The sequence below is a fragment of the Streptomyces sp. NPDC006335 genome (genome assembly GCF_040612795.1).
Classification (GTDB): domain Bacteria; phylum Actinomycetota; class Actinomycetes; order Streptomycetales; family Streptomycetaceae; genus Streptomyces.
In genome coordinates this window covers 111,553-169,223 of the sequence record NZ_JBEXQX010000014.1, presented here as the reverse complement: position 1 = coordinate 169,223, position 57,671 = coordinate 111,553, and the positions used below count along the sequence as shown (strand labels likewise).

General features: G+C 71.0%; 51 protein-coding genes, 1 tRNA gene and 2 pseudogenes (2 of these 54 only partly in view). 40 read left to right on the top strand and 14 right to left on the bottom strand.

Annotation, left to right across the window (positions count from 1 at the left end):
* The 6 genes from ABZ098_RS32290 to ABZ098_RS32265 form a co-directional block, all read left to right on the top strand.
* Positions 1–5,151: the 3' portion of an HNH/endonuclease VII fold putative polymorphic toxin gene (locus tag ABZ098_RS32290; RefSeq protein ID WP_356597192.1), read on the top strand. Its footprint begins 2,037 nt before the window's first position; the window shows 5,151 of its 7,188 coding nt (coding positions 2,038–7,188); the start codon falls outside the window, past its left edge; it ends in the stop codon at positions 5,149–5,151.
* 11 nt (positions 5,152–5,162) lie between these two features.
* Positions 5,163–5,558: an Imm50 family immunity protein gene (locus tag ABZ098_RS32285; RefSeq protein WP_356597190.1), complete on the top strand. Its 396-nt coding sequence runs from the start codon at positions 5,163–5,165 to the stop codon at positions 5,556–5,558.
* A gap of 147 nt (positions 5,559–5,705) precedes the next feature.
* Positions 5,706–6,092: an ATP-binding protein gene (locus ABZ098_RS32280; protein ID WP_356597188.1), complete on the top strand. Its 387-nt coding sequence runs from the start codon at positions 5,706–5,708 to the stop codon at positions 6,090–6,092.
* Between the two features lie 216 nt (positions 6,093–6,308).
* On the top strand, positions 6,309–6,491 hold the full coding sequence (locus ABZ098_RS32275; protein ID WP_356597186.1) for a hypothetical protein: 183 nt from the start codon (positions 6,309–6,311) through the stop codon (positions 6,489–6,491).
* A gap of 211 nt (positions 6,492–6,702) precedes the next feature.
* Positions 6,703–8,085, top strand: a complete 1,383-nt coding sequence (locus ABZ098_RS32270; protein ID WP_356597184.1) for a nitrate/nitrite transporter — start codon at positions 6,703–6,705, stop codon at positions 8,083–8,085.
* Between the two features lie 123 nt (positions 8,086–8,208).
* On the top strand, positions 8,209–9,363 hold the full coding sequence (locus ABZ098_RS32265; RefSeq protein WP_356597182.1) for a uroporphyrinogen-III synthase: 1,155 nt from the start codon (positions 8,209–8,211) through the stop codon (positions 9,361–9,363).
* On the opposite strand, the gene ABZ098_RS32260 is transcribed toward ABZ098_RS32265, so the two are convergent.
* Entirely contained in the window at positions 9,364–9,846 is a 483-nt protein-coding gene (locus ABZ098_RS32260) for an anthrone oxygenase family protein (protein ID WP_356597180.1), read from the bottom strand.
* Between the two features lie 211 nt (positions 9,847–10,057).
* Here ABZ098_RS32260 and ABZ098_RS32255 point away from each other — a divergent pair, with 211 nt between their 5' ends.
* The 6 genes from ABZ098_RS32255 (at position 10,058) to ABZ098_RS32230 (ending at position 17,167) form a co-directional block, all read left to right on the top strand.
* Positions 10,058–10,642 (top strand): ABATE domain-containing protein, encoded by a 585-nt coding sequence (locus tag ABZ098_RS32255; protein WP_356597178.1) that lies wholly within the window; start codon positions 10,058–10,060, stop codon positions 10,640–10,642.
* Positions 10,643–10,961: 319 nt separating this feature from the next.
* Positions 10,962–11,483, top strand: a complete 522-nt coding sequence (locus tag ABZ098_RS32250) for a sigma-70 family RNA polymerase sigma factor (protein WP_010039908.1) — start codon at positions 10,962–10,964, stop codon at positions 11,481–11,483.
* 59 nt (positions 11,484–11,542) lie between these two features.
* Entirely contained in the window at positions 11,543–12,310 is a 768-nt protein-coding gene (locus ABZ098_RS32245) for a zf-HC2 domain-containing protein (RefSeq protein WP_356597176.1), read from the top strand.
* A 63-nt stretch (positions 12,311–12,373) separates the two neighbouring features.
* Positions 12,374–14,842 carry a UvrD-helicase domain-containing protein gene (locus ABZ098_RS32240; protein ID WP_356597174.1) on the top strand — a complete coding sequence of 823 codons (2,469 nt, stop codon included), beginning with the start codon at positions 12,374–12,376 and terminating at the stop codon, positions 14,840–14,842.
* Positions 14,843–15,142: 300 nt separating this feature from the next.
* A complete protein-coding gene (locus tag ABZ098_RS32235) occupies positions 15,143–16,558 on the top strand; it encodes an NAD-dependent malic enzyme (protein WP_356597173.1) in 1,416 nt (471 codons plus the stop codon).
* 327 nt (positions 16,559–16,885) lie between these two features.
* Positions 16,886–17,167 carry an HU family DNA-binding protein gene (locus tag ABZ098_RS32230; RefSeq protein WP_007382399.1) on the top strand — a complete coding sequence of 94 codons (282 nt, stop codon included), beginning with the start codon at positions 16,886–16,888 and terminating at the stop codon, positions 17,165–17,167.
* 101 nt (positions 17,168–17,268) lie between these two features.
* On the opposite strand, the gene murA is transcribed toward ABZ098_RS32230, so the two are convergent.
* On the bottom strand, positions 17,269–18,615 hold the full coding sequence (murA, locus tag ABZ098_RS32225; RefSeq protein ID WP_356597170.1) for a UDP-N-acetylglucosamine 1-carboxyvinyltransferase: 1,347 nt from the start codon (positions 18,613–18,615) through the stop codon (positions 17,269–17,271).
* Between the two features lie 254 nt (positions 18,616–18,869).
* Between murA and ABZ098_RS32220 the strand changes: the two genes are divergently transcribed.
* The 11 genes and pseudogenes from ABZ098_RS32220 to ABZ098_RS32170 all read left to right on the top strand — a co-directional run bounded on the left by ABZ098_RS32220 (position 18,870) and on the right by ABZ098_RS32170 (position 30,241).
* Positions 18,870–19,442 (top strand): YqgE/AlgH family protein, encoded by a 573-nt coding sequence (locus ABZ098_RS32220; RefSeq protein WP_020139023.1) that lies wholly within the window; start codon positions 18,870–18,872, stop codon positions 19,440–19,442.
* 29 nt (positions 19,443–19,471) lie between these two features.
* Positions 19,472–19,753 (top strand): DUF3039 domain-containing protein, encoded by a 282-nt coding sequence (locus tag ABZ098_RS32215; RefSeq protein WP_053846429.1) that lies wholly within the window; start codon positions 19,472–19,474, stop codon positions 19,751–19,753.
* 163 nt (positions 19,754–19,916) lie between these two features.
* Positions 19,917–20,311 (top strand): annotated as a pseudogene (locus ABZ098_RS32210) (ABC transporter substrate-binding protein); the annotation flags it as partial.
* A gap of 56 nt (positions 20,312–20,367) precedes the next feature.
* Positions 20,368–21,216, top strand: a pseudogene (locus ABZ098_RS32205) (carbohydrate ABC transporter permease).
* 10 nt (positions 21,217–21,226) lie between these two features.
* Positions 21,227–22,840, top strand: a complete 1,614-nt coding sequence (locus ABZ098_RS32200) for a beta-N-acetylhexosaminidase (RefSeq protein ID WP_356597297.1) — start codon at positions 21,227–21,229, stop codon at positions 22,838–22,840.
* A gap of 245 nt (positions 22,841–23,085) precedes the next feature.
* Positions 23,086–23,979, top strand: a complete 894-nt coding sequence (locus ABZ098_RS32195; RefSeq protein WP_356597168.1) for an FAD binding domain-containing protein — start codon at positions 23,086–23,088, stop codon at positions 23,977–23,979.
* The gene (locus ABZ098_RS32190) at positions 23,976–25,946 is read left to right on the top strand and encodes a 2Fe-2S iron-sulfur cluster-binding protein (RefSeq protein ID WP_356597166.1); all 1,971 of its coding nucleotides are present in this window, start codon (positions 23,976–23,978) and stop codon (positions 25,944–25,946) included. Before ABZ098_RS32195 ends, ABZ098_RS32190 begins: the two co-directional genes overlap by 4 nt.
* Positions 25,943–28,252: a molybdopterin cofactor-binding domain-containing protein gene (locus tag ABZ098_RS32185; RefSeq protein ID WP_356597164.1), complete on the top strand. Its 2,310-nt coding sequence runs from the start codon at positions 25,943–25,945 to the stop codon at positions 28,250–28,252. The genes ABZ098_RS32190 and ABZ098_RS32185 overlap by 4 nt, the downstream gene beginning before the upstream one ends.
* Positions 28,249–28,386, top strand: coding sequence for a hypothetical protein (locus ABZ098_RS32180; protein WP_356597162.1), 138 nt, complete (start codon positions 28,249–28,251; stop codon positions 28,384–28,386). Before ABZ098_RS32185 ends, ABZ098_RS32180 begins: the two co-directional genes overlap by 4 nt.
* Positions 28,387–28,420: 34 nt before the next feature.
* Complete coding sequence (locus tag ABZ098_RS32175; RefSeq protein ID WP_356597295.1) at positions 28,421–28,951, top strand: AAA family ATPase; 531 nt, start codon at positions 28,421–28,423, stop codon at positions 28,949–28,951.
* Positions 28,952–29,083: 132 nt separating this feature from the next.
* Positions 29,084–30,241 carry an SUKH-4 family immunity protein gene (locus ABZ098_RS32170; RefSeq protein ID WP_356597160.1) on the top strand — a complete coding sequence of 386 codons (1,158 nt, stop codon included), beginning with the start codon at positions 29,084–29,086 and terminating at the stop codon, positions 30,239–30,241.
* Between the two features lie 182 nt (positions 30,242–30,423).
* Here ABZ098_RS32170 and ABZ098_RS32165 read toward each other — a convergent pair.
* A tRNA-Cys gene (locus tag ABZ098_RS32165) sits at positions 30,424–30,495 on the bottom strand.
* Positions 30,496–30,731: 236 nt separating this feature from the next.
* Here ABZ098_RS32165 and ABZ098_RS32160 point away from each other — a divergent pair.
* From ABZ098_RS32160 to ABZ098_RS32140, 5 genes are all read left to right on the top strand, one after another.
* Complete coding sequence (locus ABZ098_RS32160; RefSeq protein ID WP_356597158.1) at positions 30,732–32,207, top strand: MFS transporter; 1,476 nt, start codon at positions 30,732–30,734, stop codon at positions 32,205–32,207.
* 12 nt (positions 32,208–32,219) lie between these two features.
* A complete protein-coding gene (locus tag ABZ098_RS32155) occupies positions 32,220–32,417 on the top strand; it encodes a hypothetical protein (RefSeq protein WP_123761049.1) in 198 nt (65 codons plus the stop codon).
* Positions 32,417–32,785, top strand: coding sequence for a Fic family protein (locus ABZ098_RS32150; RefSeq protein ID WP_356597156.1), 369 nt, complete (start codon positions 32,417–32,419; stop codon positions 32,783–32,785). The genes ABZ098_RS32155 and ABZ098_RS32150 overlap by 1 nt, the downstream gene beginning before the upstream one ends.
* A 144-nt stretch (positions 32,786–32,929) precedes the next feature.
* Entirely contained in the window at positions 32,930–34,723 is a 1,794-nt protein-coding gene (locus ABZ098_RS32145; RefSeq protein ID WP_356597154.1) for a DEAD/DEAH box helicase, read from the top strand.
* Positions 34,724–35,042: 319 nt separating this feature from the next.
* Positions 35,043–35,684, top strand: coding sequence for a helix-turn-helix domain-containing protein (locus ABZ098_RS32140; RefSeq protein WP_031041623.1), 642 nt, complete (start codon positions 35,043–35,045; stop codon positions 35,682–35,684).
* 289 nt (positions 35,685–35,973) lie between these two features.
* Here the strand turns inward: ABZ098_RS32140 and ABZ098_RS32135 are convergent, their stop codons facing one another.
* Positions 35,974–37,521 (bottom strand): helix-turn-helix domain-containing protein, encoded by a 1,548-nt coding sequence (locus tag ABZ098_RS32135; protein WP_356597152.1) that lies wholly within the window; start codon positions 37,519–37,521, stop codon positions 35,974–35,976.
* 101 nt (positions 37,522–37,622) lie between these two features.
* Between ABZ098_RS32135 and ABZ098_RS32130 the strand changes: the two genes are divergently transcribed.
* The 3 genes from ABZ098_RS32130 to ABZ098_RS32120 are packed head-to-tail and all read left to right on the top strand — an operon-like array spanning position 37,623 to position 40,351.
* A complete protein-coding gene (locus ABZ098_RS32130; RefSeq protein ID WP_356597150.1) occupies positions 37,623–38,411 on the top strand; it encodes a chorismate synthase in 789 nt (262 codons plus the stop codon).
* Positions 38,408–39,517 carry an o-succinylbenzoate synthase gene (gene menC, locus ABZ098_RS32125; RefSeq protein WP_356597148.1) on the top strand — a complete coding sequence of 370 codons (1,110 nt, stop codon included), beginning with the start codon at positions 38,408–38,410 and terminating at the stop codon, positions 39,515–39,517. Before ABZ098_RS32130 ends, menC begins: the two co-directional genes overlap by 4 nt.
* A gap of 42 nt (positions 39,518–39,559) precedes the next feature.
* Positions 39,560–40,351: a S16 family serine protease gene (locus ABZ098_RS32120; protein ID WP_356597146.1), complete on the top strand. Its 792-nt coding sequence runs from the start codon at positions 39,560–39,562 to the stop codon at positions 40,349–40,351.
* Here the strand turns inward: ABZ098_RS32120 and ABZ098_RS32115 are convergent.
* The 7 genes from ABZ098_RS32115 to ABZ098_RS32085 form a co-directional block, all read right to left on the bottom strand.
* Positions 40,348–40,530 carry a hypothetical protein gene (locus ABZ098_RS32115; RefSeq protein ID WP_356597144.1) on the bottom strand — a complete coding sequence of 61 codons (183 nt, stop codon included), beginning with the start codon at positions 40,528–40,530 and terminating at the stop codon, positions 40,348–40,350. The two genes, ABZ098_RS32120 and ABZ098_RS32115, sit on opposite strands and share 4 nt — an antisense overlap.
* A gap of 11 nt (positions 40,531–40,541) precedes the next feature.
* The gene (locus ABZ098_RS32110) at positions 40,542–41,117 is read right to left on the bottom strand and encodes a helix-turn-helix domain-containing protein (RefSeq protein WP_356597142.1); all 576 of its coding nucleotides are present in this window, start codon (positions 41,115–41,117) and stop codon (positions 40,542–40,544) included.
* A 72-nt stretch (positions 41,118–41,189) separates the two neighbouring features.
* On the bottom strand, positions 41,190–42,146 hold the full coding sequence (locus ABZ098_RS32105; protein ID WP_356597140.1) for a glycine betaine ABC transporter substrate-binding protein: 957 nt from the start codon (positions 42,144–42,146) through the stop codon (positions 41,190–41,192).
* Positions 42,147–42,662: 516 nt separating this feature from the next.
* Positions 42,663–43,457, bottom strand: a complete 795-nt coding sequence (locus tag ABZ098_RS32100) for an ABC transporter permease (RefSeq protein WP_356597293.1) — start codon at positions 43,455–43,457, stop codon at positions 42,663–42,665.
* A 38-nt stretch (positions 43,458–43,495) separates the two neighbouring features.
* The gene (locus ABZ098_RS32095; RefSeq protein ID WP_356597138.1) at positions 43,496–44,743 is read right to left on the bottom strand and encodes a betaine/proline/choline family ABC transporter ATP-binding protein; all 1,248 of its coding nucleotides are present in this window, start codon (positions 44,741–44,743) and stop codon (positions 43,496–43,498) included.
* Positions 44,736–45,383 (bottom strand): ABC transporter permease, encoded by a 648-nt coding sequence (locus tag ABZ098_RS32090; RefSeq protein WP_356597136.1) that lies wholly within the window; start codon positions 45,381–45,383, stop codon positions 44,736–44,738. Before ABZ098_RS32090 ends, ABZ098_RS32095 begins: the two co-directional genes overlap by 8 nt.
* A gap of 25 nt (positions 45,384–45,408) precedes the next feature.
* Positions 45,409–45,891 (bottom strand): Lrp/AsnC family transcriptional regulator, encoded by a 483-nt coding sequence (locus ABZ098_RS32085; RefSeq protein ID WP_356597134.1) that lies wholly within the window; start codon positions 45,889–45,891, stop codon positions 45,409–45,411.
* Positions 45,892–46,017: 126 nt separating this feature from the next.
* Between ABZ098_RS32085 and hppD the strand changes: the two genes are divergently transcribed.
* The 5 genes from hppD to nthA are packed head-to-tail and all read left to right on the top strand — an operon-like array spanning position 46,018 to position 49,208.
* Positions 46,018–47,163: a 4-hydroxyphenylpyruvate dioxygenase gene (hppD, locus tag ABZ098_RS32080; RefSeq protein WP_356597132.1), complete on the top strand. Its 1,146-nt coding sequence runs from the start codon at positions 46,018–46,020 to the stop codon at positions 47,161–47,163.
* 21 nt (positions 47,164–47,184) lie between these two features.
* Positions 47,185–48,051 (top strand): Teichoic acid biosynthesis protein C (Precursor), encoded by an 867-nt coding sequence (locus ABZ098_RS32075; RefSeq protein WP_356597130.1) that lies wholly within the window; start codon positions 47,185–47,187, stop codon positions 48,049–48,051.
* 9 nt (positions 48,052–48,060) lie between these two features.
* Positions 48,061–48,342 (top strand): hypothetical protein, encoded by a 282-nt coding sequence (locus tag ABZ098_RS32070; RefSeq protein ID WP_356597128.1) that lies wholly within the window; start codon positions 48,061–48,063, stop codon positions 48,340–48,342.
* A complete protein-coding gene (locus ABZ098_RS32065) occupies positions 48,335–48,634 on the top strand; it encodes an SH3-like domain-containing protein (RefSeq protein ID WP_356597126.1) in 300 nt (99 codons plus the stop codon). The genes ABZ098_RS32070 and ABZ098_RS32065 overlap by 8 nt, the downstream gene beginning before the upstream one ends.
* The gene (gene nthA, locus ABZ098_RS32060) at positions 48,624–49,208 is read left to right on the top strand and encodes a nitrile hydratase subunit alpha (protein ID WP_356597124.1); all 585 of its coding nucleotides are present in this window, start codon (positions 48,624–48,626) and stop codon (positions 49,206–49,208) included. Before ABZ098_RS32065 ends, nthA begins: the two co-directional genes overlap by 11 nt.
* Here nthA and ABZ098_RS32055 read toward each other — a convergent pair.
* On the bottom strand, positions 49,186–50,628 hold the full coding sequence (locus ABZ098_RS32055; RefSeq protein WP_356597122.1) for a tetratricopeptide repeat protein: 1,443 nt from the start codon (positions 50,626–50,628) through the stop codon (positions 49,186–49,188). The genes nthA and ABZ098_RS32055 overlap by 23 nt on opposite strands.
* Before the next feature lie 92 nt (positions 50,629–50,720).
* On the opposite strand from ABZ098_RS32055, the gene ABZ098_RS32050 reads away from it, so the two are divergent.
* On the top strand, positions 50,721–52,136 hold the full coding sequence (locus tag ABZ098_RS32050; RefSeq protein WP_356597120.1) for an FAD-linked oxidase C-terminal domain-containing protein: 1,416 nt from the start codon (positions 50,721–50,723) through the stop codon (positions 52,134–52,136).
* Positions 52,137–52,155: 19 nt separating this feature from the next.
* On the opposite strand, the gene ABZ098_RS32045 is transcribed toward ABZ098_RS32050, so the two are convergent.
* Positions 52,156–52,632 carry an SsgA family sporulation/cell division regulator gene (locus ABZ098_RS32045; protein ID WP_356597119.1) on the bottom strand — a complete coding sequence of 159 codons (477 nt, stop codon included), beginning with the start codon at positions 52,630–52,632 and terminating at the stop codon, positions 52,156–52,158.
* A 275-nt stretch (positions 52,633–52,907) separates the two neighbouring features.
* On the opposite strand from ABZ098_RS32045, the gene ABZ098_RS32040 reads away from it, so the two are divergent.
* Positions 52,908–54,557: an RDD family protein gene (locus ABZ098_RS32040; protein WP_356597117.1), complete on the top strand. Its 1,650-nt coding sequence runs from the start codon at positions 52,908–52,910 to the stop codon at positions 54,555–54,557.
* 89 nt (positions 54,558–54,646) lie between these two features.
* Positions 54,647–55,273 (top strand): RDD family protein, encoded by a 627-nt coding sequence (locus ABZ098_RS32035; RefSeq protein ID WP_356597115.1) that lies wholly within the window; start codon positions 54,647–54,649, stop codon positions 55,271–55,273.
* Positions 55,274–56,421: 1,148 nt separating this feature from the next.
* On the opposite strand, the gene ABZ098_RS32030 is transcribed toward ABZ098_RS32035, so the two are convergent.
* Positions 56,422–56,682 (bottom strand): hypothetical protein, encoded by a 261-nt coding sequence (locus ABZ098_RS32030; protein WP_356597113.1) that lies wholly within the window; start codon positions 56,680–56,682, stop codon positions 56,422–56,424.
* 337 nt (positions 56,683–57,019) lie between these two features.
* Here ABZ098_RS32030 and ABZ098_RS32025 point away from each other — a divergent pair, with 337 nt between their 5' ends.
* Positions 57,020–57,671, top strand: the beginning of a protein-coding gene (locus ABZ098_RS32025) for an immune inhibitor A domain-containing protein (RefSeq protein ID WP_356597111.1). It continues 1,706 nt past the right edge of the window; the window shows 652 of its 2,358 coding nt (coding positions 1–652); it begins with the start codon at positions 57,020–57,022; its stop codon lies off the right edge, out of view.

Genomic DNA, 57,671 nt, shown 5'->3' with positions numbered 1-57,671 from the left:
GGCGACACCACCGGCACGCTCCAGACCAGTCAGGGCGTCAGTTTCGCGCCGTACACCGTCGGCTCCACATCCCCTCTCGCCTCCCGCCTCAAGGACCGCCAGCTCCCCGGCCTGGTGCTGAACGGCAAGAACGACCAGCGCCCCGGATTCACCCGCCCCCGCATCGGCGTCGTCTCCACCGAGAGCGGCGGTGACGTCGAGGTCGAGTACACGGGCGGTTGCGCCAGTCCGCCCACGGAGGACAAAGGCAAGGCCAACGGCACCTGCTACCCGGTGCGTTGGTCTCCCGACGGCGATGAGAAGACCCCCGCGAAGGCGTGGTTCAACAAGTACGTCGTCGACTCCGTGACCGAGGTCGACAAGGTCACCTCGCACGGAGGCCCGGTCACGACGAGCTACTCGTACGAGGGGCCCGCCTGGGCCAGGAGCGACGACGAGTTCTCCCGCCCCTCGCTGCGCACCTACAGCGACTGGCGCGGCTACCGGCAGGTCAGGACCGCCAAGGGCAGAGCCCTGATGTCCACGGTGGGTGAAGCGCAGACGCAGTCCCTCTCCGCGACCCGCTACTTCCAGGGCACCGGAGGCGAGGTCAAGGACTCCACCGGTGCGTACACGCTCCTCGCGGACGACGCCCCGCAATACGCCGGCATGGCCGCGGAGACCATCACCTACCGCGACTCCGACGGCCAGGACCTCAAGCGCACCCTGAACTACCCGTGGTCGAAGCAGACCGCATCCCGGGCCCGCGAGAACGAGGACGGCACGACCGCGGACCCCCTGCTCGCCCATCGCGCGGGCGTCAAGCGCACCGACGAGTTCCAGCGACTGGACACCACCGGCTGGGCCAACTGGCGCGCCGTCCGGACCCTCGTCAGCGTCGACGACACCTACGGCCTGCCCACCCAGGTCGAGACGGCCGTCGTCAAACCCAATGGCAGCAGCGAGACCCTCTCCAACCAGACGTGCACCAAGACGTCGTACGTGCACAACACCACGGCGTGGCTGATCGGGCTGCCCACGGAACAGCGGACCACCGCCACAGCCTGCTCCGGCTATGCCACCGCCGACCCGGCCACCAAGCTCAAGGCCTCGACGCGATACACCTACGACGACCTGGCCTTCGGGGCGACGCCGACCGAGGGCATGGTCACCTCGACGGCCGAGATCGACGCGACCGGCACCTCGCACTCGGTCGTCACCGCCGTCACGTACGACGATCTCGGCCGTGTTCGCACCCTCACCCGGCCGGGTCTCGGCACCACCGAGACCCAGTACACGCCGGCGGGCGGCGGCCCGGTGACCGCCACCACAACCATCAACGCCAAGAGCCAGGCCACTACGACGACCTTCGACCCCGGACGCGGCCTCGCGCTGACGTCCGAGGATCCCAACCACCGGGTGATCCGCACCGAGTACGACGCGCTCGGCCGGCTGGTGAAGGGCTGGTCAGCGTCCCGCTCCGGCGGCCTGTCGCCGAACGTGATGATCGCCTACCAGCCCGCGACCGCCGGCCCCGACGGGAGCAGGCCGGCCGCGGTGACCGTCCGGACCCTCAAGGACGACGGTTCCTACAGCACCGGTATCACCCTCTACGACGGCCTGAACCGTGAGGTCCAGCAGCAGACCGAGGCGCACGGCCCTGGCCGGGTCGTCGTGGACACCACCTACGACGACCACGGCCTGGTCTACGAGAAGACGAGCGGCTACCTGGCGAAGGGCGAACCGGAGCCGGTCCTGTTCGCCCCCCGGTCGAAGACGCTGGTTCCGTCCTTCACCAAATACCGCTACGACGGCCTGGAGCGCCAGGTGCGTGCGTCGGTCTACTACGAAGGCGGCTTCGAGTACTCGACAGCGACCACGTACGGCCTGTACAGCGTGACCGTGGATCCGGCGGGGTCCACGACACCGAAGACGCAGACGTTCAATGACGCGCTGGGCCGGACCACGTCCGTCAAGCACTTCACCCAGAACGCCTCGGACGCGGGCCGCACGACCAGCTACGAGTACGACGCGCGCGGCAATCGCTTCAAGGTCACCGACCCGGCGGGCAACGCCTGGACGTACCTCTACGACGCCCGCGGCCGTGTGACCTCCGCGACCGACCCGGACACGGGCACGACGGACACCTGGTACGACGCCGCTGACCGCCCGAACCGGGTCCGGGACGCGCGCGGTCAGGAGACGTTCACCGAGTACGACGTCCTCGGCCGGGTGCGCTACGTGCGCCAGGGCTCGGCGACCGCCACGCCCGCCAAGGAGTATCTCTACGACGAGGCGCCGGGCGGCATCGGCCAACCGACCTCCACCAAGCGCCACACGGACACCGGTGACTACGTCAGCCGTGTCACCGGTTACGACGCCGAGTACCACCCCACCGGCGCCGAGACGGTCATCCCTGCCAACTCGATGACCACCGGCCTCTCCGGCACGTATTCCTACGCCTACGCCTACACCCCCACGGGCAAGCCCCTGTCCACGACCCTGCCCGCGGTGGGCGGCCTGGCGCGCGAGAAGGTCGTCACCCGTTACAACGGCGACGGCCTGCCGGAATCGACCTCCGGCCAGACTTGGTACACCAGCGACGCGACCTACTCGCCCTACGGCGAGGTCCTGCGCACGGTCTCCGCCGCCCAGCCCTACCGCGTCTGGACGACGAACTTCGTGGACCCGCACACGGGCCGGCTCCAGCGCACGGTCACGGACCGCGAGACGGCCGACCCCCACCGCATCACCGACAGCTACTACTCGTACGACGTCGCCGGGACGATCACTTCGCAGGCCCGTCAGCTGTCGGACGCGACCTGGGACACCCAGTGCTTCACGTACGACGTGCAGGGCGAGCTGGTCCACGCCTGGACCTCGGCGAACATCCCGAACGGCCAGGGCACCGGCTGTAAGTCGGCGAACGGCACCGCGTGGGGTCCGCGCACCGACTACGCGGTCTCCTCCGGCCCGGTGGCCGACGCCCCGGACGCGGCAGCGGACACGACCACCCCCGACACCGCGCTGTCCGCCTCCCTCTCCGCAGCGGCCCCCGACGCGGCCGGCATCTCCACCGGCGGCACCGCCTATCGCCAGTCCTACACCTTCGACTGGCTCGGCAACCGCGCCACGATGACCGACGGGGACACCACCTACACCTACGGCTACGGCACGACGGTCGCCGCGACGCCGACCACCCCGGCGTACAAGGCTCAACCGCACACGATGGCCTGGATCAGCTCGAACCCTTCAGGAAAGAGCAGCTCCTACATCTACGACGCGGCGGGCAACACCACGGACCGGGACCTGGCCGATTCCACCCAATCCCTCACCTGGACCGCCGAGAACAAGCTCGACACCATCACCGACGACGGCACGAAGACGACGTACGTCTACGACGCCGACGGCAGCCGCCTGCTGGAGAAGTCGCCCTCGGGCTCGACCTTGTACCTCGGCGAGACCGAGATCACGACGAACGCCACAGGCACGGTCACGAAGGCATCTCGCTCCTACGCCCAGGCGGGGGCTCCCACGGTTGTCCGTACGACGACGAACGGCTCGACGACCGGTCACAAGCTCAGCGTCCTGATCGCCGACCAACTGGGCACGGCGAACACCTCGGTGGACGCGGCGAGCGGTCAGACGGTGACCAGGCGGGACTTCAAGCCGTACGGCGAGGTACGCGGAGCGAAGCCGACGGCCTGGCCGAACAAGCGGAGCTATCTGGGCGTCGGTGTCGACGACTCGGCAACCGGGCTGACCCATGTCGGAGCGCGGGAGTACGACCAGAGCAGTGGCCGGTTCCTGTCCGCAGACCCGATCATCGACCTCGCGGACCCGCTCCAGATGAACGGGTACGCGTACTCGAGCAACAGCCCCGTCAGCTTCAGCGACCCCACGGGCCTGTGCAGGAGAGACATCTGCGGAGACGGCTATCCGGTCGCAGGTGACGGTGAGCGCGCCGGTTACACGGGGCAGCGCAAGGGTGAGAAGCCCTGCTCGTACTGCAACGGCCCAGCGGTCAGCTACAACTACAACCCGGCCGAGGTATTTCCCGGTGTCCAGGTTCCTGTGAAGTGGACTGGGCGCGATGAGTTCATCCGGCGCTTCTACAACTATGTGAGTACCGTCAAGTCCACCCATGGCACTCTGCCGGGTTATCTGACTGACGGAACGAATCCAGAGGCAGCCGCAAACCAACTGGGGTATTGGGGGTTGAACGTCTGCTGGGCGATGAAGTCGTGCCCCAAAGGCGTGGTGACCAACTTCCGTGACATGTCGATGGGATATGGCGGTGCGATCAGTGCCATAGCGGGCAGCCCATTGCACGCCGGCGCCGAGAAACCGATGTCGGGTGCTCGTTCCAAGAGAGCGGCAGGCGGTTGCACCCAGTGCTTCCTGGCCGGCACCGACGTTCTGATGGCCGACGGGACCACCAAGGACATCGAGGACGTCGAACCCGGTGACGAGGTGGAGGCCACGGATCCCAAGACCGGCGAGTCGGGCCCCAGAAGAGTGACCCGCCTGATCATCACGGAGGATGACAAGCACTTCAACGAGCTGTCCATCGCAACAGAGGACGGCATCGAAAAGCTGACGGCAACCTTCGAGCATCCGTTCTGGTCTCCGTCGGAGGGACGCTGGGTCGAAGCGGCCGACCTGAAGCCAGCCATGACCCTGCTCACCGATGAGGGCACTACCGTCATCGTCACGGCCAACCGCTCATTCACCAGGCATGCGCGTACGTACAACCTGACGGTTGATGATCTGCATACGTACTATGTGCTGGCGGGGCGCACGCCGGTTCTGGTTCACAACAGCGATTGCATACCGTCCACTCGAGTGCTTCCGAGCCGGAACGCGGCCTTCAGATCGGCTAAGAGGGACCTCGGAATTCCGAATGGGCAGCAACCTGACGAGCTGAGGATGACGCCGATGACCGACAGATCCGGACGGCAGATCATGAATCCAGACGGGACCCCTGTAATGACCAGAGAGTACGTGTTCTCGCGTCGGGGCGGTGATCGCGTGATCATCCAGGATCACTCGGCCGGCCACTACTACGGCGAGGGTGGCGTGGGTGACCAGGGGGCTCACTTCAATGTCCGCCCATTTGAAAATCCGAGGAATGGTAAGGTCCCCGGTACGGCCCAACACTATGAGTATTAATGGGAGTTCCGATGTTGGATTGGATTGCGGCTCTCAGTAATCCGCAACCGATACTGGCCGTCTATGGGGAAGCGGTGCCAACGCTGGATGACGTGCGCATCGAAGAGCTTTGCTTGAGTGTGAACGGTCCAGTCCTTCGTCTGCGTTTCGATCTGGCAGAATTCCCTGTCAACCCTCCTGTGAAATGGCGGCGAGACGGATTGGATGTCGTGCAGGTCGAGATTTCCTTCGGGGGTGTGCGTGCGATCTCGGTTGATCAGTTCTCCACGGATTCGATCTGTGACCTCAAGATTCGAAAAGATGGGCTGATCGCGTTTTCCAGCGAATCTGACTCGGTACATTTCGAGGGCCTAGCGGAGACAGCGACAATCTTGCGGATCTCTGCGTACGCAATGGACCGCGCCTGACGATACGTAGTCCCGGAGTGCGCAAGCACCAATCGCTGCAGGCGTAGGCGGACGCCCACGGCTCGGACAGCCGACAATAAGGGCGCTGCGGCTGGTGACCTTCGCCTGCCGCATGACCCGAGGGCCGTACGTGTCGCGCGTACGAACGTGCGGGCCGTGCTGAATGGCCATGGCATGGCCGAAGTCCTCGACGTGGTGGAGCTGTTGACTTCGGAGCTCGACACCAACGCCCACCGGCACGCCAATGGGCCTGCCTCCCTGCGGCTGACAGCCCTGGGGGAGGGGCGGCTGCGGGTCGGAGTCTGGGACATTCTCGCTTCCGGCTCCGTCAGTACGGCCGATCGCGCCCGGGATGGTGGGCATGCAGCTCCCGGCGGCCGAGTACCGCTCGCCTCAATGGGCGCGGTCGGCGGGCGTGGGCTTTCCCTCGTGCAGGAGTTCGCCGAGTCGGTGAGTGGGCGCTCAGGGGCGGGCTCCTCGACCGGAGTGCGGGGAAGCCGTTGTGGTTCGAGGTGGGGCAGAAGTGGTGAGTGACGGTGTGATCATGAGGGGGGCCACTGGCTGATCGCAGGTCGCTGATGCCGTCGTCGGAAGCGACGAGGTGAGGAAAGGCGAGGCCGATTCGGTCAGGAGGTGGGCCTGAGGGGACTGGGGCCGGCGATGGATGTCGCCTCACTCCTCCCGGACGGGAGTGGGCGTAGGCCTTCCACGAAAGTGCGGGCCCTCGTCGGCCGAGGCCTCCCCCCAGACGTGATCGACGAGCTGCGCGAGCGGCTCGAAAGCGTCGTCTGGGTCGGTGACGACGAGTTCGCCGCCCACGGGCTCAGCCCCGAGGGCATCGCTGAGCTGCGGCGATGGGCCCTGGAGTGGGAGTCCGACCTCGGGCTGCGGATCCTTGAGGACTACGACGAGCCCGAGGACGCCGGCGGCTGACGCGGAGGGCCGGCTCTCACGTCCGGGCCCCCTGAAGCGGAGCTCTTCGTAACACAAGGGATCCACGACCTCTCATCCCACCCGCCGCCGGGGTGAGAGCAAAGTTCCTTTCCGGTCACCCGATGAAACACAGGCAGGAAACGCGCTCTCCCTACCTTCGGGCTCAGTCACTCGTAGCAGGACCTGAGCCCCGTCGCACCGTGGAGGCGTCATGACAGCCCCTAGCACAGCCCCCGCACCCCCGAGCAGGGGCGGTCGCTGGATCCAGCAGTGGGATCCGGAGGACGAGACGTTCTGGAAGGAGACCGGCGAGAAGGTCGCCAAGCGGAACCTGCTCTTCTCCGTTCTCTCCGAGCACATCGGGTTCTCCGTCTGGACCATGTGGTCCGTGCTGGTGCTCTTCATGGGCCCGGAGTACGGGCTGACCCCCGCCGACAAGTTCCTGCTCACGTCGATGGTCACGCTCGTCGGCGCCGTCGTCCGGGTTCCCTACACCTTCGCCGTCGCGATCTTCGGCGGGCGGAACTGGACGATCATCTCGGCCGGTCTGCTCCTCGTCCCCACCATCGCCGCGTTCACCGTGATGAAGCCGGGGACCTCGTTCAACACCTTCCTGCTGGTCGGCCTGCTGGCCGGCATCGGTGGCGGCAACTTCGCCTCGTCCATGACCAACATCAACGCCTTCTTCCCCCTCCGTAAGAAGGGGTGGGCGCTCGGCCTCAACGCGGGCGGCGGCAACATCGGCGTCCCGGTCATCCAGCTGGCGGCGCTCGCGATCATCGGTGCCAGCGGCGGTCCCCGTGTGCTGCTCGGCATCTACATCCCGCTGATCCTCGTCGCCGCAGTCCTCGCCGCCCTCTTCATGGACAACCTCGAGAACGTGAAGAACGACACCGGCGCCGCCAAGGACGCCGCGCGGGACGGCCACACCTGGATCATGTCCTTCCTCTACATCGGCACGTTCGGCTCGTTCATCGGCTACAGCTTCGCCTTCGGGCAGGTCCTGCAGAACCAGTTCGGCCGCACCCCGCTGGAGGCGGCGTACGTCACCTTCATCGGCCCGCTGCTCGGCTCGCTGATCCGTCCGGTGGGCGGCGCGCTGGCCGACAAGTACGGCGGCGCGAAGATCACCCTGTGGAACTACGTCGCGATGGCCGCAGCGACCGCCGTCCTCATCGCCGCCAGCATGGAGAAGTCGCTCGGACTGTTCACCGTCGCCTTCGTGATCCTGTTCGTCCTCAGCGGCCTCGGCAACGGCTCGACCTTCAAGATGATCCCCGGCATCTTCCACGCGAAGGCCCTGGGCAAGGGCCTCGAAGGCGAGGAGGCCGCCGCCTACGGACGCCGTCTCTCCGGTGCCTCCATGGGTCTGATCGGCGCGGTCGGCGCGCTCGGCGGTGTCGGCATCAACCTGGCCTTCCGCCAGTCCTTCCTCTCCTACGGCTCCGGGACCGGCGCGTTCGTCGCCTTCCTCGCCTTCTACGCGGCCTGCTTCGGGGTCACCTGGGCCGTATACCTTCGCCGTACGGCCGCCAAGGGGGCGACCACGGCCGCTGCCGAGACGAAGCCGCAGCTCAACTACGCCGAGGTGTGACGTAACACTGGCGACATGAACCGGAACCGAGCCTGTCACGAGCCGTTGACAGGCTCGGTCGGCATGTAGGGACGACCCACGTACGACTGTGTACGACGACTCGAGTGCGGGACGAGAGCCACCATGTACGAGCAACAGCAGGCAACAGAGCAACACGGCCCCCTCGCGGGGTTCACCGTGGGAGTCACGGCCGCGCGCCGGGCGGACGAACTCGGTGCGCTGCTCCAGCGTCGCGGGGCCGCGGTCCTGCACGCGCCCGCGCTGCGGATCGTGCCGCTCTCCGACGACAGCGAGCTGCTGGCGGCGACGAAGGACCTGATCGACCAGGCCCCGGACGTGGTGGTGGCCACCACCGCCATCGGGTTCCGGGGATGGGTCGAGGCCGCCGACGGATGGGGGCTCGGCGAGGCGCTCCTGGACCGGCTGCGCGAGGTCGAGTTGCTCGCGCGCGGGCCGAAGGTCAAGGGATCGGTACGGGCCGCGGGGCTGACGGAGGACTGGTCGCCGTCGTCGGAGTCCATGGCCGAGGTGCTGGACCGGCTGCTCGAGGAGGGTGTCGAGGGGCGCCGGGTCGCCATCCAGCTCCACGGTGAGCCGTTGCCCGGGTTCGTGGAGGCGCTGCGGGCCGGGGGAGCGGAGGTCGTGGGGGTGCCGGTATACCGGTGGATGCCGCCGGAGGACATCGGACCGGTGGACCGGCTGCTGGACGCGGCGGTCTCGCGGGGTCTCGACGCACTGACCTTCACGAGCGCGCCGGCCGCGGCCTCGCTGCTGTCCCGGGCCGAGGACCGGGGTCTGCTGCCGGAGCTGCTCGCCGCCCTCAACCACGATGTGCTGCCGGCGTGTGTCGGGCCGGTGACCGCGCTGCCGCTCCAGGCGCGCGGCGTGGACACCGTCTCGCCCGAGCGGTTCCGGCTCGGGCCGCTCGTGCAGCTGCTGTGCCAGGAACTTCCCGGGCGGGCCCGCTCGTTGCCCATCGCCGGCCACCGCGTGGAGATCCGGGGGCACGCGGTGCTGGTCGACGGGGTGCTGCGGCCGGTGCCGCCCGCGGGGATGTCGTTGCTGCGGGCGCTGTCCCGGCGGCCCGGGTGGGTGGTCTCCCGGGCGGAGCTGCTGCGGGCCCTGCCGGGCGCGGGTCGCGACGAGCACGCCGTGGAGACGGCGATGGCTCGCCTCCGTACGGCTCTCGGTGCCCCGAAGCTGATCCAGACGGTGGTCAAGCGGGGGTACCGGCTGGCCCTGGACCCGGCGGCGGACGCGAAGTACGCGGACGCCTAGTCAGTCGGTCCGGGTGGCGCGACTGCCGGTGGCCTTCACCAGCAGTCCCATCGCCACCGTCAGCAACACTGCTCGCACCACGTTCCACGCCACCCACGGGTCCTCGAACTCCTCGCGCAGGGCGCCGGGGTCGCCGTCGCTCGCGAGGTCGTCGTTGAGGGGGACGTTGAAGACGACGGTGACCAGGAAGGCCAGGACGGAGGCGGCCAGGGCGGCCCACACCCACCGCCGATGGGCCCTGCCCCGCGCCTGCCAGGCCGCCACCGCCGTGAGCAGCGGGGCGCCCAGGAAGCTCAGGAAGAACACCGGGTTCTGGATGACCTCGTTGATGTCGCGCATCACCTGGACGTAGACGCGGTCGTCGCTGCGGCCCAGGGCCGGCATCACCGCGCACGCGAAGACGTAGAAGGCCCCGGCGATCAGGCCGGTGGCGACCGTGGCCGCGCCCAGGACGAGGCCGTTGCTCCTGCTGCTGTGTGTCATGACCCCAGTCAACGGGCCCTGCGCACCGCCCCGACATGGCCGAGACGCGCCCCCGCATACGTGCGCGTCCAGGCACCGCTCCCGGTACGAGGGGTTCCGGCGGAGGGGGCGGGAAGGCACTGTGGGAGGGAGCCCCGAACAGCCCCGCACAGCCTCCAAGCACCTCACCGACCCCTGACGAACCGGGGCACCCCTAGGCGGTGACAGGCACATGGCACTGGGTACGGCCACGGTCGCGTACGAGCTGCGGTTCGACGCCGGACGGATCTGTCTCGACCTCCTCGCGACCACCCACCCCGAGGAACGCCTCGACTCGACGGAGGTGCTCGGCGCCTGGATCGTCGGCTCCGGACTGGTGCCCGAGGGCACGGACCTGACACACGCGGACCCCTCCTGGCTCGTCGCCTTCCGAGAACTGCGGAAACGTATCGGACAGTTGGTGCGGGGCGCCCCCGGTCACGGCTACGACCTCGCGCTCGCCCACGTCAACGAAGCCGCCCGTGCCGCGCCGCCCGCCCCGCGCGCGGTACCGGACGAGGACGGCTCGCTGGTGCGCGCGTTGGACGGTCCGCCCGACTGCGCGGCACTGCTCGGGGCCATCGCCAGGGACGCCGTGGGACTGCTGACGGACCCGGTCGCGAGGGCCGGGATCAGAGAGTGCGAAGGGGACAACTGCCCCATCGTCTACCTGGACACCTCACGGGGGCGCAGGAGGCGCTGGTGTTCCAGTGAGGTCTGTGGGAACCGGGAAAGAGTGGCCCGGCATCGTCGGCGCGCGGCTCTCTCGCGCACCTGACTGACCGTTATGTCTCTTCTGTGGAGCGGCTGTCGAAGTGATTTCGATTACATCTCGTTTACTCGCTCAACCTCACGGGCCGTAGTCGTGATCTTGCCTGTGTGGCGGAAATGTAAAGATCGCGCGGCGGGAATGTGCGCGCATGTCCTGTCTCGTCACGTCACTCAGAAGAAAACTGTCGTCGCACTTTGAACACCCAACTCATCGCGTCCGTACCCGTAGTCGAGCGACCGACTGGGGGAACCCCCGGACATCGGAGGTGGGCGTGCGCAAGGATTCTGTCGTGGCCAATGAACGTGGATCGAGGGCCCGACATCGCATGTCCCAGCCCTCGGAACCTGATGAGGAGCTGATGCGTGCCCTGTACAGGGAGCACGCCGGGCCTCTCCTTGCGTATGTCCTTCGGTTGGTTGCGGGAGACCGCCAGAGAGCCGAGGACGTGGTGCAGGAGACGCTCATCCGTGCCTGGAAGAACGCCGGACAGCTCAATCGAGCGACCGGATCGGTACGCCCCTGGCTGGTGACGGTCGCCCGGCGCATCGTCATCGACGGCCACCGCAGCCGGCAGGCCCGGCCGCAGGAGGTCGATCCGTCGCCGCTGGAGGTCATCCCCGCGGAGGACGAGATCGACAAGGCGCTGTGGTTGATGACGCTGTCGGACGCGCTCGACGACCTGACCCCCGCCCATCGGGAGGTCCTCGTCGAGACGTACTTCAAGGGGCGTACCGTCAACGAGGCGGCCGAGACACTGGGCATCCCCAGCGGCACCGTCCGCTCGCGGGTCTTCTACGCCCTGCGGTCGATGAAGCTCGCACTGGAGGAGCGGGGGGTGACGGCGTGATGGGTGTTTACGGGGGTAACCAGGGATTCGGCACAGGTGGTTCGGGTATGTCTGGCTCCATGATGGGATCTCCGGTGCCGAACGAGCACGAGACCGTCGGCGCCTACGCCCTCGGAATCCTCGACGACGCCGAGGCCACCGCCTTCGAGGCCCATCTCGCGACCTGCGAATGGTGCGCGCAACAGCTCGACGAGCTCGCCGGCATGGAGCCGATGCTCGCCGCCCTCGCGGACCTGCCGGGCTCCGGCACCCCCGCGATCGGGGAGTCGCTGTCCGCCAAGCCCAGCCCGCGGATCGTGAACAAGCTCGTCGACGAGGTCGCCGAGCGCCGGGCGCAGAAGCGGCGCCGCAGCTTCTACATGGTCGCGGCCGCGGCCGCGCTGATCATCGGCGGCCCGTTCGTCGCGATGGCGGCGAGCGGCGGCGACTCGGACGGCGGGCCCAAGCAGGGACAGGTCCTGGCGGCCACCCCCCAGGAACTCTTCGAGTCCATGCGCGACAAGGTGACCGCGACCGACTCCTCGACCGGCGTCAGCGCGACCGTCGCCATGCAGGAGAAGGCCTGGGGCACCTCGCTGGGCCTGGAGCTCAAGGGCGTCAAGGGACCGCTCAAGTGCTCCCTGATCGCGGTCGGCACCAACGGCGAGCGCTGGACGGCCTCCACCTGGTCCGTCGGCAAGTGGGGCTACGGCATCCCGGACGGCAAGACCGCGGAGTCCAAGAAGCCGCTCTACATCGGCGGCGCCGTCGCTCCCGCCCAGAACGAGATCGACCACTTCGAGGTCGTGGACTCCGAGGGCAACAAGCTCGTCCAGGTCGACGCCTGACTTCCCGCCGGGGCCCCCTTCGCGTACGGTTGACGGCTGCCCAGCACGTCAGAAGGGGGCCCGGTGGCCGCTCAGGCTCAACCAACCGCGGTCGGCTCGGTTCAGGACTCGGTTCGGGACCGTGAGATCAGCGTCGAACAGGAACATCTGGACCGGGTCTACCGGCGCCTCGAGGAGAAGATCCACGAGGCGGAGTTCCTGATGAACGACGCGGCCAAGCGCGGCCAGGTCGGCACGCCCGGCGCGCTCGCCGAGCGGGACGCCCAGGTCTTCCGGGCCGGCGTCCACCTCAACCGGCTCAACAACGAGTTCGAGGACTTCCTCTTCGGCCGCATCGACCTGCTCCCCGGCAAGGACGGCAAGAAGGGGCCCGACGGCGCCTACACCGCCGTGGAGCCTGCTGAGGGCGCGGTCCGCGAGGACAACACCGCCGACATCGCGGAGACCCTGCACATCGGCCGGATCGGGGTCCTGGACTCCGACTACGCGCCGCTCGTCATCGACTGGCGGGCCCCCGCCGCGGCCCCCTTCTACAGGTCCACTCCGGTGGATCCCGGGCGTGTCGTACGACGCCGGGTCATCCGCTCCAAGGGCCGCAAGGTCCTCGGCGTCGAGGACGACCTCATGCGCCCCGAGCTCAAGGCCTTCCTCGACGGCCACGAACTGCCCGTCATCGGCGACGGCGCCCTCATGGCCGCGCTCGGCCAGGCCCGCAGCCACACCATGCGGGACATCGTCGCCTCCATCCAGGCCGAGCAGGACCTCGTCATCCGCGCCCCCGCCGCGTCCGTGACGTACGTCGAGGGCGGGCCCGGCACCGGCAAGACCGCGGTCGCCCTGCACCGCGCGGCCTACCTGCTCTACCAGGACCGCCGCCGCTACTCCGGCGGCATCCTCATCGTCTCGCCCACCCCCCTGCTGGTCGCCTACACCGAGGGCGTCCTGCCCTCCCTCGGCGAGGAGGGCCAGGTCGCCATCCGCGCGATCGGCTCCCTGGTCGACGGCGTCGAGGCCACGCTGTACGACTCCCCGGCCGTGGCCCGCGCCAAGGGCTCGTACCGGATGCTGAAGGTGCTGCGCAAGGCCGCGCGCGGGGTGCTGGAGCTGGGCGCGGACGGTTCGGGCAGGGCCTCCGGCCACCCCGACTCCGGCCGCTCCGAATCCCGCCGCTCCCAATCCGGCCGCCCCGACTCCGGGCAACTCGCCTTCGGGGACGCCGGGGAGTTCGAGGGTGGTCCCGGGGAAGGGAACGGCGCCGACACCGCCGTATCCGCGAGGCCCTCCGGGCCGCCCACCCGCCTGCGCGTCGTCGCCTTCGGGCGGAGGCTGGAGCTGGAGGCGGACGAGCTGGACCGCGTCCGCCGCAACGCCCTCGGCGGTACCGCGCCCGTGAACCTGCTGCGGCCCCGGGCCCGCAAGCTGCTGCTGGACGCGCTGTGGGCGCGCTCCGGGGCCGGGTCCCGGCACACCGATCCGGAGCTGGCCGCCGAGCTGCGGTCGTCGTTCGACGAGGACATCACCTCCGAGGACAGCTTCATCGAGTTCCTCGACGCCTGGTGGCCCGAGCTCACCCCGAAGGCCGTCCTCGCCGCCATGGCCGACGAACGGCGGCTCGGCCGCTGGGCCCGCCGCATCCTCAACCCCGGCGAGGTCCGCAGGGTCGCCCGTTCGCTCCGGCGGGACGGCCTGACCGTGCACGACATCGCCATGCTCGACGAGCTCCAGGCGCTCCTCGGCGCCCCCGCCCGCCCCCGCAAGCGGCGCGAGCTGGACCCGCTCGACCAGCTCACCGGCCTGGAGGAGCTGATGCCGGTCCGCGAGGAGACCCAGCGCGAGCGGGCCGAACGGCTCGCCCAGGAACGCGTCGAGTACGCCCACGTCATCGTCGACGAGGCCCAGGACCTCACGCCCATGCAGTGGCGCATGGTCGGCCGCCGCGGCCGGCACGCCACCTGGACGGTCGTGGGCGATCCCGCCCAGTCCTCCTGGTCCGACCCCGACGAGGCCGCCGAGGCCCGCGACGAGGCCCTCGGCACCCGTCCCCGCCGCCGCTTCCAGCTCACCGTCAACTACCGCAATCCCTCCGAGATCGCCGACCTCGCGGCGAAGGTGCTGGCGCTGGCCATGCCCGGCTCCGTCTCCCCGCGAGCCGTACGGTCCACCGGCGTCGAGCCCCGCTTCACCGTCGCACGCAGGTCGCTGGGCGAGACCGTCCGCGAGGAGGCCGCCCGGCTCCTCGGCCTCGTCGACGGCACCGTCGGTGTCGTGGTCGCCATGAACCGCCGCGAGGAGGCGGCCCGCTGGCTCACCGGACTCGGCGACCGCGTCGTGGCGCTCGGCAGCCTGGAGGCCAAGGGCCTGGAGTACGACGCCACGGTCGTCGTCTCCCCGGCCGAGATCGCCGACGAGTCGCCCGCCGGACTCAGGGTGCTCTACGTCGCCCTCACCCGGGCCACCCAGCAGCTCACGGTCGTCTCGGCGGAACGCGACCAGCCGAACGCTCAGGGCGTGCCGGATCTGCTGAGAGATTGAACTCTCCGCACGGGAATGGTCTTTCGGGATCCGTTTGTTAGCCTGGATGTGACACCGGCCCGATCCAAGCCCCCGGGCCCAACCTTCGTCGCTACGAGCGACCACTTGCCGCGAGGCGAGCATGGCGGGTCGGTGTCATTGACCTGACGAGAGGCCCACGTCCATGTGACGTGGGCCTCTTTCGCATGAACGCCTCCGTGAACAAAACGTCCGCAATCCAGTGCGGCTAACGCCTACCCATCAGTAGGTGCGACGATCGGACGGCATCAGCAGCACAGGTGAAAGCAGAGGAAGTCGGCCATGGCAACGGCGCCCAGCGTCTCCTACTCGATGACGGTCCGGCTGGAGGTGCCCGCGAGCGGAACCGCCGTCTCGCAGCTCACCACCGCCGTGGAGTCCTCCGGAGGCTCGGTGACCGGCCTCGACGTCACCGCGTCCGGTCACGAGAAGCTCCGGATCGACGTCACCATCGCGGCCAGCTCCACCAAGCACGCCGACGAGATCGTCGAGGAGCTGCGCGGCATCGAGGGCGTCACGCTCGGCAAGGTGTCCGACCGTACGTTCCTGATGCACCTCGGCGGCAAGATCGAGATGCAGTCCAAGCACCCCATCCGCAACCGTGACGACCTCTCGATGATCTACACCCCGGGCGTGGCCCGCGTGTGCATGGCGATCGCCGAGAACCCCGAGGACGCCCGCCGCCTCACCATCAAGCGCAACTCCGTTGCGGTCGTGACGGACGGCTCGGCCGTGCTGGGCCTCGGCAACATCGGCCCCAAGGCCGCCCTCCCGGTCATGGAGGGCAAGGCGGCCCTCTTCAAGCGGTTCGCCGGCATCGACGCCTGGCCGCTGTGCCTGGACACCCAGGACACCGACGCCATCGTCGAGATCGTCAAGGCCATCGCCCCCGGGTTCGCCGGCATCAACCTCGAGGACATCTCCGCGCCCCGCTGCTTCGAGATCGAGGCCCGGCTGCGCGAGGCCCTCGACATCCCCGTCTTCCACGACGACCAGCACGGCACCGCGATCGTCGTCCTCGCCGCCCTGACGAACGCGCTGCGCGTCACCGGCAAGGCGATCGAGAACATCCGGGTCGTCATGTCCGGCGCCGGCGCGGCCGGTACGGCCATCCTCAAGCTGCTGATCGCCGCCGGCGTCAAGAACGCCGTCGTCGCCGACATCCACGGTGTCGTGCACGCCGGCCGCGAGGACCTCGTCGACGCCGCTCCGGGCTCGGCGCTGCGCTGGATCGCCGACAACACCAACCTCGAGAACCTGACCGGGACGTTGAAGGAGGCCGTCCGCGGCGCCGACGTCTTCATCGGAGTCTCGGCCCCCAACGTCCTGGACGGCGCCGACGTGGCCGCCATGGCCGAGGGTGCGATCGTGTTCGCGCTCGCGAATCCCGACCCCGAGGTGGACCCGGCGATCGCCCGTCAGACGGCGGCCGTCGTGGCCACCGGCCGCTCCGACTTCCCGAACCAGATCAACAACGTGCTGGTCTTCCCGGGTGTCTTCCGCGGTCTGCTGGACGCCCAGTCGCGCACGGTCAACACCGAGATGATGCTCGCGGCCGCGAAGGCCCTCGCGGACGTCGTCACCCAGGACGAGTTGAACCCGAACTACATCATCCCGAGCGTCTTCAACGACAAGGTCGCGGGCGCGGTGGCCGGCGCGGTGCGGGACGCGGCGAAGGCCGCGGGCGCGACGGCGTAGGGCCCCCGGCCGGGTCCGGGGAGCCGCGTCTACAGTGGTAGTCGTATGTTTGTTCGGCTGTGAGGATTGCCACGGCGGTCCTCCGGCCCGGCGCGTCGCGAAACCGGGCGCTTCGCGCCACCCTCTAGGGTGGCGCCACGCCCAGGCCTCTGTTCGTGTGACCCCCTAGGGTGTTCATGCGAGTCCTACGGGTGCCGGATTGGCTTTCCCGCAGCAGGTAGGGGCAGGATGCGTCCCTGGGCGCGAGCGCATCGGCTTCGCTGTGCCTCGTGTGCGGCACCGCCGCGAGGCACACCCCAACGGCAAGAAGAACACGGGAGTAACAACATGAACCGCAGTGAGCTGGTGGCCGCGCTGGCCGACCGCGCCGAGGTGACCCGCAAGGACGCCGACGCCGTTCTGGCCGCGTTCGCCGAGACCGTCGGCGAGATCGTCGCCAAGGGCGACGAGAAGGTCACCATCCCCGGCTTCCTGACCTTCGAGCGCACCCACCGTGCCGCTCGCACCGCGCGCAACCCGCAGACCGGTGACCCGATCCAGATCCCGGCCGGCTACAGCGTCAAGGTTTCGGCGGGCAGCAAGCTCAAGGAAGCCGCCAAGGGCAAGTAGGTCCGACGGTGCGTCTCGGGACGACGTACACGTCTCAGTAACGTCAATGGGGCGGCCACCCGGAACCGGGTGGCCGCCCCATCGTCGTGTGCGGGAACCTGTCAGCCGAGTGCCTTGCCCGGCAGCTCCACCTTCGCGCCCAGCTCCACGAGCTTCTCCATGAAGTTCTCGTAGCCGCGGTTGATCAGGTCGATGCCGTGGACCCGGGACGTGCCCTGGGCCGCCAGGGCCGCGATCAGGTACGAGAAGCCGCCGCGGAGGTCGGGGATGACCAGGTCGGCGCCCTGGAGCTTGGTGGGGCCCGAGACGACCGCCGAGTGCAGGAAGTTGCGCTGGCCGAAGCGGCAGTTCGAGCCGCCCAGGCACTCGCGGTACAGCTGGATGTGAGCACCCATCTGGTTCAGCGCGGAGGTGAAGCCGAGGCGGGACTCGTAGACCGTCTCGTGGATGATCGACAGGCCCGTGGCCTGGGTGAGGGCGACCACCAGCGGCTGCTGCCAGTCGGTCTGGAAGCCCGGGTGCACGTCCGTTTCGAGCGCGATGGACTTCAACTGGCCACCGGGGTGCCAGAACCGGATGCCCTCGTCGTCGATCTCGAAGGCACCGCCCACCTTCCGGTAGGTGTTCAGGAACGTCATCATCGAGCGCTGCTGGGCGCCGCGGACGTAGATGTTGCCCTCGGTCGCCAGCGCCGCGGACGCCCAGGAGGCGGCCTCCAGGCGGTCCGGCAGGGCACGGTGGTTGTAGCCGCCGAGCTTGTCCACACCGGTGACGCGGATCGTGCGGTCGGTGTCCATCGCGATGATGGCGCCCATCTTCTGAAGGACGCAGATGAGGTCCTCGATCTCCGGCTCGACCGCCGCGTTCGAGAGCTCGGTGACACCCTCGGCGAGGACGGCCGTCAGCAGGACCTGCTCGGTCGCGCCGACGGACGGGTACGGCAGCGCGATCTTCGTGCCCCGCAGCCGCCGCGGCGCCTCCAGGTACTGCCCGTCCGCACGCTTCTCGATGGTCGCGCCGAACTGCCGCAGCACCTCGAAGTGGAAGTCGATGGGCCGGCCGCCGATGTCACAGCCGCCGAGGCCGGGGATGAAGGCGTGCCCGAGCCGGTGCAGCAGCGGACCGCACAGCAGGATCGGGATCCGCGAGGAACCCGCGTGGGCATCGATGTCAGCGACGTTGGCGCTCTCGACGTGCGTCGGGTCCATCACCAGCTCGCCCGGTTCCTCACCCGGACGGACCGTCACACCGTGCAGTTGCAGCAGCCCGCGTACGACACGCACGTCACGGATGTCCGGAACGTTGCGCAGTCGACTCGGCTCGCTGCCCAGCAGGGCGGCGACCATGGCCTTCGGTACGAGGTTCTTCGCACCGCGGACACGGATCTCGCCCTCCAGCGGGGTTCCGCCGTGGACAAGCAGTACGTCGTCAGAGCCGTTGACGGTCATGTATCTCGCGTTCCGATGAGTGGGGCAGGGGCCGGAAGGGACAAGGGTAATCGCCGCCCACCCCCCTTCTGTAAGCCCAAGTGCCGCCCAGTCACGTCATAGCTCTGTCACAACACGGCCTGCTAGGCGCCGGGCACATGGGGTCACCGGCGCCGGGCGTGCGCGTGGGGCGCACCGGTGCGCTCTGAGCTGCATCCACTCCCGAACGGGCATTGCCTCCCCACGCGGAGGGAAGATGCGGGATCATGTCTGGCATGACCGAGGTGTCCTCGCTCACAGGGCGGTTGCTCGTGGCAACGCCCGCCCTGGCGGACCCGAACTTCGACCGTGCGGTGGTGCTCCTTCTCGACCACGACGAGGAGGGCTCCCTCGGTGTCGTCCTCAACCGGCCCACCCCGGTGGACGTAGGGGACATCCTGGAGGGCTGGGCCGACCTCGCGGGTGAACCCGGTGTCGTCTTCCAGGGCGGCCCGGTCTCCCTGGACTCGGCCCTCGGGGTCGCCGTCATCCCCGGCGGCGGGGCCGTCGACGGGGCTCCGCTGGGCTGGCGCAGAGTGCACGGCGCGATCGGACTGGTCGACCTGGAGGCCCCGCCCGAGCTGCTCGCCTCGGCCCTCGGCAGCCTGCGCATCTTCGCCGGGTACGCCGGCTGGGGCCCCGGCCAGCTGGAGGACGAGCTGGTGGAGGGCGCCTGGTACGTCGTCGAGTCGGAACCCGGCGACGTCTCCTCCCCGGCCCCCGAGAGACTCTGGCGCGAGGTGCTGCGCCGCCAGCGCAACGAACTGGCGATGGTGGCCACGTACCCGGACGACCCTTCGCTGAACTGATCCATGTGAGCTTCAGTACTCTTGGGCGTATGAGCACTCTCGAGCCCGAGCGCGGGACTGGTACGGGGACCCTCGTCGAGCCCACGCCGCAGACTTCCCACGGCGACGGCGACCACGAGCGCTTCGCCCACTACGTCCAGAAGGACAAGATCATGGCGAGCGCCCTCGACGGGACCCCCGTCGTGGCGCTGTGCGGCAAGGTGTGGGTACCCGGCCGCGATCCCAAGAAGTACCCCGTGTGTCCCATGTGCAAGGAGATCTACGAGTCCATGGGCTCCGGGGACGACGAGGGCAAGGGCGGCGACAAGTAGCCGTTCTGCCCGGCTGAGCTTCGCGAGGCCTCCGAGGCGTGTTCCGCACGCCCCGGAGGCCTTTTGCGTGTCACGAAGTGGTCGAGACCTCTTGTGGGCGTGTTCATGCAAGCCATAACCTCCGTTGCGTTGAGCGAAATTGCCATTGCATATTCTGCAACGCATGTCGGGAGGATCACTCCATGAAGCGCTCCCCCGCCTCCCCGCCCTGCTCCTGGCCGCGCTCGTGGTCACCGCCTGCGCGCCCCGGACCTCCTCCAACTCCGCCTCGACAAGGACGAGAAGACCGGCACCCTGCGCGTCTGGCTCTTCCAGGAGGTCGGCAACAAGCCGAGGGAGAAGGTCGTCGACTCCGTCGTCACCGCCTTCGAGAAGGCCCACGAGGGCACGAAGGTCGACGTCGTCGGCTGTGTGAAGGACGGCGGACTCCTCGACGTCACCGAGGAGTTCACCGGCTGGAGCGAGGCCAAGGACACCGACCCCACGGCGAGCACCTCGGTCACCGTGGCCGGCAAGGTCTACGGCTCGCCCTTCTACGTCGGCGTCCGGGCGCTGTACCTGCTCGCCGTCACGCTGGTGTACCTGCGGCTGCTCCACCGACAGGGGGAGGACCTGTGAATCTCCTGGGGCTGAATCTTCCGCGGCGGCCCTGGCGGACGGCCGCCGAGGTCTCGGCGCTGCTCATCGCGCTCGTCGTCGCCTTCCCCCTCTACTGGATGGTCCTCGGCGCCTTCGAACCGGCCGGGGAGATCGAGTCGAGCGAGCCCCGGCCCTGAACGCTCGCGCCCTCGCTGGATTCCTTCCGGCGCGTGTTCGGGCAGCAGAATTTCGGTCGGTATTTCGTCAACAGCCTTGTCGTCTCCTGCACTGTCGTGATCGTCTCGGCGTTGATCGCGTTTCTCGCGGCGACCGCCGTGACACGATTCCGCTTCCGCTTCCGGACCACCTTGCTGATCATGTTTCTGGTGGCCCAGATGGTGCCCGTGGAGGCCCTCGCCATCCCCTTGTTCTTCCAGATGCGGGACTTCGGTCTGCTGAACACGCTGGGCTCGCTGGTGCTGCCCCACATCGCCTTCTCGCTGCCCTTCGCGATCTGGATGCTGAGGGGGTTCGTGAAGGCCGTACCGGAGGCTTTGGAGGAGGCCGCGTACATCGACGGGACGAGCCGCGCGCGATTCCTGTGGCGGATTCTCTTCCCGCTCGTCCTCCCCGGCCTGGTGGCCACGAGCGTGTTCTCCTTCATCTCGGCCTGGAACGATTTCCTCTTCGCCAAGTCGTTCATCATCAGCGACACTTCGCAGTCGACGCTGCCGATGGCCCTGCTGGTCTTCCACAAGCCGGACGAGCCGGACCGGGGCGGGGTCATGGCCGCGTCGACGGTGATGACGATTCCGGTGCTGGTGTTCTTCGTACTCGTACAGCGACGCCTGGTCTCGGGGCTGGGCGGAGCGGTCAAGGACTGACGTGATCGATGTGATTCCCGAGCCGAGGCATGCGCAGGTCCATGGGGACCGCTTCTTCGAACTGGGCCCGGACACCAAGCTGGTGGCGGGCGACGGCGCGGAGCGGACGGAGCGCTGGCTGCGCGCCACGCTCGGCGCCGCCACCGGGCTCCCCCTGCCACCGGGGGAGGGGGACGACGTCGTCCGCCTGTCCATCCACCCGATGGTCACCAAGGACCTCGGCGAGGAGGGCTACCGACTGGAAGTCCGGCCGAACGGGGCGCACCTCATGGGTGGCGGCCCCGCCGGCCTGTTCTGGGGCGCCCAGACGCTACGGCAGCTGCTGGGCCCCGGCGCCTTCCGCCGTGCCCCGTTGCCCGGCGGGCAGTGGCGGCTCCCCCTGACCGACATTCAGGACGCCCCGCGATTCCGCTGGCGCGGCCTCATGCTCGACGTGGCCCGGCACTTCATGCCCAAGGACGGAGTCCTGCGCTACCTCGATCTGATGGCCGCGCACAAACTCAACGTCTTCCACTTCCACTTGACGGACGACCAGGGCTGGCGGATCGAGATCAAGAGGTACCCGCGCCTCACGGAGGTGGGCTCATGGCGGGCGCGCACCAAATTCGGCCACCGGGCCTCACCGCTGTGGGAGGAGAAGCCGCACGGCGGCTTCTACACGCAGGACGACATCCGGGAGATCGTCGCCTACGCGGCCGAACGGCATATCACCGTCGTCCCCGAAATCGACGTACCCGGACACTCGCAGGCCGCCATCGCCGCGTACCCGGAACTCGGCAACACCGATGTCATCGACACGTCCTCCCTCACGGTCTGGGACAGTTGGGGCATCTCCGCAAACGTACTCGCCCCCACTGACAACACCCTGCGCTTCTACGAGGGGGTGTTCGAGGAACTCCTGGAGCTGTTCCCCTCGGAGTTCCTCCACGTCGGGGGCGACGAATGCCTCAAGGACCAGTGGCGGCGGTCGCCCACCGCGCGGGCCCGCATCGAGGAACTCGGCCTCGCCGACGAGGACGGGCTCCAGGCCTGGTTCATCGGGCACTTCGACCGGTGGCTGACCGCGCGCGGACGCAGGCTCATCGGCTGGGACGAGATCCTGGAGGGCGGACTCGCCGAGGGGGCGGCCGTCTCCTCGTGGCGCGGCTACCAGGGCGGGATCGCCGCCGCACGCTCCGGCCACGACGTCGTCATGTGCCCCGAGCAGCACGTCTACCTGGACCACCGTCAGGACGCCGGCCCGGACGAGCCGGTGCCGATCGGATACGTCCGCACCCTGGAGGACGTGTACCGCTTCGAACCGGTGCCACCGCAGCTCACCCCGGAGGAGGCCGCGCACGTGTTGGGCACGCAGGCCAACCTGTGGACCGAGGTGATGGAGGATCACGCGCGCGTGGACTACCAGGCGTTCCCGCGGCTCGTGGCCTTCGCCGAGGTGGCCTGGAGCGCTCTGCCCGCCCCGGCGGAACGGGACTTCGCCGACTTCGAGCGGCGGATGACCGCGCACTACCGACTGCTCGACGCCCTCGGCGTGGGTTACCGGCCGCCCACGGGGCCGCTGCCGTGGCAGAAGCGGCCCGGAGTGCTCGGCCGTCCCATCGAGGGGGCGCCCCCGAACAGGTAGGGGAAAAAGCCCTCAAGAGTCACCGAAGAGTGTCAATCGTCATGTGCGGGCGATCCCGTGCGAAAACGGACCATCTCCCTGGTGGGGCGGGCGCAAGCCGCCGAACGCCTCCTGACGGACCCCTGTCCTCGGGTGTCGCGAAGATGTGCCAGAGTTGCCACGTCCGCCCTGTCAGCACGTACCGTACGGCAACAAGCAGGCAGGACCAGCAGGACCAGGTGGGGCAGCGGGAAGGGGCAGCCGGTTTGACCACGCACGCACCGCAGGCGGCGCAGGCCGTCACGCTGCCCACGACACTGGACGAGGCCGTGGCGGCCCTCACCGCGATGCCCGCCGCCGTCCCCGTCGCCGGCGGCACCGACCTGATGGCCGCCGTCAACTCCGGGCAGCTCAGGCCCGCCGCCCTCGTGGGCCTCGGGCGCATCAGCGAGATCCGCGGCTGGCAGTACCAGGACGGGCACGCCCTGCTCGGCGCCGGGCTCACGCACGCGCGTATGGGCCGCCCCGACTTCGCCGCCCTCATTCCCGCGCTCGCGGCCGCCGCCCGTGCCGCCGGCCCGCCGCAGATCCGCAACGCGGGCACCCTGGGCGGCAACATCGCCTCGGCGGCCCCCACGGGCGACGCGCTGCCCGTCCTCGCCGCCCTCGAAGCCACGCTGATCATCGCGGGCCCCGACGGAGCCCGCCGGGAGATGCCGGTCTCGCACCTGCTGGCCGGCATGGAGATGCTGCGCGCGGGCGAACTCATCGGCTACGTGCGCGTGCCGCTGCTGCACGCCCCGCAGGTCTTCCTCAAGGTCACAGGGCGTACCGGCCCGGGCCGCGCGATGGCCTCCGTCGCGCTGGTCCTCGACCCGGCCCGGCGCGGGGTCAGGTGCGCCGTCGGCGCCATAGCGCCGATGCCGCTGCGGCCCCTGGACGCCGAGCAGTGGGTCGCCCGGCTCATCGACTGGGACAACAACCGCGCGATCGTCCCGGAGGCCCTGGAGGCCTTCGGCGAGTACGTCGCCGCGGCCTGCATCCCGGACCCGGCACCGGCCCCGGACGGCTCCGTGCCGCAGCATCCGCCCGCGGTTCTGCACCTGCGGCGCACCGTCGCCGCGCTGGCCCGACGAGCACTGGGGAGGGCACTGTCGTGACCGACGACCAGCACGGAGAGGGCACGCCCCGCGCCGCCGGCCGCTGGGACCCGCTGCCCCAGGGCGACTACGACGACGGCGCGACCGCCTTCGTGAAACTCCCCGAGGGGGGCATCGACGCCCTCCTGGCCTCCACGGACAGCCCGCTCGCCGCGCCCGGTCACGGCTATGTGCCGCCGCAGATAACGGCCACGCCGGGCGACGGGACCGACCCGGCCGGCACCGGCGGCTGGGCCGTACCGGCCGAGGGTGCGCAGTGGCCCGACCCGAGCACCCTGCCGCAGGGCCAGACCGGGCAGTTCACGTACAACCCCGCGACCACCCAGCAGTGGCAGGTCGAGGACACCGCGGCCGCGCCCGCGCCGGGCCACGACGTCACCGGCCAGTGGTCGATCCCCGTCGCCGGCGGTGAGCTCCCGGACGAATCGGGCGAGTTCACCACGTCGTCCCTGGTCGAGCAGTGGGGCGGCACCCCTCCGGCGACCCTGCCGGGCGGTGCGGCCGCGCCCTGGGCGACTCAGCCGGCCCAGCCGTGGGGGGATCAGCCCCAGGGCGGACCGGGAGTGGGTCCCGAGCACGGCGGACCGGTCGGGGAACCGGGAGAATCCGGGGCACCTGGGACACCTGGAGTACCCGGCGTACCCGGGGAACAGCACACGCACGTGCCGCACGGCGACGGCCACGGTGGCGGCTTCGAGGACAGCCACGGGCGTGGTTTCGGGGACGGTCACGGCGGTCCGGTCGGTGACGGTCACGTGGTCCCGCTCAGCGACGGTCACGCGGGTGTGGTGGGCGACGGTCACGCGCACGTGCCCGCGGGTGAGGGAGAGGGGCCGGGCGGCGAGGCCGACGAGCGGCACGGTGGTCCCGCCGGTGACGCGCATCTGGCGTCCGCCGCGCAGTTCGCAAGCCACGCGGTCGCCGACGCCCCGCAGCGGCCCGAGTCCGGCGAGGTCTCCCACGAGGCGGCCCAGGACTCCACGCGGCCGCACACCGACACCGACGGCCACGGCACCGACCTTGCCGGGCCGCACGGCACCTCCCAGCCCTCCCACCCCGCCGAGCCCTACGGGAACGGCCCCTCCGCAGCCGCCGCACAGCCCTCACCCCGCCTCGGAGAGGCGCCGGCGGCCCCCCAGGACCCCGAGGGCGCCGAAGAGGCCGTAGAGGCCGCTGACGGCCCCGCCGAGCCCGGTACCGAGCACGCCGAGCACGCCCCCGCGGCGGCCGGTGAGGAACCGGCGCCGGAAGCCGCCGAGGAGCACGCCGCCGACCCGGACGACGACCCCGACGACCAGGCGCCCGCGCACCCCGGCGAGGAACACCCCCTCGCCTCCTACGTCCTGCGCGTCAACGGCGTCGACCGCCCCGTCACCGACGCCTGGATCGGCGAGTCGCTGCTCTACGTGCTGCGCGAGCGGCTCGGACTCGCCGGCGCCAAGGACGGCTGCTCGCAGGGCGAGTGCGGGGCGTGCAACGTCCAGGTCGACGGACGGCTCGTCGCCTCCTGCCTGGTGCCCGCCGTGACCGCCGCCGGCAGCGAGGTCCGTACCGTCGAGGGCCTCGCCGAGGACGGCCGGCCCTCCGACGTGCAGCGGGCGCTGGCCAGGTGCGGCGCCGTGCAGTGCGGGTTCTGCGTGCCGGGCATGGCGATGACCGTGCACGACCTGCTGGAGGGCAACCCCGCGCCCACCGAGCTGGAGACCCGCCAGGCGCTGTGCGGCAACCTCTGCCGCTGCTCCGGCTACCGGGGCGTCGTCGACGCCGTCAAGGAGGTCGTCGCCGAGCGCGAGGCCCACGCGACGGGCGACGCTGAGACGGACGGCGACGAGGGACGTATTCCGCACCAGGCGGGCCCCGGAGGCGGAAGCGTCCACCCGTCGGCGTTCGACTCCCCGGGGTTCCCGAACGCCTCCGGGTCGCATGAGCAGGCGTACGGACAGGGACAGGACGGAGGCCAGGCGTGAGCAACGAAGCCGCCACCGCGACCACCGCCGCGGAGGCAGCACCCGCCCCCGAGCCGATTCCGCACGGCATCGGCGTCTCCCTGCCGCCCGCCGACGCGCGCGCGAAGACCGAGGGCACCTTCCCCTACGCGGCCGACCTGTGGGCCGAGGGACTGCTGTGGGCGGCCGTCCTGCGCTCCCCGCACGCGCACGCGCGCATCGTGTCCATCGACACCTCCCACGCGCGTGAGATGCCCGGAGTCCGCGCGGTCGTCACCCACGAGGACGTCCCCGGCAGACCGGTGCACGGCCGCGGCAGAGCCGACCGCCCGGTCTTCGCCTCCGAGGTCGTACGCCACCACGGCGAGCCCATCGCGGCCGTCGCCGCCGACCACCCCGACACCGCGCGCATGGCCGCCGCCGCCGTCATCGTCGAGTACGAGGTGCTCGACCCGGTCACCGACCCGGAGCAGGCCTTCGAGGCCGAGCCCCTGCACCCCGACGGCAACCTGGTCCGACACATCCCGCTCCAGCACGGCGACCCCGCCGTGACCGGCGAGATCGTCGTCGAGGGCCAGTACCGCATCGGCCGCCAGGACCCCGCCCCCATCGGCGCCGAGGCCGGCCTCGCCGTGCCCCGTCCCGACGGCGGCGTGGAGCTCTACCTCGCCTCCACCGACCCGCACGCCGACCGCGACACGGCCGCCGCCTGCTACGGCCTCGAACCCGAGCGCGTCAAGGTCGTCGTCACCGGCGTCCCCGGCGCCACCGCCGACCGCGAGGACCAGGGCTTCCAGCTCCCGCTCGGCCTGCTCGCGCTCAAGACCGGCTGCCCGGTGAAGCTGACGGCCACGCGCGAGGAGTCCTTCCTCGGCCACGTGCACCGCCACCCCACGCTGCTCCGCTACCGCCACCACGCCGATGCCGAGGGCAAGTTGGTCAAGGTCGAGGCGCAGATCCTGCTCGACTCGGGCGCCTACGCCGACACCTCCTCGGAGGCCCTGGCCGCCGCCGTGGGCTTCGCCTGCGGCCCGTACGTCGTCCCGAACGCCTTCATCGAGGGCTGGGCCGTGCGCACCAACAACCCGCCTTCCGGCCATGTCCGCGGCGAGGGCGCGATGCAGGTGTGCGCCGCCTACGAGGCGCAGATGGACAAGCTGGCCAAGAAGCTGGGCGTCGACCCGGCGGAACTGCGCCTGCGCAACGCCCTCGCCACCGGTGACGTCCTCCCCACCGGCCAGACGGTCACCTGCCCGGCCCCGGTCGCCGAACTGCTCCAGGCCGTACGGGACTTCCCGCTGCCCGCGCTGCCCAAGGACACCCCCGAGGACGAGTGGCTGCTGCCCGGCGGCCCCGAGGGCGCGGGCGAACCGGGCGCGATCCGCCGGGGCGTCGGCTACGGCCTCGGCATGGTGCACATGCTGGGCGCGGAGGGCGCGGACGAGGTCTCCACGGCGACCGTACGGGTCCAGGACGGGGTCGCCACGGTGCTCTGCGCGGCCGTCGAGACCGGCCAGGGCTTCACCACGCTGGCCCGCCAGATCGTCCAGGAGACGCTCGGCATCGACGAGGTCCACGTGGCCCCCGTCGACACCGACCAGCCCCCGGCGGGACCGGGCGCGCGCGGCCGCCACACCTGGGTCTCGGGCGGCGCGGTCGAACGCGCGGCCAAAATGGTCCGCACCCAACTGCTCCAGCCCCTGGCGCACAAGTTCGGCATGTCCACCGAGCTGCTCCAGATCACCGACGGCAAGATCACCTCGTACGACGGCGTCCTGTCGACGACCGTCACCGAGGCCATGGACGGCAAGGAACTGTGGGCCACCGCCCAGTGCCGCCCGCACCCGACGGAGCCCCTCAACGAGTTCGGTCAGGGCGACGCCTTCGTCGGCATGGCGTTCTGCGCGATCCGCGCGGTCGTCGACGTCGACATCGAGCTCGGCTCGGTCCGCGTGGTCGAGCTGGCGCTCGCCCAGGACGTGGGCCGGATCCTCAACCCCGCCCAGCTGGAGGCCCGTATCGAAGCGGGCGTCACCCAGGGCGTCGGGATAGCGCTCACGGAGAACCTGCGCACCGCGCGCGGGCTGATCCGCCACCCGGACCTCACGGGGTACGCCCTGCCGACGGCCCTGGACGCGCCGGAGATCCGGATCGTCAAGCTGGTCGAGGAGCGGGACGTGGTCGCCCCGTTCGGCGCGAAGGCGGCCAGCGCGGTGCCGGTGGTCACGTCACCGGCGGCCGTCGCCTCCGCCGTACGCGCGGCCACGGGCCGTCCGGTCAACCGGCTGCCGATCCGACCGCAGGCCGCGGTGGTGACGGAACGATGAGCACTCCGGGACAGCATCCGCAGGAGCCGCGCGAGTACGAACCGCCGCCGGGCCTCGGTAAGTTGGCGCTGTGGATCCTGCTGTTCGTGGTGGCGGCGATCGTGGTCGTGGTGGGCGGCGTGTACTTCGCGTGAGCGAGGTGCCGCCGACCGTCGGGGACCGCACATGATGCGGGGCGTCGTGCTCGTCACCGGGGTGATGGCGGCAGGGAAGTCGACGGTCGCGCAGGCGCTGGCGGAGCGGTTGCCGCGGGCGGCGCATGTCCGCGGTGACGTGTTCCGGCGGATGATCGTGTCGGGACGCGAGGAGTACGCGCCCGGCGCCTCCGCGGCGGCCCTCGCCCAACTCCGGCTGCGCCACCGGCTGTCGGCGGCGACGGCGGACGCGTACGCCGAGGCCGGGTTCACGGCCGTCGTGCAGGACGTCGTCCTGGGCGAGGACCTGACGGCGTGGGTCGCGCTGGTCCGCACCCGGCCGCTGTACGTCGTCGTCCTGGCGCCGGACGCGGAGACGGTGGCCGCCAGGGAGTCGGCCCGCACGAAGACCGGCTACGGGCCCGCCTGGACGATCCCCGCGCTGGACGAGGCGCTGCGGGAGTCGACCCCGCCGATCGGGCTGTGGCTGGACACCTCCGCGCACACCCCCGCGCGGACGGTGGAGGCGATTCTCGCGGGGCGGGAACGCGCGAGGGTGCTCTGACGTCTCCTTGGTACGGGGGCGTTGTCAGTGGTGGCGCGTAGTGTTTCGAGCAGTGGGGGACGAGCGCAGACCCGACGGGTTCGCCGTGCCGTGCCCGGCCAGGGGACTGCGTACGAAGCACACGGGGGAGCCATGAGCACGACCGATACCGCCGTAGCGGCGATCAGACTGACCGAGGACCAACTGCAGCCGTACATCTCACATGTGTCGACCCGCCGCTGGCTCAGCGGCCCCGGACTGCCCGCCGACAGCGACCTGTTCACCTTCGAGGAGCTGCGCAGGGAGGGCCTGCGGACGGTGGCGGACTCGACGGCCGACCCGGGCGGCCAGCTCAGCGAGGAGCTGCGCGACCAGCTGGTGATAGGCGGACTCACCGACCTGCACGGCAGGGAGACGGAGTCGGTCCTGCTCGACGGAGTCACCGGCGAGGTCTCGACGACGGCCTTCTTCCACGCCCGCCCCGACCTGATGGACCGCACCCCCCTCGCACCTTCCCTCCCGACCCTGGTCCGCTTCGCGACGGCGACGGACGAACTGACGGAGGTGCGCGGCCAGTTCGCCGCCTACGCCGGCCGCTTCGGGCCTACGGCCGTGGAGGACGCGACGCGCCAACTCCTCACGGTGTTCGAGGAGGGCACGGGCGGCGATGTGCCGACGTTCTGGAAGATCGCGGCCCTGATCCGCCCCCTGGCCCTGGTCGCGGGCCCGGGCACGGACTCCGGGCTGGCCGTGGACCTCCCGCCGCGCCTGCTGGACCAGGAGTTCGGCCGCGGCCACGTCGTCCGCTTCGAGGACATCGACTTCCCGTCCACGCTCACGCACGCCCCGACCCGCCGCTTCCTGGCGGAGACCGGCCTGCCCGAGGACGGCGTCCTCTTCCACACCGACCCCGACGCCCCGCTCCCCACCCTCGCCGAGCACCGGGTCGACCGACTGGCCGCCCTCCCGCCCCGCGCCGGCCACCTGATCGTCCTGGGCCACCTGATCGAGGACAACACCCTGGTCGTCGACGGCGAGACGGGCGCGGTCCTGAACTGGAGCGAGCGCGAAGGCACGCTCCACCCCCTGAACACCGACATCTCCACCCTCGCCTTCACCCTCTGGCTCCTGCACCGGGAGCGCCGGATCGACGAGTCCCTCGCCCACGAACTGACGAACACGCTGTACGTCCAGGTCGCCAAGACGATGATCCGAGCCCTGTCCACGATCGACCCCACGGGCACGACGACGGACGCGGACTGGCACTACTGGACGGAGCTGTTCCAGGACGAGGTGGGCGGGGTGCTCTGACCGACTGCGCGGCGCGGGGGCGGTCGGGCAGCGACTCTATTGAGCTGGGGTGAAGTAGGCGCTTGACGGGGCCACAGGTCCTGCGGAGACGGCCTGCGCATACGCCTCGTCCACCCGGGTGACGAACTGAAGGGCGGCTCCCTGGAGGGGACCGCCCTTTCGTTGTGCCTGGTCAGGCGCTGAGGCCGTGGCGGGAATCGAACCCGCGTAACTCGCTTTGCAGGCGAGTCCCTGAGCCACTCGGGCACACGGCCGTCACCGGGGGTGGTCGCGTGTCCCGCGATGGTGGGCACACGGCCGGGGTGATCCGGTGACTTGACCGTAGGGGGCGTGGGGGAGTGGTTCAAGGGGAGCTCGGGGGGTGCAACAGGACTGCCATACGCCGTTCATGAACGGGGCGGGGCCGGTGGTGGTCGTACGACCAAGGTCTCAGGGGGAGGCGGGCTTTCGACAGGGGTCAAAGGGGGCCATGGCCCTTACTCTGGCGGGCATGGCTGTGTTGGAACCGCGTGATGCCGGTGTCACCGACGACTGTGAGGTCCCGTCCCTCGATGAGGTGGAGGAGGGGGTGCTGGGGCGTTCGTACCGGGCGCTGAGTGTCGGCATCGTGTCCGTCGTGCTGCTGATCGCGTTCGAGGCGACCGCCGTGGGGACCGCCATGCCGGTCGCCGCGCGGGAGTTGGACGGGGTCGCGCTGTACGCGTTCGCGTTCTCCGGGTACTTCACCACCAGCCTGTTCGGGATGGTGCTGGCCGGGCAGTGGGCGGATCGGCGGGGGCCGCTCGGGGCGTTGACCGCCGGGATCGGCTGCTTCGGGGCCGGGCTGCTGTTGTCGGGGACGGCCGGGGCGATGTGGCTGTTCATTCTCGGGCGGGCCGTGCAGGGGTTCGGGGGCGGGCTCGTCATCGTCGCCCTGTACGTCGTGGTCGGGCGGGCCTACCCCGAGCGGCTGCGGCCCGCGATCATGGCGGCGTTCGCGGCGGGCTGGGTGGTGCCGTCGATCGTGGGGCCGCTCGCGGCCGGAGCCGTGACCGAGCACCTCGGGTGGCGGTGGGTGTTCGTCGGGATTCCGGTACTGGTCGTGTTTCCCCTGGTGCTCGCCCTTCCGCAGATACGGCGGCGGGCGTCCGGACCGGTCGACGACCAGCACGAACAGGCCTCCTTCGACCGCCGCCGTATCCGGCTCGCCCTCGGGATCTCCCTGGGCGCCGGGCTCCTCCAGTACGCCGCCCAGGATCTGCGTCCCCTCTCCCTGCTCCCCGGACTCGCGGGCGTGGCCCTGCTCGTGCCGGCCGTCCTCGGGCTGCTTCCGCGCGGGACGTACCGGGCGGCCCGCGGGCTGCCCTCCGTCGTGCTGCTGCGCGGGGTCGCCGCGGGGTCCTTCATCGCCGCGGAGTCCTTCGTGCCGTTGATGCTGGTCACCCAGCGGGGGCTGTCGCCGACGCTCGCCGGGTTCTCGCTCGCGGCCGGCGGGGCCACGTGGGCGCTGGGGTCGTGGGTGCAGTCGCGGGCGCGGGTGGAGCCGTACCGGGAACGGCTGATGACCGCCGGGATGGTGCTGGTCGCGGCCGCGATCGCCGCCGCGCCGAGTGTGCTGATCGACTCCGTGCCCGTCTGGACCGTCGCCGTCGCGTGGGGCTTCGGGTGTTTCGGGATGGGGCTGGTGATCTCCTCCACCAGTGTGCTGCTGCTGCATCTGTCCGCCCCGGAGGAGGCCGGCAGCAACTCCGCCGCCCTCCAGATCTCCGACGGCCTCTCGAACGCCGTCCTGCTGGCGGCGGGCGGGGCGGCCTTCGCGGCGCTGGGCGGCGGGACGGTGAGCCGTACGGCGACGGAGGCGTCCGGGGCGCATCCGGCCGCGTTCGCCGTGGTGTTCCTGCCGATGGCCGGGGTGGCGTTGGTGGGAGCGTGGGTGACTACGCGGCTGAGTGTCAGAACCGGAGTGGCACCGAGTGGTACCACCTAGTACCGTCGAGTCATGGCCGGACTGAACCTGCGTTTCACGGACGAAGAGCTCGACGCCCTGCGTGAGCGCGCCGCTGCGGAAGGGCGGAGCATGCAGGCTTTCGCGCACGACGCGGTGATCGCGGCCATAAACGAACATTCACGGCTGTTCAACGAGGCCGCCGACCACGTGCTGAAGGCCAGCGCCGAGCTGAACCGCAGGCTCGCCTGATGCACTACCTCACGCTTCCCGAGCTGCTGAACCTCACGCGGCGACTCGGGGCGGACGAAGTGCGCGACTACGGGCTCCTGGACTCAGCGCTGGCACGGCCCCAGTCGAGTGTGTTCGGACAGGACGCCTATCCGGACGTGTGGCAGAAGGCCGCGGCCCTGATGGAATCCCTGGCCCGCAACCATGCCCTTGTCGACGGGAACAAGCGCATCGCCTGGTACGCGACCTGGGTCTTTCTGCACATGAATGGCCACCCGCTGGACGCGGAGTTCGACGTCGACGAGGCGGAGCAGTTCGTGCTGGACGTCTGCCAGGGGCGTCTGGACGTGCCCAAGATCGCTGCCCATCTGCCGCGCTTCGCCCGATGACTGTGACGTCGGTCCCACCCCTGGCCGCCCCGGCCCCGTCCGAGCGTTGACGGCATCGCCCCGCCGGTAAGGTGACCCGGTCGTCATACCCAGCCGAAGACCCCGCCGTAGATACAGCCGAGCCGCTCGACCCCGACGGAGACCGTGACTACCACCGCCGCCTCCTCCCAGCACCACCTTTCCCCCGCCTTCCCCGGCCGGGCCCCCTGGGGTACCGCCAGCAAGCTGCGCGCGTGGCAGCAGGGGGCGATGGAGAAGTACATCCAGGAGCAGCCGCGTGACTTCCTGGCCGTCGCGACGCCGGGGGCCGGCAAGACGACCTTCGCACTCACGCTCGCGTCCTGGCTGCTGCACCACCATGTCGTGCAGCAGGTGACGGTCGTCGCGCCGACCGAGCATCTGAAGAAGCAGTGGGCCGAGGCGGCCGCGCGGATAGGGATCAAGCTGGATCCCGAGTACAGCGCCGGGCCGCTCGGCAAGGACTACCACGGCGTCGCCGTCACCTACGCGGGTGTGGGTGTGCGGCCCATGCTGCACCGCAACCGGGTCGAGCAGCGCAAGACCCTCGTCATCCTCGACGAGATCCACCACGCCGGTGACTCCAAGTCCTGGGGCGAGGCGTGTCTGGAGGCCTTCGAGCCCGCCACCCGCCGGCTCGCGCTCACCGGTACGCCCTTCCGGTCCGACACCAACCCCATCCCCTTCGTGACGTACGAGGAGGGCAACGACGGGATCCGCAGGTCGGCCGCCGACTACACCTACGGGTACGGGAACGCGCTGGCCGACCACGTCGTGCGGCCCGTCATCTTCCTCTCCTACAGCGGGCAGATGCGGTGGCGGACCAAGGCGGGGGACGAGATCGCCGCGCGGCTCGGCGAGCCCATGACCAAGGACGCGATCAGTCAGGCCTGGCGTACGGCGCTGGACCCGCGCGGTGAGTGGATGCCGAGCGTGCTGCGCGCCGCCGACCAGCGGCTCACCGAGGTCAGGAAGGCCATCCCGGACGCCGGTGCCCTCGTCATCGCCTCCGACCAGGACTCCGCGCGCGCCTACGCCAAGCTGATCCGCGAGATCACCGGCAACAAGGCGACCCTGGTCCTGTCCGACGACGCCGGGGCCTCGAAGCGGATCGACGACTTCAGCGAGAGCAACGACCGGTGGATGGTCGCCGTGCGGATGGTGTCGGAAGGCGTCGACGTGCCGCGGCTGGCCGTCGGCGTGTACGCCACCACCATCTCCACGCCGCTCTTCTTCGCCCAGGCCGTCGGCCGTTTCGTACGGTCCCGGCGGCGCGGCGAGACCGCCTCCGTCTTCCTGCCGACCGTGCCCGACCTCCTCACCTTCGCCAACGAGATGGAGGTGGAACGGGACCACGCCCTCGACAAGCCGAAGAAGGAGGGCGAGGAGGACCCGTACGCCGAGTCCGAGAAGGAGATGGAGGAGGCGAACAGGGAAGAGGACGAGGACACCGGCGAGCAGGAGCAGTTCGCCTTCGAGGCGCTGGAGTCCGAGGCCGTCTTCGACCGCGTGCTCTACGACGGTGCCGAGTTCGGGATGCAGGCGCACCCGGGGAGCGAGGAGGAGCAGGACTACCTCGGGATCCCGGGGCTCCTGGAGCCGGACCAGGTGCAGCTCCTGCTCCAGAAGCGGCAGGCCCGGCAGATCGCGCACAGCCGCAAGAAGCCGGACAGCGAGGCCGACCTGCTGGAGCTGCCCGCCGAGCGGCGGCCCGTGGTCTCGCACAAGGAGATGATGGAGCTGCGCAAGCAGCTCAACACCATGGTCAGCGCCTACGTCCACCAGAGCGGCAAACCCCACGGTGTGATCCACACCGAGCTGCGCCGGGTCTGCGGCGGGCCGCCGAGCGCCGAGGCCACGGCCGGGCAGCTCCGGCAGCGGATCGCCAAGGTGCAGGAGTGGGCCACCCGGATGCGGTGACGCCGGGCGCGTTCCGTGCCGCGGTCGTTTCGTGCCGCGGTGCCGGACCGTACGTATCAGGACAAACGGAGTGGTCCGTACCGGCTGCTGCCCGGATTCTGGACGGAGGCTTCCGCTGAGCGAACCCGCTTCGCTACTGTCCCGCTACGCACACGCCCCGTGGCAGCGCCGCCGCGGAGCGCAGCCGTGAAGCGACGCGGCCCGGTAAGAGACCGGGCCGCCGGCCGATCGGCGGCCTCTGAAGCGCGTTGCCGACGGGACTCGGTGACGCATCGCCGCTCGGAGGTTGCCGACCTCACCACTTGGAGGAGTGGGCGTCGTGACCGCGGAGACCTCTCAGACGCTTGACCGGGGACTGCGTGTCCTCAAGCTCCTGGCCGACACGGACCACGGGCTCACCGTCACCGAGCTTTCCAACAAACTGGGCGTGAACCGGACCGTGGTGTACCGGTTGCTGGCCACGCTGGAGCAGCACGCCCTCGTACGGCGTGATCTCGGCGGGCGTGCCCGGGTGGGGCTCGGCGTGCTGCGGCTCGGCCGGCAGGTGCACCCGCTGGTACGGGAGGCCGCGCTGCCGGCGCTGCGGTCGCTCGCGGAGGACATCGGGGCGACGGCTCATCTCACCTTGGTGGACGGTGCGGAGGCGCTGGCCGTGGCCGTTGTGGAGCCCACCTGGACCGACTATCACGTGGCCTATCGCGCCGGGTTCCGGCATCCGCTGGACCGGGGGGCCGCGGGGCGGGCGATTCTCGCCGCCCGGCAGCAGGGGTTCGGGGAGCCGGGGTACATGCTGACGCACGGGGAGCTGGAGGCGGGCGCCAGCGGGGCGGCCGCGCCGCTGCTCGGGGTCACCGGGGTCGAGGGCAGCGTCGGGGTCGTGATGCTGGCGGACGCGGTGCCGGAGCGGGTGGGGCCGCGGGTGGTGGACGCGGCGCGGGAGGTCGCGGAGGCGCTGCGCTGAGCTGAGCGGGGCGGGGTGGTGGGGTGCGGGTTCGTGTTTTGGCCGCGGGCCCGGTGGGGGTTGGTCGCGCAGTTCCTCGCGCCCCTGGGGTGGGTGCGGGTTCGTCGTTGGCCGCGGGCCCGGTGGGGGTTGGTCGCGCAGTTCCCCGCGCCCCTGGGGTGGGTGCGGTCGACGTCGGCCGACATGCGCACTGCTCAACCGGCGGCCACCGTGAGCCCGGGCCTCGCCAGCACCCGTCCGCAGTCATCACCGGCTCGAGTCCCGCCCGTCCCGTCGGCGTGGAAACTGCTCAGCCCGCGGCCACCGTCGGGCCGAGTCCCGCCAGTACTCTCAACTGGAGCCACAGCACCAGGCGTTCGTCGGGGTCGGTCAGGTCGACGCCTAGGTGTTGCCGGATCTGCTTCAGTCGGTAGCGGCAGGTGTTCGGGTGTACGGCGAGCAGTTTCGCCGCCCCCGCCATGTCGCACCCGGCGTCGAACCAGCAGACCAGCGTGCGGGCGTGGTCGGTCCCGTGCTCACTGTCGTACGCCAGCACCCGCCGCCAGGAACCCGCCGCCAACTCCCGCCGTTCGGCGAGCACTTCGGCCAGTCGCAGCAGTGTCACCCGCGGCCGTACCTCGTCGACCGTGGCCACCGGCAGTGAGGGTCCGAGCAGCCGCAGCACCGCATCGGCGTCGGCCCGCGACCCGGCCACCTCCGCGAGCCCCGCCACCACCTCGCCCAGTCCCGCCCGCACCGGCACCCTGAGCGCCTGCCCGGCCCGGGTCACGATGTCCTCGGCCAGCCGCCGGTGCCGAGCCCCGGGTGCCGGGAGCAGCGCGTACACCACCCCGTCGAGCAGCACACACGCGTGCCGCCCGTAGCGCGCCTCGCACTGGAGCCGTACGACGTCCAGCAGCCGCAGTCCGGTCTGTTCGGCGTCCGGGAGGCCGGCCGCGTCCGGGGCGAAGGCCGCCACCCGGACCGGGCCCTCGATCCCCAGCCGTACGGCGGACGTCGCCGCGTCCGCCGTGCCGTCCAGCAGCCGCCGCAGCAGGTCACCGCTCTGGTGCCGGGCCAGCTCCTGGGCCGCCCGCGCCCGCAGAAGCAGCAGGGCCGCCGTCGACGCCCCCTGGACGAGGGTCTGCTCCGCGTCCGCCGCGAGCGTGCCGTCGTCGACGACCCACACCGAGCCGAGGGTCTCCCCGCCGGCCCGGACGGCGACCGCGAGGCGGGGCAGGACGCCGTCCCGCAGCGCGGGCAGCCGTACCGGTCCGGCGGCCGCGAACAGCGTCCGGTACTCGTCGGTGTTCTCCGCGGCGGCCGGTACCTGGAGGCCCAGGATGCCCTGGCGGCGGACCTCGTCGACCGGCTGGCCGGGGACGGTGGAGTAGGCGAGGATCCGCCGGCGCGGGTCCTCCACGGCGGTGGCCCCGCCGGTCGCCGCCGCGATGGCGTCGGCGAGCGCGAAGAGGTCGCCGTGGCCGCCCGCGGAGGGGACCGGCCGGGTGCCGGTCGCCGACACCAGCAGCAGGTGCGCCTGGTGCCAGGCGGTGTCCTCGGCGACGGACAGCAGGGCCACGCCGTACGCCTCCGCCTCGGCCACCGGTCCGTCCTGGCCCCGGACCACCAGGCCGGTCATCCCGGCCTCCGCGGCAGCTCTTGCCAGCGGCCCGGCCGCGGACGCCCGCACCCCGACGGCCAGCAGCAGCGCGCCCGGCACCGCGGGGAGCGGGGCCTCGGCGTCGTGGAGGAGCACCTCCGTGACCGGGGCGGTGAGCCCGGCGGGAGCGGTGTGCAGCCGTACGGAGGTGCCGCCGACGACGTCCAGGAGGTCACCGAGGGTGCAGGTGTCCACGGGTGTCTCCCAAGTTCTTTTGGCCGTTCCGTAAAGGAACGTAGGCAGATGTTGTACAGCCGCACAACCCGGCGGCCCCGCCCGGATCCAAGACTGGGCACATGACCGGAGTGAGCATCCGTACCGTCCACGACGTCGCAGGGCTCGGTGCCGTCAGCGCGTACTTCGGCGAGGTGTGGCGGACCCCGCCCGCGGCCCCGCCCTATCCGGCCGAGGTGCTGCACAGCCTGGTCCACGCGGGCGGCGCGGTGCACGCGGCCCACGACGGGCAGCGCCTCGCCGGGGCCTGCGCCGCCGTGTTCGGGCCGCCGGGCTCGGGGGAGGTGTACTCCCTGGTCGCCGCCGCGGAACCCGGGCTCGGGCAGGCGCTGAAGCAGGCGCAGCGGGCCTGGGCGCTCGGCCTCGGCGCCCGCACCATGCGCTGGACCTTCGACCCGCTGGTCGCCCGCAACGCCCGCTTCAACCTGGCCAAGCTGGGCGCGGTCGGCACCGAGTACCTCGTCGACTTCTACGGCCCCATGAGGGACGGCGTGAACGGCGGCGACGAGAGCGACCGGCTGACGGTGACCTGGGACCTGACGGCGCCCGGACCGCCGTACGGCCCGGGTGACCACAGGGGCGCGCCAGCGACCCGTGACCGCGAGGCCGCGCCCGTCACCCACCACGCCCCCGACGGAGGAGTCCTAGCCCGCCGCGACCTCGCGGGCCTGCGCGTCTGGTGCCGGGTCCCGGACGACGTCGTCGAGCTGCGGGCCGCCGACCCGGCGCTCGCGCTGCGCTGGCGGCGGGCCGTGCGCGAGGTGTTCACGGAGGCGTTCGGGCAGGGGTTCCGGGCGACGGGAATGTCCCGGGACGGTTGGTACACACTCACCAAGGAGGCCGCCGTATGAAGCTGGAGCGCGTCGAGGTCGTCCATGTGGCGATCCCGCTGGTCAGTCCCTTCCGGACCTCCTTCGGGACGATGACCACGAAGGACACCTTCCTGCTGCACGTCGTCACGGACACCGCCGAGGGCTGGTCGGAGTTCGCCGCCGACCCGCAGCCGCGCTACTGCTCGGAGTTCGTGGCGGGCGCGGAGCTCGTGCTGCGGGACTTCCTGGTGCCGAGGGTGGCGGCGCTGCCCGCGCTCACGGCGGCGCTGGTCGGGCCGGCGGTCGGCGGGATCAAGGGGCACGAGCTGGCGAAGGCGGCCCTGGAGACGGCGGTCCTGGACGCGGAGCTGCGGTCGTACGGCATGCCGCTGGCGGTGTACCTGGGCGCGGTGCGCGAGCGGGTGCCGGCGGGGGTGTCGGTCGGCATCAAGGAGTCGGTCGCCGAACTCCTGGACGACGTCGAGCGGTATCTCGCCGAGGGGTACGTCCGGATCAAGCTGAAGATCGAACCCGGCTGGGACCTCGAACCCGTGCGGGCCGTGCGCGAGCGCTTCGGCGCCGCACTGCCCCTCCAGGTCGACGCCAACACGGCGTACACCCTCGCGGACGCGGAACACCTGCGACGCCTCGACGAGTTCGGGCTGCTGCTGATCGAGGAGCCACTGGACGAGAACAACCTGTACGGCCACGCGCGCCTCCAGAGCCGTATCGCCACCCCCGTCTGCCTCGACGAGTCCCTGCACAACGCCCGGGACACCGCCTCCGCGATTGCGATGGACGCGTGCCGGGTCGTGAACGTCAAGCCCGCGCGCGTGGGCGGCTACCTGGAGGCCCGCCGCATCCACGACGTGGCCCGCGCGCACGGCGTGCCGGTGTGGTGCGGCGGGATGCTGGAGACGGGAATCGGCCGCGCCGCGAACCTCGCGCTGGCCGCCCTGCCCGGCTTCACGCTCCCCGGCGACACCTCGGCCTCCGCCCGCTACTTCGCCGAGGACATCACCGAGCCGTTCGTCCTGGAGGACGGCCACCTGCCGGTCCCACGCACACCGGGCATCGGCGTCGAACCGCTGCCCGAGGTCCTACGGCGTTTCACGCGCGCGAGACGGGATCTGTACGCGGCCTGACCGGCTCGTGGCCGGAAGTGACCGCCGCGTTAGATTGATCCCGTGCTCTCTCGCCTCACGCGCCCCCAGGCCGTCGCCGTCTGTGTCCTGCCCGTCGTGGCACTGGTCGCCACGGCCCTCTTCGCGCCGCTGCCGTTCGCGCTGGCGCAGCCCGGGATGACGGCGAACGTCCTCGGCGAGAACGAGGGCGCGGCGGTGATCACGATCGCCGGGGCGAAGACCCGTACGACGAGCGGGCAGCTGCGGATGACGACCATCGAGGCGACCGGGCCCGACACGCACGTCTCGCTCGGCGACGTCATCGACAACTGGTTCCGCACCGACCGGGCGGTCATGCCCCACGACGCGGTCTACCCGAGCGGGCAGAGCGTCAAGGAGATCGAGAAGCACAACACCGCGCAGATGAAGGAGTCCCAGGACGCGGCGACCGAAGCGGCCCTGAACTACCTCAAGCTCAGCGACGGCAAGGTCAAGGTCACGCTGAAGCTCGCGGACGTCGGGGGGCCGAGCGCGGGGCTGCTGTTCACGCTGGGGATCATCGACAAGCTCGACGGCGACGGCGCCGGGGGCGACCTCACGGGCGGCCGTGTCATCGCCGGGACGGGCACGATCGACGCGGACGGCACGGTCGGCGCGGTGGGCGGTGTGGCGCTGAAGACGCAGGCCGCCAAGCGGGACGGGGCGACGGTGTTCCTGGTGCCGAAGGACGAGTGCGCCGACGCGAAGGCGGAACTGCCCAAGGGGCTGCGGCTGATCCCGGTGACGTCCCTGAAGGGGGCGGTGGGCGCGCTGACCGCCCTGGAGTCGGGCAAGGGGGCCGTCCCCGCCTGCTAGTGCGCGAGGACCGGCCTCGGGGCGGCGAGCCGGAGCCCGACCTCGACGAGGGTCCAGCCCAGGCGGGTGCGGATGGCGTACGGCCGCCTGGCCTCGGCGGCGAGGCGGTGGGCGTCGGCCTCGGCGCGGAGGTCGGCGACGCGGAGGTGGTGGGCGGCGAGGTGGGTGTCGGCGTGCATGGCGTGGCCTCTCAGTCCGTCTCGGTGGGGAACAGGTGGGTGTGGATACGTACTTGCTCCGTGCCGGGGGTGTCGTCGGTGACCCGGCCGCGGTAGTCGTTGATCAGGGCGTGCATCCTGTCGACGAGCTCGGTGGCCAGTTCGGGTGTGAGCTGGAGCGTCATGTCGCTCATGTCCGAAGCGCGGGTCCACTCGGCGGACCAGTGGTCCCGGGTGCTGAGCCAACCGGACATCTCGCGTGCGTGGGTGGCGGCGATCTCGTGCAGGTAGATCTCGGCCATCCCGCGTACCTCGGGTCCCGCGCCGTCGAACTCGGCGGTGTCGAAGGTCAGTCCCTGGTCCACGGCCTTCCACCACCGCTCCCGTCCCTTGCCGTGCTCGGGAGCGTCGGCGATGAAGCCGTGCTCGGCGAGCTGGCGCAGGTGGTAGCTGGTGGCGCCGCTGGACTCGCCCAGCCGCTCGGCGAGCATCGACGCGGTGGCGGGGCCGCGTCGGCGCAGCGCGTTGAGCAGTTCCATCCGCAGGGGATGGGCCAGCCCGCGCAGTGAACGGGCGTCGAGTTTCCGTACGTTGGGCTCTTCCGGCATGCGTACAAAGATAGCTATGCAAAGAGTCCTTTGCAACGGGTTCTTTGTAACTCCGCCCGGCGCGGACCGGCTCTACTTCACGAACCCCTCCGCCCTCATCCAGTCCAACGCCACCTGGTGCGGGTCCTCCCCGGCGACATCCACCTTGGCGTTGAGGTCCCGCGCCACCATGTTGTCCAGCCTCTTCGTGACCGGGGCCAGCACCTTTGCGATGGCCGGCCACTTCTTCAGGGACCTGGAGTTGATCTCGGGCGCCGCGTTGTAGTTGGGGAAGAACTTCCGGTCGTCCCGCATCACCGCGAGGTTCATGGACTTGATGCGGCCGTCGGTGGTGAAGACCTCCCCGTACCGGCAACTGCCCTTCGCCACCTGGGTGTAGATGATCCCGGTGTCCATCTGTGTGATGTTCTTCGCCGGGACGTTCATGCCGTACGCCTTCTCCATGCCCGGCAGTCCGTCGGCGCGGTTGGCGAACTCGCTCTCCACGCACAGGGTGACCGCGCCGGGGTCCTTCCTGGCAAGCGCGGCCGCCTCGGACAGCGTCCTCGTGCCGTACTTCCCGAAGTCGGACCGGTTCATGGCGAGGGCGTAGGTGTTGTTCAGGGGCGCCTTCGGCAGCCACGTCAGACCGTTCTCCAGGTCTGCCTTCCGTACCGCCGCCCACTGTTCCTGCGGGTCGGCGATCGGCTCGCCGTTGCCCTGGTAGGTGATCCACGCCGTGCCCGTGTACTCGTACATCCCGTCCGCGTCCCCGGACTTGACCGCCTCGCGGGCCCCGACCGATCCCTGGATCCCCGTGCGGTCGAGCACGTCCGCCCCGGCCGCCTCGAAGGCGATGCCCATGATCGCGCCGAGGATGAGCTGCTCGGTGAACTCCTTCGACGTCACCGTCAGATCCGCCCCTTTGAGCGGCTCGCCCCGGCCGATCGACCCCGGCCTCACGTCGTCGACCATCGGAGAGCCACTGGTCAGGCCACAGCCGGCCAGCACGACGAGGCAGCCGGCCAGCGTGAGAAACGTCCGCTTCACACCGTCACCTCCCACCGACGCGGCCGGGGGAGCCGTTGGTGATCCCGGCCGGCACGCCAGGGGTGCCCGTCGGGGCCGGTACGGGGCCCGTGAGCCTCATGTCTCGGCCTCCAACCGGGTTGACACGAGGGGCGGTTCGGGCAGCGTGGCTGGTCGTTGACCTGTGGGGGCCAGGTCGCCGCCCCCGGCCGAAGGGCGCCGGGGCAGTCGTATCGGCGGTGAGGACTTGGGCGGCAGGGACGCGGGCCGGGGCTGGGAGCGTCGTATCGACGATGTGGGTCGGGGCCGGGCGGGAGCGTGGCGGGGTCTGCGCCGGGGGCCCTGGTGTGAGGTCGGCCGGTCGATCGGCAGGGAGTCCGCGTTGCCCCTCCCCGTCGGAGTCGGGGGCAGGTGCTGTCGGCTCATGTTTGCGGCTCCGGTTCGGTGAGTGCGGTCGGCCAGGCCACCGGCAGGGCTCCGGCTGCCGAAGGGTGCCGGGGGGCGCCGTACCGACCTTGAGGGCCGCGGCCGTCCGTCTCACGACCCCGCCCCCAACCCCCGTGGCCTCAGCAGCAGTTCCGCCAGTGAGGCCAGCCAGTCGACCAGTAGGGCCAGGGTCACCGTGAGGATGGAACCCAGCATCAGTACCGGCATCCGCTGGTTGGTGATGCCGGTGGTGATCAGGACGCCGAGGCCGCCGCCTCCGCCGAAGGCGGCCAGGGTCGCCGTACCGACGTTGAGGACCAGGGCCGTACGGATGCCGGCGAGGATCAGGGGGACGGCCAGCGGGAGTTCGACGCGGGCCAGCACGCCCAGGGGGGACATGCCGATGCCGCGTGCCGCCTCCAGCAGGGTCGGGTCGTTCGCCTTCAGGCCCGCGACGGTGTTCGACAGGACCGGCAGGACGGCGTAGGCGATGATGCCGATCAGGGCCGCCTTCGTGCCGGTGCCCAGCCAGATCACCAGCAGGGCCAGCAGGCCGATCGCCGGGGTCGCCTGGCCCGTGTTGGCGGCCGCCATCACCACCCAGCTCGCCCTCCGGAAGGCGCCGCGGGTCAGGACGATCCCCAGTGGGATGGCGATGACCAGCACGAAGAAGGTCGAGATCACCGTCAGCCGCACGTGCTGCCACAGGGCCTTGGACACCTGCCCGTTCGACAGCGCGTTCTCGGAGAGCGGGTCCAGGTCGGTCCGCGCGAACCACAGCCAGGTCGCGAGCAGCACGGCGAGCAGGAACGCGGGCAGGAAGGTCAGCTTCTGCCAGGTCACGCGCTGTCCGGGCGGGGTCGGTGGGGGAGGCGCCGCGCTCTCCTCCCGTTCGTCCTCCGCCAGGGAGGTCTCGTCCTCCGCAAGGGAGGTCGGGGACGTCGTCACGCCTTCCGCGCCTCTCCATCGGTGCCCTCCTGCTCGGCGTGCGTCTGCGCGGCCCGGATCGTCTCCAGCTCGTGCTGGTGCGCCATGGCCTCCAGACGGTCGGCCTCCAGGAGCTCGTGCACGGAGCTCATGAGCGTCTCCATGTCGACGACACCCGTGTACTCGCCGCGCCGCCCGGTCACCGCGACCCGCCCCGCGTTGTCGGTCAGCACGGCCTCCAGGGCGTCCCGCAGGGTCGCGTCCCGGGTCACCGTGTCGCTCACCGGGGTCCCGGCCCGGGCCAGCAGCCCCTTCGCGTGCATCATGTCGCCGCGCCTGAGCCACTTGTAGGGCCGTCCGTGCCGGTCGAGCAGCAGGATCTCCTTCGTTCCGCTGGCCCGAAGCTTGTTGAAGACCTCCTGGAGGGAGTCGTCGACGGTCACCGTCGGACAGCCGGTGATCTCCACGTCCCGCACCCGGGTCAGGTTCAGCCGCTTCAGCGCGGCCCCGGCGCCGACGAAACCGGACACGAAGTCGTCGGCCGGGTTGGTCAGGATCGCCTCCGGGGTGTCGAACTGGGCGATGTGGGAGCGTTCGCGCAGGACGGCGATCCGGTCGCCCAGCTTGATCGCCTCGTCGAAGTCGTGGGTGACGAAGACGATCGTCTTGTGCAGCTCGCGCTGGAGTCGGATCAGCTCGTCCTGGAGGTGGTCACGGGTGATCGGGTCGACCGCGCCGAACGGCTCGTCCATCAGCAGCACGGGCGGATCGGCCGCGAGCGCCCTCGCCACCCCCACCCGCTGCTGCTGGCCGCCGGAGAGCTGACGCGGATAGCGGCCGTGGAACTCCCCGGGGTCGAGCCCGACGAGGTCGAGCAGTTCCTCCACCCGGGCCCTGATCCGGCCCTTCTCCCAGCCGATCATCCTCGGCACGAGCGCGATGTTCTGCGCGACCGTCATGTGCGGGAAGAGCCCCGCCGACTGGATGGCGTAGCCGACCTTGCGGCGCAGCTTGACCGGGTCGATGTCGGTGACGTCCTCGCCGTTGATCAGGATGCGGCCACCGGTCGGCTCGATCAACCTGTTGATCATCTTGAGCGTGGTCGACTTGCCGCAGCCGGACGGCCCCACGAGGACGACGGTCTCGCCCGCCTTGATCTCCAGGGTGACGTTGTCGACGGCGGGCCGCGGACTGCCGGGATACGTCTTGGTCAGGTGCTCCAGCCCGATGGACGCACCTGAGGTGCCGGACGTCGTCTCAGACACGGATCCCCCTCGGAATCGTCAGCCGTCCGATCAGGACGTACGCGGCGTCGAACAGCAGGGCGAGGACGATGATCCCGAGCGTGCCGGCGAGCACCTGGTTGAGCGCGTTCCTGCTGCCCAGGGAGGCGATACCGCGGAAGATCTCGTTGCCGAGGCCGGGCCCGGAGGCGTAGGCGGCGATCGCGGCGATGCCCATCAGCATCTGTGTCGAGATCCGGATCCCGATCAGGATCGGCGGCCAGGCGAGCGGCAGCTCGACCCGCACCAGCCGGGTGACCCGGGACATCCCGATCCCGCGCGCCGCGTCCACCAGCGCGGGATCGACCCCGCGCAGCCCCACGATCGCGTTGCGCACGATCGGCAGCAGCCCGTACAGCGTCAGGGCGATCACCGTGGGCGGCACGCCCAGTCCCACGACCGGGACGAGCAGACCGATCATGGCGAGCGACGGCACGGTCAGGATCGTCGAGGTGGCCGTCGTGGCGAGGTTGCCCGCCCACTCGCTGCGATAGGTCACGACCCCGAGCAGCACCCCGATCACGGTCGCCACGACCATGCACTGGAAGACGGCGCTCGCGTGTTGGTACGCGTCCGCGAGCAACTGCTGGTGGCGGTTGCCGAGGTACTCCCAGAAGTTCACATCGCCTCATCCCGAGCGGGCCACGTCACGTCCCGGGCGCCTCCTGAAGGCTCGCCTGCTGCACCAGCGGGATGATCCGCAGCGGAACGGGGTTCTCCATGACGATCGCGGTGGCGGCCCGGACGATCCCATCGAAACCGACAACCCGGTCGATCACACGTTGGAGATCGGCGTTGGAGCGGGCCACCAGGCGGCACAGCATGTCCCCGCTGCCGGTCGTGGTGTGCAGCTCCAGCACCTCCGGCACGGTCGCCAAGTGCGCCCGTACGTCGGCCCCTTGCCCCTGCCGGATCTGGAGCGTGGCGAACGCGGTCACCGGGTAGCCGAGCGCCGCCGGATCGACCTGCGGACCGAATCCCCGGATGACTCCGTTCGACTGAAGCCGGTCGAGGCGTGCCTGCGCGGTCCCGCGGGCCACCCCCAGCCGCCGGGACATCTCCAGGACCCCGATCCGCGGCTCGCGCGCGAGGAGCACGATGATCCGCCCGTCCAGCTCGTCGATCCCCACAGCGGCCTCCTCGATCAATGGTCATCCTGTACAGAAAGGCCGCCGGTACGGCCGTATCGCTGAACATCCTGTCCAGTGGATACGCAAACTATTGCGCACCTTGCAGAGCGGAGCCACGCTTCGCACATGACGCAGACCACACACCACACTCCCGACACCGCCCGGCAGGCCGACCCCTTCCCGGTCAAGGGAATGGACGCGGTCGTCTTCGCCGTCGGCAACGCCAAGCAGGCCGCGCACTACTACTCGACCGCCTTCGGCATGCGGCTCGTGGCCTACTCCGGACCGGAGAACGGCAGCCGCGAGACCGCGAGCTACGTGCTGGAGAACGGCTCCGCCCGGTTCGTGTTCACCTCGGTCATCAAGCCCGCCACCCCCTGGGGCCACTTCCTCGCCCAGCACGTGGCCGAGCACGGCGACGGGGTGATCGACCTCGCCATCGAGGTCCCCGACGCCCGCCGCGCCTACGCCTACGCCCTCGAGCACGGCGCCCGCTCGGTGGCCGAGCCGTACGAGCTGAAGGACGAGCACGGCACGGTCGTCCTGGCCGCGATCGCCACCTACGGCGAGACCCGCCACACCCTGGTCGAGCGCACCGGCTACGACGGCCCCTACCTGCCCGGCTTCGCCGCGGCCGCCCCGATCGTCGAGCCGCCCGCCCACCGCACCTTCCAGGCGATCGACCACTGCGTCGGCAACGTCGAGCTCGGCCGGATGAACGAGTGGGTCGGCTTCTACAACAAGGTCATGGGCTTCACGAACATGAAGGAGTTCGTGGGCGACGACATCGCCACCGAGTACAGCGCGCTGATGTCGAAGGTCGTCGCCGACGGCACGCTCAAGGTGAAGTTCCCGATCAACGAGCCCGCCATCGCCAAGAAGAAGTCCCAGATCGACGAGTACCTGGAGTTCTACGGCGGCGCGGGCGTCCAGCACATCGCGCTGAACACCAACGACATCGTGCAGACCGTGCGGACCATGCGCGCGGCCGGGGTCCAGTTCCTCGACACCCCCGACTCCTACTACGACACCCTCGGCGAGTGGGTCGGCGACACCCGCGTGCCCGTCGACACGCTCCGCGAGCTGAAGATCCTCGCCGACCGCGACGAGGACGGCTACCTGCTCCAGATCTTCACCAAGCCGGTCCAGGACAAGCCGACCGTGTTCTTCGAACTCATCGAGCGGCATGGCTCGATGGGCTTCGGGAAGGGCAACTTCAAGGCACTGTTCGAGGCCATCGAGCGGGAGCAGGAGAAGCGGGGCAACCTCTAGCCCCCAAGACCGAGGGGGACCGTGACCGAGCGTTTCGACCTTTCCGTGCCGGCCGTCCGCGGGCTGTGGCAGAAGGCGCTGCACGAGGGCACGGTCCTCCAGTCCTTCGCCTTCGACGAGGCCCACCAGCACCTGTACGTCCTCCAACTCGCCGAGGGCGGCGCCGAGTCGGGCGACCTGTGCCTGAACCGGCTCGACCACGACGGCGCGCTGCTCGGCCACATGCACCTCAAGGGCTTCGGGCACGGCGTCAGCATGGGCGTGCAGAACGCCGACGACGGCGAGGTCTGGATCTGGACCGAGGCCGCCGCCGAGAACGGCTACGGCCAGGGCGTCACCCGGTTCCGTTTCTTCGACGGCGCCACCCGCACCGGCGGGGACGTCGCCGTCCGCAAGCCGATCGCCGGGTCCACCAACAACCAGCCGTCGGTCTGCATGGTGTCGAAGCGCGTGGCGATCCGCTACCGCCTCGACGGCGAGCCCCGCTACCGGATCTGGGACCTGGACGCCTTCGTCGCCCGCGACTACGCCGACCCGATCGCCGACCTCGCCCAGACCGGCCTGCACCCCGACCCTGCGATCCCCTTCCAGGGGTACGCCCTCTACGGCGACCACCTCTACCAACTGGCCGGATCCGCCTACGACCCCGTCACCAACCCGCCCGCCGGACACGGCAACGCCTACCTGTCCTGCCTCGACATCCGCACCGGCGAGCTGGTCCAGCGCGAGCGCACCGAGGCCGGCTACTCCCTGGACCACCGCGAACCCGAGGGCGTCGCCGTACGGCACGGCGGCACACCATGGCTGTGCATGGGGCTCGCGTCGGGCGCGAAGGGCGCACGGCGTTTCTCCTTCTACTACAAGCCGCTGTCCGCGGAAGGCTCGTAGGCTGGCCGCATGGCCAGGATCAACGACGTGGGCGGCACGCAGGGATTCGGCGCGATCGACACCACCGACGACACCGAGCCCTTCCACGCGGACTGGGAGGCCCGGGTCGTCGGGCTCTTCAACACCCTGCGCGCGCAAGGGGTCTTCAACACCAACGAGTTCCGGGACGCGATCGAGTCGATGCCGCCGGCCGAGTACCTGGCGGCGTCGTACTACGAGCGCTGGTTCACCGCGATCTGCGCCCTGCTGGAACGCAAGGGCGTGATCGAGGCGGGTGAGCTCGATGACTGACACGCCCCCCGACCGCTTCCCGCCCGGCACCCGGGTCCGCACCTACCGCCACGACCCGCCGCACCACACCCGACTGCCGCGGTACGCGCGCGGCAAGCGTGGCGTGGTCGTCGAGCCGGAGGGCCCGGACGAACTGGCCGACGTCAGCGCGCAGGGGCGCGGGGACGCGCCCGTCGAGCAGATCTACGCGGTCCGCTTCGAGGCCCGCGACCTGTGGGGCGAGGGCGACCACCACGTCGTACTGGACCTGTGGGAAAGCTATCTGGAGGAGGCTCGCGACGATGAGCGGTGACCACCACACCGACGCGGTGATCGCCCGGCGGGTGCGGCGCCTGGAGACCCTCCTGGAGGAGAAGGGGCTGATCACCGGCGAGCGGCTGGACGAGGCGATCGACGCGTTCCTCGCACAGTCCAACCCGGCGAACGGGGCCCGGGTCGTGGCCCGCGCCTGGACCGACGACGCCTACCGGGCCCGCCTCCTCGCGGACGGCACGGCCGCCGTGCGGGAACTCGGGTACATGGACGGCTCGTACCAGCGCCTGCGGGTCGTGGAGAACACCGCGTCCCACCACAACGTCATCGTCTGCACGCTCTGCTCCTGCTACCCGCTCCGCCTCCTCGGCCCGTCCCCGAGCTGGTACAAGTCCGAGGCCTACCGCTCCCGCGTGGTCCGCGAACCACGGGAAGTACTGCGGGAGTTCGGCCTGGAACTGCCCTCCACCACGGAGATCACGGTGTGGGACTCCAGCGCGGAGACCCGCTACATGGTGCTGCCCCGCAGGCCGGACGGCACGCGAGGGCTCGGCGAGGAGGAGCTGGCCGCGCTGGTGACGAGGAACGCCCTCATCGGTACGGCCGCGGTGTGACCCCCTTCGCGTCCATCACCGGCACGCCCTCGTCCGGCACGTCCCCCAGCGCCGCCAACGCCTCCCGCGCCGCCCGCACCCTAGAGGCCGAGAAGCCGGGGTTGATCCGCAGCGCCTCCTGGAGATGCCGGCGCGCGGGGGCGTGCTGCCCCAACTCCCGTTCGATCATGCCCAGGTGATAGGCGTACAGCGCGCTGCGCACCCCGCCCCCGTGCGCCTTGTCCGTCGCGATCCGGGCGTACCGCAGGCCCTCCCGGGCCCGGCCCGCCCGGTGCAGCGCCCACCCCAGCGCGTCGGCCACCGCGATCCCCGGCTGCCGCAGCCACTCGGCCCGCAACCGCCGTACCGCGGACGCCGGGTCGCCGTGGTCCGCCTCGAACTGCCCGAGCACCAGCTCCTCGTCCACCCCGCCCGCCGCGGCGCGCTCGACCGTCGTGCGCAGCAGGTCGTACTGCACCCGGGCGGCCTGCCCCAGCCCCAGTTCCTCGTACAACTCGCCCAGCTCCAGGGCGTACTGCGGCAGCGGCTGCTTCGCGAGGGCCGTCCGGTAGGCGTTCAGGGCCTCCGTCGTACGGCCCAGTGCCGCCAGGACCCGCCCCTGGCCGGCCTGCGCCGCCCGCTGGTCGGGGTCGATGCGGACCGCCTCCTGGAAGTGCCGCAGCGCGTACTCCAGGTCACCGCGCTCCCAGGCGAGCTGTCCGGCCCGCTCCAGATACGCGGCCCGCTCGGCCGGCGCCCGCGCCCCCGCCGCCGCGTCGGCGAGCTGGGCCGCCGCGTCCTCGCGCCAGCCCCGGTCCCGGTACACGCCCGCCGCCCGGGCCCGCACCGCAGGACCCGACCGCAGCTCCGTCAGCCGCTCCAGCGCCCGCCCGGCCGCCTTGTAGTCGCCGAGCCCCGTGTACGCGTCGATCAGCGCCGGATACGTCGTCCACCGCCTCGGCTCCAGCTTCCGTGCCGCCTCACCCCAGGTCCGGGCGGTCCGGAAGTCCCGGCGCGCGTTCGCGAGGGCCGCCAGACCCCCGAGGGCCTGGGCGCCGCCGCGCACCTTCAGGGACCTCCGCAGGCTGTCGTCCGCCTTCGCGTAGAACGTCGTGTCGGCCGTCCGCCGCCCCTGCTCGACGTACGCCGTCCCGAGCACCGCCCACGACTCGGCGTCCCCGGGGTGCCGGCGCAGATGACCCTCCCGCTCACCGATCAGGGCCGCCAGGTCGGGCAGGGCGGCCGGCACCCCGGCGGTGACCGCCGTCAGCGCCTGGGCTCCCGGGGCGGGGGCGGGAGCGCGGGTCACCGTCCGCTGAGCGGGCAGCAGCATCAGCACCGTACCGAGCACCGCGCAGCCAGCGACCGCGGCGATCACCAGACGCCCGCGCGGCCGGGTCCCCCGCCCCTCCGGCCGGTTCTCCGTGGCTTGGTTCTCCATGGCGCTCACTGTGCGTCAGTACGACGACCGCCCCCCGGCATGCGGCGGCTGCCGCTGTCGGGGTTCACACCGATGGCCCCCGGTGCGACGCTGTGATCATGAGCCGTATCGAAGCCCGTCGCGATGAAGACACAGCGGTGACCGGCAACCTGGTCGACCGCCTGCTCACCGGTCTGCCCACCGAAGCCGTGCTCACCGACCCGGACGTCACGGTCTCCTACGCCAACGACATGGCGAGCTTCTGCCCGGCCGGCACCCCCGCCGTGGTCGTCCTGCCGCGCACGGTCGACCAGGTCCAGCACGTCATGCGCGTCGCCACCGAACTGCGCGTCCCGGTCGTCCCCCAGGGCGCCCGCACGGGCCTGTCCGGCGCGGCCAACGCCACCGACGGCTGCATCGTGCTGTCCCTGACGAAGATGGACCGGATCCTGGAGATCAACCCGGTCGACCGCATCGCCGTCGTGGAACCCGGCGTCGTCAACGCGACCCTCTCCCGCGCCGTGAACGAACTCGGCCTCTACTACCCGCCGGACCCCTCCAGCTGGGAGATGTGCACGATCGGCGGCAACATCGGCACCGCGTCCGGCGGCCTGTGCTGTGTGAAGTACGGGGTCACGGCCGAGTACGTCCTCGGTCTGGACGTCGTCCTCGCCGACGGGCGGCTCATGTCCACCGGCCGCCGCACCGCCAAGGGCGTCGCCGGCTACGACCTGACCCGGCTCTTCGTCGGCTCCGAGGGCTCGCTCGGCATCGTCGTCCAGGCGGTCCTGGGCCTGCGGCCCAAGCCGCCCGAGCAGCTCGTGCTGGCCGCCGAGTTCTCCTCCGGGGCCGCCGCCTGCGACGCGGTCTGCCGGATCATGGCGGGCGGGCACGTGCCGTCCCTCCTCGAACTGATGGACCGTACGACCGTCAAGGCCATCAACGACCTGGCGCACATGGGACTCCCGGAGACCACCGAGGCCCTGCTCCTCGCGGCCTTCGACACCACGGACCCGGCGGCCGACCTCACCGCCGTCGGCGCCCTGTGCGAGGCGGCCGGCGCCACCCAGGTCGTCCCGGCGGAGGACGCGGCCGAGTCGGAACTGCTGCTCCAGGCCCGCAGGCTCTCCCTCACCGCGCTGGAGGCCGTCGCGGGCACCACGATGATCGACGACGTGTGCGTGCCCCGCTCCCGCCTCGGCGAACTCCTCGAAGGGACCGAGCGGATCGCCGAGAAGCACCGGCTCACCATCGGGGTCGTCGCCCACGCGGGTGACGGCAACACACACCCCACGGTCTGCTTCGACGCCGCCGACCCCGAGGAGTCCCGGCGGGCCCGCGAGTCCTTCGACGAGATCATGGCCCTCGGCCTGGAGCTCGGCGGCACGATCACCGGGGAGCACGGGGTGGGCGTACTGAAGAAGGAGTGGCTGGCCCGCGAGATCGGCCCCGTGGGCGTGGAGATGCAGCGGGCGGTGAAGGACGTCTTCGACCCGCTGGGCATCCTCAACCCGGGCAAGCTGTTCTGACCCACGGCCGGCTCCGGACTCACTCCCCGTCCGCGGACTCGTCGCCCGGCCAGGGGTCGCGCAGCCAGAGGTCGTCGGCCGGAGTGGGGGCCAGCAGCTCGGCGAGGCCGTCGTCGATGCCGAGCTGCTCCGCCTCCGAGCCCGGGGGCACCGCCCGCAGCGTGCGCTCCAGCCAGGCCGATACCTGCGCGGCCGGGGCCTCCAGGAGGGCGTCGCCGTCGGGGGAGCTCAGCGCCATCAGCACGACACCGCGCCCCGCGACCTTCGTCGGCCACACCCGCACGTCCCCGTGCCCGCACGGCCGGAACACCCCCTCCACGAGGAGCTCGCGGGCGAAGGTCCAGTGGACGGGATGGTCGGAGCCGATGTGGAAGGTGACGTGGACGGCGAAGGGGTCGTCGCTGCGGTAGCCCAGTCGGGCCGGGACCGGGATGCTGCGCTCGGGCGACAGGATGAGTTGGAGCTCCAGTTCGCGCTCCACCACCGTGTGATGCATGTCGATCGTTCCTCTCTCGGCTCTCGTCCGGGACCCGCGGTGGGCCCGTACGAGTGGAGAGGGGACAGGGGGCGGGATCATTACGCGGGTTCGGCGAACTTTTTCCGGCGGTCCCGGGGGCCGGTGTCACGGCCCGTGGCACGGCCGGTATCACGGCCCGTGTCAGGTCGTGCTCAAAAGGAGTGGGTCCGGTGGGACTGGCGGTGGGTCTTGCGCCGGTCTGATAGATGTGGAGCCCCCTCTATTGACCCCCGAGCAGATACGGGACGACGGACATGAGCGCCCCAACCCCGGCACCCGGTGACGACAGGCCCCGCGAGGGCTACTACCCGGACCCGTCCATTCCTGGATATGTCCGTTACTGGAACGGTGCCTCCTGGGTGCCGGGCACCAGCCGTCCCGCCCCGGCGGACGGCGAACCGCTCGCGCCGCCGGCCGGCGCGGGATCCGGGCCGGCCCCGGTGGAGGAGACGGGCCCGCACTTCTTCGACGAGGACCCGGCCGAGGCGCCCCCGCAGCCCGGCACCCAGCACGGCAGCCGCCCCGAACCCGCGTCCGCGTGGGCCGCGGACCGGGCCCACCAGGCGGGCTTCGGCGGCGACCAGGACCGCCGGGTGTCGTGGGGGTCCCCGCAGGCGGCCGCGCAGGCTCAGCAGGGGGTGCCCCAGGGGGTTCCCCAGCAAGGCGCTCAGCACGGGCCGCAGGGGCCGCAGGGAGCTCAGCACGGCGCACCGCATGCTCCGCAGGGCGCCGACCCCAGGGTGCCCGGCCCGGCCCGGCCCGCCGGTTCCGCCCCGGTCCAGCCGGACGGGCACGCGGCCCGCACCGACGGCACGGCGACGATCCCGCCCGCCGAGCCGGACGAGGACGGCGGCACCCGGGTCTTCCGCAGGCCCACGGCCGGGTCCGGGGGAGCGGGGACGGCCCAGCAATCCGACGACGGCACCATGAAGTTCCGCGCGCTCTCCCCGCGCACGGCGCAGCAGGGCACGGGTCCCGGGGCGCAGAGTGGAAGCACGCCCCCACCCGCGTATTCCGGGCCCACGGCACAGGGCGGCCCGGGCGCCGGCGCCCAGCCGTCCACGGCATCCGAAGCCCCGGGTTTCGGTGCGGGCAAGGCCGCCGCCGAGCGTGCCGCGGCGGCCGGTGCCGTTGGCCCCCAGGGCCCCGCCTCCGCCGCCGCCACGGCCCTCCCCGGCCCCCAGCAGCCCGTCCCGGCCTCCGGCCCGCAGACGGCCCCTCCGGGCGTGCCCCAGCAGGCCGTCGCAGCCCAGGCGCCGGGAGTCCAGGCCGCCGCCACCCCCATGAGCGCGGGTCCCGGCGGCGGTCAGCCCTCCTGGGCCCAGCAGGTGCACCGGCTCGCCGGGCCCGACGAGGAGCAGCCGGCCCCCTGGAAGCCGCCGGTCGAGGACATCTTCCAGGCGGCCGCCCGCCGCCAGGCCTCCGCCAGGCCCGCCGGTCTCGGCAAGCGCCTGGCCGCCCGTCTGCTCGACACGCTGGTCGTCGGCGCGGTCACCGCCGTGGCCGCCGTCCCCCTCGGCACCAAGGCGGCCGACCACGTCAACGAGAAGATCGACGCCGCCAAGCTGTCCGGCGAGACCGTGACGGTCTGGCTGCTCGACGGCACCACGTCGGTGTACCTCGGCATCGTGGTCGCCGTGCTCCTCGTCACCGGCGTCCTGTACGAGGCGCTGCCCACCGCCAAGTGGGGCCGCACCCTCGGCAAGAAGCTGCTCGGCCTGGAGGTGCGGGACATCGAGGCCCACGAGCCGCCGTCCTTCGGCGGAGCCCTGCGCCGCTGGCTGGTCTACAGCGTCCCGGGCCTGCTCGGCATCGGTCTCGTGGGCGTCGCCTGGTGCCTGTTCGACCGGCCGTGGCACCAGTGCTGGCACGACAAGGCGGCGCATACGTTCGTCGCGGGCTGAGCGGGTACCGCGAACGGCGTACACGATTCGGTACTCCGGACGGCCGCTCGCCGGATGCGGAGCCGGGGGGTTCGCGGTCGACTCGGGCCATGAGCAGTGAACCGCCTCCCGGCCCCGGTCAGCAGCCGCCGGATGACGACCCGTTCAGGAAGCAGCCCCCGCCCGGCGAGGGCTCGGGATCGCCGTACAGCACCCCGCCGCCGTACGGCGGAAGTCCCTACGGCGGCGGTGACCCGTACGGCGGCGGCCCCGCCGACCCGCTGGCCGGCATGCCCCCGCTGGCACCCAGCGGCAAACGCACGCTCGCCCGCATCATCGACCTGATCCTGGTGGCCGTCGTCGTCTGGCTGATCACCTGGGGCTTCGGGGTGAGCGAGTACAACGTCGACAGCGACGACATGCAGTACGGCAAGTCGCTGGCCCAGTCGGCGCTCGCCGCGGTGCTCTACATCGCCTACGACACCGTCCTGATCTCCCGGTCCGGGCAGACGCTCGGCAAGAAGTGGCTCGGCATGCGGGTGGCGAACCTCGACAACGGCTCCACGCCCTCCGTGCAGACCACCCTGATCCGCTCGGCGGTGCTGTGGATCCCGTTCGCGTTCTGCTGCGCCTGCATCTGGACCGCCATCTCGGGCGGCTGGAGCTACTTCGACAAGCCCTACAAGCAGGGCCTGCACGACAAGGCGGCGAAGACGGTGGTCGTCACCACGACCTGACGACGGCCGGGCCGCGCCCCTGAGGGCGTCCTCGGGCTCGGCGCGGCGTGCTGAGCCGGCTGCGGGCGAGGGTGAACGCGGGGGCGACCCCGCGCACCCGGCTCGGCGAAGGCAGCGTGCGGCGCAGAGTTCGGAGCGCTGAGCGGTCGGCGAGCGGGAGCAGCCGGCCCGGTGAACGCGGTGCCGAGGCGGCCCCAGCGCCGAGCTCACGACGACCACGGGGAACGCGACCGGGGCCGCGGTCCGTTCCGGGGGACACGGTGTCGAGACGGCACGGGCCGGCGTGACCGGCGTCGCGGTGGGCGTGGCCCGAGCACCCGGCCGGTTGAGGTGGTGATCAAGTGGCCGCGACTGAGGCGCTGAGCCCTCGGTGGGTGAGCGCGAGACGAACCACGTCCCGGCCCGTCCCGGTGGACCTGGGGACGGCCCCGAGCAGTCGGCTCGGTGAAGGCGGAGTGGGGGCAGCACACTTGGGGCGCTGAGCCCTCGGCGGCCGAGGGCGAGCGTGCCCGTCGCCCGGTTCGTCCCAGTGGGGGCGGGGGCGACCCGGCGCTCGCTAAAGGTGGTGTCGAGCGGGCGCGGGTTGGAGTGGCGGGCGTTCGGCGGGCGAGGGCGAGCGTCCCCGCGTTCTGGTCGGTCCGAGTGAGGGCGGGGGCGTCCCGAGCATTCGTCCCGGTGATCTCGGAGATGACCCTGAGCCCTCCGGCCCGGTGGACGCGGTGTCGAGTGGGCGCGGGTTGGAGTGGCGAGGTTCGGCGGGCGAGGGCGAACGTGCCCGCGTTCTGGTCGGTCCGAGTGAGGGCGGGGGCGTCCCGAGCATCCGTCCCGGTGAACTCGGAGACGATCCCGAGCCCTCCGGCCCGGTGGACGCGGTGTCGAGCGGGCGCGGGTTGGAGTGGCGGGCGTTCGGCGGGCGAGGGCGAACGTGCCCGCGTTCTGGTCGGTCCCAGTGAGCGCGGGGGCTACCCGAGCACCCGTCCTGGTGAACCCGGGGACGACCTCGAAGCCCCGGCCCGGGGAACCCAGGGACGATCCCGAATCCCGGTCCAGTTAACGCGGTGCCGAGCCCTCCCGGCGGCTGGCGCGACCGGCCAGTCCCACGACGAACGCGGGGACGACCCGCACCCCCGGCCCAGCCAACGCAGTGCTCAGGCCGCGGTCTTCGTGCTCGAGGCCGCGGCCGGTACCGGCTCTTCCGCCGGGTGGGCGACGGGCCTGTTCACCGCGACGACGCGGGGCTTGGGCTGGGGCACCGTCATGGCGACCAGCAGGCCGAGGGCGAGCGCAGAGACCGCGATCACCGCGGCCCCCACGGCCGAACTCGTCTGTGACAGCAGCAGCATGGCGAGCGTCGAGAAGATGACGGTGATCGAACCGTAGGCGATCTGTGCGGCGGTCGGACGAGCCATGGCAATCGTGTCCTCGGAATCGGGGGTCCACGGGGGGTGTCGGCCTGGCATTCCGCCGACATCCGGGCGTTCCGCCAATCGACTCTAATCGCCTGTGTGCCCGAGTGGAACGAACAGTAAGCGTGACCTAACCAACAGTGCCGGAGCACAGGGGGCGCACGGAGTCATGGCGTCCATCAAGTGGACGTTCGTGCGCGCCCGTCGGGTCTCCGCCCGGCGTCCGCAATGCGAACACCGGCTCCCAATAATGCACTTGTCGGGTCCAAGTCAAGATCTGTCTTTTCTCCTCAAACTTTAGTCAAATACCGGTCACTTGCCTGATAGGGGAGAGGTACAAGTGACTGACAGATCCTGGACGTTCAGGACGGCAGCGACGGTCGTGGCGATAGCCGCGGCCTCGGCCACGTTCTCCACGTTCGCCGTGGCCCAGGCCGCGGACAACTCCGCCGGGACCTCCGCGGTCGACCGGCAGGACCCGCAGCCGGCGAAGGTCAGGGAGCACGACTTCGACGGCCCGCTGACCAAGACCCAGGAGGCGCAGCGGAAGGAGGCGCTCGACCAGGTCATATCCGGGGACGCGGCGGTGAAGAACCGCAACGGCTCCCAGGTGGTCGAGCTCAAGGGCCGCAAGGGCGACAGCAAGTACGTCGAACTCGGCCGCGAGAAGACCGACAAGATCTTCACCATCCTGGTGGAGTTCGGCGACCAGGTCGACCCCCGCTACGGCGGCACGCCCGGCCCGCTGCACAACCAGATCGCCCAGCCGGACCGCAAGCAGAACAACAGCACGGCCTGGCAGGCGGACTACAACCAGGCGCACTTCCAGGACCTGTACTTCGGGACCGGCAAGAAGACCGAGTCGCTGAAGAAGTACTACGAGAAGCAGTCCTCGGGCCGCTACTCGGTCGACGGCGAGGTCACCGACTGGGTCAAGGTCCCCTACAACGAGGCCCGTTACGGCTCCAACAAGTGCGACCCCGACAACTGCG

Coding starts and splice junctions, on each gene's coding strand:
- ABZ098_RS32285 (WP_356597190.1), top strand. CDS start 5,163: ATGTTGGATTGGATTGCGGCTCTCAGTAATCCGCAACCGATACTGGCC.
- ABZ098_RS32270 (WP_356597184.1), top strand. CDS start 6,703: ATGACAGCCCCTAGCACAGCCCCCGCACCCCCGAGCAGGGGCGGTCGC.
- ABZ098_RS32265 (WP_356597182.1), top strand. CDS start 8,209: ATGTACGAGCAACAGCAGGCAACAGAGCAACACGGCCCCCTCGCGGGG.
- ABZ098_RS32260 (WP_356597180.1), bottom strand. CDS start 9,846: ATGACACACAGCAGCAGGAGCAACGGCCTCGTCCTGGGCGCGGCCACG.
- ABZ098_RS32255 (WP_356597178.1), top strand. CDS start 10,058: ATGGCACTGGGTACGGCCACGGTCGCGTACGAGCTGCGGTTCGACGCC.
- ABZ098_RS32250 (WP_010039908.1), top strand. CDS start 10,962: ATGTCCCAGCCCTCGGAACCTGATGAGGAGCTGATGCGTGCCCTGTAC.
- ABZ098_RS32245 (WP_356597176.1), top strand. CDS start 11,543: ATGATGGGATCTCCGGTGCCGAACGAGCACGAGACCGTCGGCGCCTAC.
- ABZ098_RS32235 (WP_356597173.1), top strand. CDS start 15,143: ATGGCAACGGCGCCCAGCGTCTCCTACTCGATGACGGTCCGGCTGGAG.
- ABZ098_RS32230 (WP_007382399.1), top strand. CDS start 16,886: ATGAACCGCAGTGAGCTGGTGGCCGCGCTGGCCGACCGCGCCGAGGTG.
- murA (WP_356597170.1), bottom strand. CDS start 18,615: ATGACCGTCAACGGCTCTGACGACGTACTGCTTGTCCACGGCGGAACC.
- ABZ098_RS32220 (WP_020139023.1), top strand. CDS start 18,870: ATGACCGAGGTGTCCTCGCTCACAGGGCGGTTGCTCGTGGCAACGCCC.
- ABZ098_RS32215 (WP_053846429.1), top strand. CDS start 19,472: ATGAGCACTCTCGAGCCCGAGCGCGGGACTGGTACGGGGACCCTCGTC.
- ABZ098_RS32180 (WP_356597162.1), top strand. CDS start 28,249: ATGAGCACTCCGGGACAGCATCCGCAGGAGCCGCGCGAGTACGAACCG.
- ABZ098_RS32175 (WP_356597295.1), top strand. CDS start 28,421: ATGCGGGGCGTCGTGCTCGTCACCGGGGTGATGGCGGCAGGGAAGTCG.
- ABZ098_RS32170 (WP_356597160.1), top strand. CDS start 29,084: ATGAGCACGACCGATACCGCCGTAGCGGCGATCAGACTGACCGAGGAC.
- ABZ098_RS32160 (WP_356597158.1), top strand. CDS start 30,732: ATGGCTGTGTTGGAACCGCGTGATGCCGGTGTCACCGACGACTGTGAG.
- ABZ098_RS32155 (WP_123761049.1), top strand. CDS start 32,220: ATGGCCGGACTGAACCTGCGTTTCACGGACGAAGAGCTCGACGCCCTG.
- ABZ098_RS32150 (WP_356597156.1), top strand. CDS start 32,417: ATGCACTACCTCACGCTTCCCGAGCTGCTGAACCTCACGCGGCGACTC.
- ABZ098_RS32130 (WP_356597150.1), top strand. CDS start 37,623: ATGACCGGAGTGAGCATCCGTACCGTCCACGACGTCGCAGGGCTCGGT.
- menC (WP_356597148.1), top strand. CDS start 38,408: ATGAAGCTGGAGCGCGTCGAGGTCGTCCATGTGGCGATCCCGCTGGTC.
- ABZ098_RS32115 (WP_356597144.1), bottom strand. CDS start 40,530: ATGCACGCCGACACCCACCTCGCCGCCCACCACCTCCGCGTCGCCGAC.
- ABZ098_RS32110 (WP_356597142.1), bottom strand. CDS start 41,117: ATGCCGGAAGAGCCCAACGTACGGAAACTCGACGCCCGTTCACTGCGC.
- hppD (WP_356597132.1), top strand. CDS start 46,018: ATGACGCAGACCACACACCACACTCCCGACACCGCCCGGCAGGCCGAC.
- ABZ098_RS32070 (WP_356597128.1), top strand. CDS start 48,061: ATGGCCAGGATCAACGACGTGGGCGGCACGCAGGGATTCGGCGCGATC.
- ABZ098_RS32065 (WP_356597126.1), top strand. CDS start 48,335: ATGACTGACACGCCCCCCGACCGCTTCCCGCCCGGCACCCGGGTCCGC.
- nthA (WP_356597124.1), top strand. CDS start 48,624: ATGAGCGGTGACCACCACACCGACGCGGTGATCGCCCGGCGGGTGCGG.
- ABZ098_RS32055 (WP_356597122.1), bottom strand. CDS start 50,628: ATGGAGAACCAAGCCACGGAGAACCGGCCGGAGGGGCGGGGGACCCGG.
- ABZ098_RS32045 (WP_356597119.1), bottom strand. CDS start 52,632: ATGCATCACACGGTGGTGGAGCGCGAACTGGAGCTCCAACTCATCCTG.
- ABZ098_RS32040 (WP_356597117.1), top strand. CDS start 52,908: ATGAGCGCCCCAACCCCGGCACCCGGTGACGACAGGCCCCGCGAGGGC.
- ABZ098_RS32035 (WP_356597115.1), top strand. CDS start 54,647: ATGAGCAGTGAACCGCCTCCCGGCCCCGGTCAGCAGCCGCCGGATGAC.
- ABZ098_RS32030 (WP_356597113.1), bottom strand. CDS start 56,682: ATGGCTCGTCCGACCGCCGCACAGATCGCCTACGGTTCGATCACCGTC.